The following is a 57,243-nucleotide window of genomic DNA, read 5'->3' as shown; positions in this document are numbered from 1 at the left end:
GGGCCCAGGGTCCGAGGATCGTGGGCAGGATGCGGATGCCGACGAGGGCTCCGGCGGTGAGCGCGAGCGCGGTGCGGCGCCAGGCGAGTGCGGTGCGCTCGGGCTGCAGCCCGGCGTCGAAGGGGCGCGCGGAGCGGTCGGTCTCGCTCACGCGAGGACGATCGCGAGGAGCACCAGGATCCCGGTGACGACGACGATCAGGCCCAGGGGCAGGGCGAGGGCGGCCGAGGGCAGGGGGGTGTTCAGTCGCAGGGCGCGCTCGGTGCGCGTCCAGCCGATCCAGGCCTGCAGAGGCGTGAGGATCCCGGCGGTGATCAGCAGGATCGATGCCGCGAGCCGGAAGCCGGGGTGCAGGCCCAGCCCGAGCGCCTCGAGGGCGACGCCGCCGGCGAGCAGGGCCAGCGCGGTGCGGATCCAGGCGAGGAAGGTGCGCTCGTTGGCGAGGCTGAAGCGGGCGTCGGGCTCGTCGCCGTGCCGGTAGACGTTCGCCGGGAACCGTCTCATGACAGCTCTCCGTCGCGCAGGCCGACGGTGCGGAAGCCGGCGTTGCCCATGGAGGAGTCGGGGGTGTTCGAGGAGCGGGCGGAGTTGCGGTAGCGGTTGCAGTAGGAGAGGTGGCAGAGGTACGAGCCGCCGCGCAGCACGCGCGCCTGCCCGGCCGCCGGTCCGCGGGGGTCGGTGACGGGCTCGGGCGTGTAGGCGCGGGGGTCGTACCAGTCCGCGCACCACTCCCACACGTTCCCGACGCTCTGGTGCAGCCCGTACCCGTTGGCCGCGAACGCGGCGGCCGGTGCGGTGGTCAGCCAGCCGTCCTCGACCGTGTTCTGGGTGGGGAAGCGGCCCTGCCAGATGTTCGCGCGCCAGCCGCCGGCGTCGACCTCGTCGTCGCCCCACGGGTACTTCGCGCCCTCGATCCCGCCGCGCGCCGCGTACTCCCACTCCGCCTCCGTGGGCAGTCGCCGGCCGGCCCAGCCGCAGTACGCCTGCGCGTCGTTCCAGCTCACGTGCACGACCGGGTGGTCGAGGACGTCCTCGATGCCCGAGTCCGGCCCGCCCGGGTGGGCCCAGTCCGCGCCGCGCACCCCGTACCACCAGGGCGTGCCGGACGCGGGGCCCATGACAGCGGACCGAGGTGCCCGCACGGCCAGATGGAACACGGCCGAGAACCCGAACGTCTCGGCCTCCGTCCGGTACCCGGTCGCCTCGATGAAGCGGGCGAAGTCGGCGTTGGTGACCGTCGTCGCGTCGATCGAGAACGCGGCGAGCGAGACCCGGTGCCGGGGAGTCTCGCCGTCGCCGCGGTTCTCGTCGCCGGACGAATCGCCCCGGAGGTAGTCGCCCCGGGGGATCCGGGCCTGAGGCACCCGGTGCTCACCGCGGACCGCGGGGCCCAGAGGCAGCGGGCGGGGTCCGATGCGGGTCGCCGTCCCGCGAGAGGGCGGGCCGCAGGTGCACGAAGGGCCGCACTCAGTCATGCGTCGAGCCTACGGCGACCGTCGCCGTGAGAGGCGTGGAGGAGGAGGCGGTCATCGTCGGCCCTTTCGCGCGCAGGTGGATCTCGGGTGCGGTCGGCGGCTCCTACTGCGCCGAGCGGATCGAAGTGACGTACTCCTGTAGGCGCCCGAAGAGCTCGTGGTCGTACGGTCCCCACTCGGGGCGCGGCGTCTCCGGGCCCGCGTAGGGCTCGTCGTCGTAGTGCCGCTGGTACTCCGCGAGCTTCACCTCGAGGCCGGCCTTGATCTCGGCGTAGGCCGGCTCGTCGGCGACGTTGCGCATCTCCTCGGGATCGGCGGTGAGGTCGTAGAGCTCCCACTCGGGTTCGAAGACCGCGTCGGAGGCGCCCGGGACGCCGAGGCCCGCACCGTAGTAGTAGATGAGCTTGTAGGAGTCCGTGCGGATGCCGTAGTGGGCGGGAGCGGCGTGGATCGGGTCGTCGTGCTCCCAGTAGCGGTAGTAGACGGCGTCGGGCCAGTCCGCGACCTGCTCGCCGCGCAGCAGCGGGAGGAAGCTCCGGCCCTGGGACGTGGGCAGCGCCTCGTCCGCGGCGATGCCGCAGACGTCGAGGAAGGTGGCGGCGAAGTCGACGTTCGTGATGATCGCCTCCGACCGGGTGCCCGGCTCGATCGCGGCCGGCCACTTCATCAGCATCGGCATCTGCAGGGACTGGTCGTACATCAGGCGCTTGTCGAACCAGCCGTGGTCGCCGAGGAAGAAGCCCTGATCGGAGGTGTAGACGATCAGGGTGTCCTCGGCGAGGCCCTTCTCCTCCAGGTGGTCCAGGAGCCGTCCCACGTTGTCGTCGATGGACTGGATGCACTGCAGGTAGTCGCGCATGAAGATCTGGTACTTCCAGCGCATCCGCGCCTCGCGGTTCTCCGGGCCGCGCAGCTCCTCCGGCATGTCGACCTTGAGGTCGTCGCCGCCCATGTCGTCGGCGATGGTCATGTGGACGCCGCGGACGGCCTTGCTGCGCGAGGCGCTGTCGTCGAGGAAGGTCTCGGGCTCGGGGATCGAGCCGTCGGCGTAGAGGTGGGCGTGCTTCTCATCGGGGACCCAGGGGCGGTGCGGGGCCTTGTGGTGCACCATCATGCAGAACGGCTCGCCCTCGTCGAGACTGTCGAGCCAGTCGATCGAGAGGTCGGTCACGATGTCCGTCGCGTAGCCCGGGACGACCGCGGTGCCGTTCTCGTCGATCATCTCCGGGTCGACGTAGTCGCCCTGTCCGGGGAACACCTTCCAGGTGTCGAAGCCCCGGGGCTGCGAGACGCCGTGCTCGCCGAGGTGCCACTTGCCGAACATCGCGGTGCGGTAGCCGGCGTCGTGCAGGACGTCGATGAAGGTGGGCACGCGGTAGTCCATCTCGGTCCAGATCGACGAGACGCCGTTGAGGTGGCTGTAGGTGCCGGTGAGGATCGAGGCCCGGGAGGGGCTGCAGATCGAGTTGGTGCAGTAGACGGCGTCCATCCGCATGCCCTCGTGGGCGATGCGGTCGAGGTTCGGCGTGCTGTTCACGCGGCTGCCGTACGCCGAGATGGCATGCGCGGCGTGGTCGTCGGACATGATGAAGACGACGTTGGTCATCGGGGGCCTTCCGTGTCGTGTGCTCGCGGCGATCGTCCGCCGGTATCGAGCGTGGGAGCGAGGGTGATGCGGGACGCCCGAGTTCCGGGATCGCGGGCGTCGATGATGAGTCCGGCCGCGATCTCGCCGGCTCGTCGCAGGGGCAGTCGGCTGTAGGTGAGCCGCGTCCAGAGGCGGGGGTCGAGCTGGCCGCCGGCGAGAGCGGCCACGCGCAGGCCGGCGTCAGTCATGGCCGCCCAGCGGTAGACCGCCTCGACGTCCGCCCCCCAGGAGCACACGAGCGCCGTGGTATCGGTGTCGTGGGCGAGGATGGCGGCGGCGGCCTCGTCGAGTCGTCGGGTGATGTCCACGGAGTAGTCGGAGCCGGCTGACGGATCGGACTCGAGCCGGGTGAGCAGATCGTCGGTCATTCCCGTCGAGACGGGGAGGCACGACAGGCCGTGGGAGGAGGTGGCGGCGGCCATGGCGGTGGTGCGCACGCGGTCGGCACGTGAAGTCACCTGCGGCAGCACGTGCACGATCCGCGTCACGCCCTCCTCTCGGAGGTGGCTGATCAACTCCTCCACACCAGCGGCGTAGTCGAAGTCGATGGTGGCCCAGGCCGTGTCGGCGGTGGAGCCGCAGTCGAGCGCCGTGAACGGGACGCGATGCTCGACGACCGCACGGGCGAGGTCGGCCGGAACCTCGTGGTCGTCGTGGCCGATGAACACCAGACCCTCGAGGCGTCCGCCGCGGGCGTCCTCCACGCAGTTGTCGGCCGAATCGCCGTCCAGGAGCGCGAGATGGAAACCCCTTGCCGCCAGACCTTCACTCAGCCCCTGAGCGATCTCCGCGTAGCGCGGAGTGGTCAGTGGCTTGTTCAGGAGCACACCGATCGTCCGGCTCGAGCGGGCCTGGAGTGAGCGCGCCAGCCCGTTCGGCACGTAGCCGAGCGTGCGTGCCAGCATCCGGATCCGCGTCTTCGTCTCCGATGCCAGCACCACCGTGCTCTGGTCGTTCAGCGCATAGGAGACTGTCGACACCGAGACTCCGGCTCGTGTGGCGATGTCCTTGAGGGTGATGCGACTCATGCGACTAGGACACCACGGCCACGCGGCGGCTCTCGAGCTCTTCGCTGTTGCCCTCGACCGCGCGTCGACCCAGGGGGTACCAGAACAGCAGGATCAGCGCGACGACGGCGTAGAGCACTCCGGGCACCAGGGTGGCGACCGTGTAGATGCCCTGGATCGTGCCGGGCGACTGCACAGCTGCACCCGCCTGGAAGCCGATGAAGGCGAGTGCGTATCCGCCGAGCCCGCCCGCGAGCCCGAGTCCGACCTTGCGCGCCCAGGTGTTCACGGCGTAGACCGTGCCGTCGTCGCGTTGCCCGGTGCGCACCTCCTGGAAGTCGATCACGTCGCTGATGATCGCCCAGACGAGGAGGTTGAAGGAGCCGATCCCGAATCCGGCGATCACGCTGATGGCGATGAACACCCACGGCGAGGTCACCCCCACGAAGAACAGCACGAAATAGAGGGTGGAGCTCCCGAACAGCAGGACGACGAGAAGTTCCTTCTTGCCGAAGCGACGGCCCAGTCGGGAGATGAAGGGCGCCGCGATCAACGCTGGCAGGGCGTTGGCGAGCCCAGCCACCCCTGAGAGAGCGCCGTTGTTGAAGTAGATGAGCCAGAGATAAGCGCCAACGGATCCGGTGAGAAGCGATGACAGGATGAGAACCAGGTTCGCTGACATGAGCGAGAGCAGCGCCCGGTTTCCGGCCAGCGAGGCCAGGAGTCTGCCGAAGCTCGGCTTGTCGACGTTCGGGATCGAGCGGACCCGCTCGCGGACGAGGGAGTAGCAGAGTACGTAGAAGACGAGGGCCAGCGCCGAGAAGACGATGCCGATCGTGAAGAACGCGGAGGGCAGGACCTGCGAGACCCCATCGACCGTCGCGTAGAGGAACAGCGGCGGTACGAGGGCGACGAAGATGCCGGCGAGGTTCGCGCCGACTCCGCGGAACACGGAGAGGGAGGCGCGCTGGCCGGGGTCCTGGCTCATCACCGAGGCCAGCGATCCGTACGAGATGTTGACCATCGTGTAGAAGACAGTGCCCCACAGGACATAGGTCACGGCCGCCCAGATCATCTTCGCTGGGTAGTCCCAGTCGGCGGCGAAGGGGGAGTAGAGCAACGCGCTCACGACCGCCAGCGGGATGGCCGCGCGCAGAATCCAGGGACGGAACCGGCCGGCCCGCGACGGTGTGTGGCGATCAAGAAAGCGGCCCCAGCCGACATCGGTGAACGCATCGACCAGACGCATCACGAGGAAGAGCGTGCCGACGTGGGCCGGATTCAGGCCGAGCACGTTCGTGTAGAAGATCAGCAGGTAGCTGGAGGCCAGGATGAAGATGAAGTCGTTCCCGAGGTCGCCGAAGAGGTAGCCGACCTTGTCCTTCCAGGTGAAGGAACGGACGGAGGCGATCGTCTCCGTCGAACTTGTGTGGGTCGTCATTGTTCTCCTCGTCGAGATGGGGTCGGAGGCAATGTATACGACTCAAACGTTTGAGGTAAGGCGACCTGGAAGTCCCGCCCGCTCAGGTGAGGGCGGGGGGCGCGGTGGCCTTCGCGAGCGCGTCCTGGCGTCGACTCCTGCCACGACACGAAGAAGGTGGCGGCGACCGGACGGTCAGCCGACCGGCCGGGGTGCGACGTCCTGGGCCGGCCCCGGCGCTTCGGCAGACGTCGAACCAGCGCGGCAGTGAACGCGAGCACCGCCGCCCGCAACTGCGACCCACACCTTGGACCCCGTCGAGCGGGAGTCCGTGCGGTTGAACTGACATGGTCTCGACTATCGGATAAGCGCCCAGCTGTGCCTCTCGCGCGGATGAGGCGCGAGGATCGGCCGACTGGGGTGCGGGGTCGGCCACTCGTGCCCAGACGCGTTCCGCGAGCCGGAAGTCGCCGAGAGCAGCCTCAGTCGCGCCACTCCACGTCCACGCGCACCGCCTCCGCGCCGATCGGCAGCCCGCCCGACACCTCGCGCCCGTCGACCCGCAGCACCGCGCCGCGGAGCGTCCGCAGCCGCGTCCCGCCCGCCGGCGCCAGCCACTCCGCGCCCGGCACCTGCCGCACCGTCAGCGACGCGCGTCCCGGCTCCCACTCCAGCCGGTCCACGACCAGCCCGCCGCGCGCCCGCAGCCCCGTCACCGCACCGCGCGCCCACACCGACGGCAGCGCCGGGAGCACCGTCAGCGACTCGTCGTCCGACCCGAGCAGCATCGCCGCGACCAGTCCCGGCAGCCCGCCGCTCGCGTCGAGGTTGAAGATGCGCCCCGCGTCGTGCCGGGTCGTCAGCGTCGGCGACCAGTGCTCGACCGCCAGCCACTCGGCACAGGTCAGCGCCGACTCCGCATCTCCCAGCGCCGCGGCCGCCGTGCCGACCTGCACCAGCCCGAACGCCATCTCCATCCGCCCCGGGGGAGCGGTCGGCGCCTCGGCCCGCCACGCGATCTTCGCGGCCACCGTCGCCGCCGCGGCCGCCCGCAGCCGCACGGCCGCCGCACCGTCCCCCACGAACGCCGCATCGCCCCCGTACCAGAGCGGGTACAGCTGCGAGGCGTGCCGGTGCGCGATCTCCTCCGGGAACCGCGGATCGATCCACTCCGCGAGCGTGCCGTCCTCCGCCACGCGGTACTCCGGCAGCTCGGCGACCACGCGCGCCCAGCGCTCGTCGAGCGAGTCGTCGCCGCGGGCCCGCCCGAGCAGCGCGGTCGCCCGGGCGGCGTCGCGCAGCACCGCAACGTCGATCGTCGCGTCGACGGCCAGCGGCGAGCGCGCCCCGCCGGGCGTGTTCTCGGGGGAGTAGGACGGCACGATCCGCCGGACCCCGTCGACCACGATCGTGCCGGTCTCGGCGAAGCGGAGCACGCCCTCGGCCAGCTCCCACAGCCGGTCGTCCACGATCCCGCGGTCGCCCGTCGCGGCCACGGCGTCGGCGGCGAGGCGCAGCACCCAGCCGCCGCAGCCGGTCCAGAACAGGTGCGGGTAGCTCGCCGCGAAGTGGTCCGCGCGGCCGTGCGTCGACATCCGCGACGGCAGCAGCATCCCCTCCGCTCCGTAGACGAGGCGCGCGTTCTCGCGGTAGTCGTCGAGGTGCGGCAGCACCAGCTCCAGGATCGACAGCGCGAGCTCGGGCGTGCCGGTCGGGATCATCCCGGCCATCGCCCCGTTCTGCACGTTGCCGTTGAGCGTGTAGTCCGCGGACCAGGCCGGCCGCCAGGTGCCCTGCCAGACGCCCTGCAGCGTCGGCGGCAGCTCACCGGTCGAGGCGACGATGTTCGCCCGGCCGCTGAGGTACGCGAGCTCGACGACGCGGCGGCGCGCGCCCTCGTCGCCGGCGCGGGCCTCGTCCCAGAGGTCCTCGGTGAGCACGGCGGAGGAGGCGCCGGCCAGGTCGAGAGCGGAGGCGCCGACGAGGCGGCCGTGGCCGTCGCGCTGCGCCGTGCGCAGGTCGGTCCACGACAGGTCGTCCGCCACCGGCTCCCCGTCCGAGAGCGAGAGGTCGAGGCGGAGGAGCCGGGGCGCACCGGCCGCGACCGGCGCGACGGAGCGCGTGACGTCTCCCTCCACCTGCCACGGCGTCCCGGTGGCGGCGGTCACGACCGCGCGGACGCGCTCGCCCCCGGTCTCCGCGCTGCCGGTCCCGGCCAGGGCGACGAGCCGCCCCGTCGCCCCGCCCTCGACGCTCGCCTCGACGACCGCCGACGCGTCCGGGACCCCGGTGTCGAACGAGGTCGCGTCGCCCGCGCCCAGCCCGAGCTCGACGACGCTCTCGCCGTCCCGGTCGGACTCCACGCACAGCCGGACGCTCTCGCCGCCGTGCGGGGCGATCAGCCGCACCGCGTGCCGCCCGCCGTCGAGGTCGGTCCACTCGACCGCGACCTCGCCCAGCCGCGGATCGATCAGCCGGCGGCTCGACGCGACGCCGCCGGCCGTGCGGATCGAGACGGTCGCGCAGATCCCGAGCGGATCGGTCCAGATCAGGCCGCCGTCGTAGCCGCTGGAGCGCGCCCCGCGGGTCAGGGCCTCGCTCGCCGCATCGGCGTCGCCGGCCAGCAGGGCGCTGCGCAGCTCGTCCCGCACTCCGGCGAGATCGGGCGCGGCGGGTCGCGCATTGACGGGCAGGAAGTACCGCTCGTGCGCCAGGGACACGGTGAGCGCGTCGGCCGGCCCGTGGACGACGGCGCCGACGCGGCCGCTGCCGACGATCAGCCCCTCCTCCCAGGTGGGAGCGGCGGTGGCGGTGACGAGGAGGTCGGTGCGCGACGATGCGCTGTCGATCGAGGAGATGATCGGTTCCTTTCGGGCTCGAGGGAGCGCCTGATATGTTGCCTGGAACTTCAAATTACCTCTCCCGGTGCGACGGCGCACGGGAGTCGAGAGTAAGGACTCCGCGATGACGCGACCGATCACCCTCTTCACCGGCCAGTGGGCAGACCTCCCGTTCGAGGAGGTGGCCCGTCTCGCCGGCGAGTGGGGCTACGACGGCCTCGAGATCGCCTGCTGGGGCGACCACATCGACGTCGCCCGCTGGGACGACGCGGAGTACGTGCAGAGCCGCAAGGACATCCTCGAGAAGAACGGCCTCCAGGTCTTCGCGATCTCGAACCACCTCACCGGCCAGGCCGTCTGCGACGACCCGATCGACGCGCGCCACCGCGACATCCTCAGCGACCGCGTCTGGGGCGACGGCGACCCCGAGGGCGTCCGCCGGCGGGCCGCGCAGGACCTCAAGGACACCGCCCGCTTCGCCGCCGCGCTCGGCGTGAAGCAGGTCAACGGCTTCTCCGGCTCGTCGATCTGGAAGGGCGTGGCGATGTTCCCGCCCGCGTCCGACGAGTGGATCGCCGCCGGCTACCAGGACTTCGCCGACCGCTTCAATCCGATCCTCGACGTCTTCGAGGAGGTCGGCGTCCGCTACGGCCTGGAGGTGCACCCGAGCGAGATCGCCTACGACTACTGGACCGCGAAGCGCACCCTCGAGGCGATCGGCCACCGGACGTCCTTCGGCTTCAACTTCGACCCGTCGCACTTCGTCTGGCAGCAGCTCGACAGCGTCGCGTTCATCCTCGACTTCGCCGAGCACATCTTCCACGTGCACGTGAAGGAGTCGATCGCCAACCTCGACGGCCGCAACGGCGTCCTCGGCTCGCACCTGCCCTGGGCCAACCCGCGCCGCGGCTGGACCTTCGTCTCGACCGGCCACGGCGCCGTCCCGTGGGAGCCCGTCTTCCGCGCCCTGAACGCGATCGGCTACACCGGCCCGACCAGCGTCGAGTGGGAGGACGCCGGCATGGACCGCCTCGACGGCGCCCCCGAGGCCCTCGCCTTCGTCCGCAAGCTCAACGCCATCACGCCCCCGGCCGACGCCTTCGACGCGGCCTTCTCCACCTCCCGCTGAGCGGCGCGGCGCCGGTGATCGAGCGGCCGGCGCGATCGAGCGGCTGGCGCCGCGCCCCTCCTCTCATGCTGATCGAGTAGCCCGCGCAGCGGGCGTATCGAGATCCACCGTCACCGAGACCTCGGCCTGCAGTCCCGCGTTCTGACGACGTCGGGTCTCGATACGCCGCTCCGCGGCTACTCGACCAGCATGCGGTCCGCACAACATCAGCTGAGGGCAGGGGGCATCGCCTGACAGCGGAGGCCACCCCTTCTCAGCTGATGTTGTGCAGCGCCGCAGGCTCGATGCTCATCGAGCGGCCCTTCATGCTGATCGAGTAGCCCGCGCAGCGGGCGTATCGAGATCCACCGTCGCCGAGACCTCGGCCTGCAGCCCCGTCGTTCTGACGACGTCGGGTCTCGATACGCCCCTGCGCGGCTACTCGACCAGCATGCGGTCCGCACAACATCAGCTGAGAGCAGGGTCCCTCGCCCGTCAGCGGAGGCCACCCCTTCTCAGCTGATGTTGTGCAGCGCCGCAGGCTCTTCATGCTGATCGAGTAGCCCGCGCAGCGGGCGTATCGAGATCCACCGTCACCGAGACATCGGTGTTGCAGTCCCACCGTGCAAGCGACGCCGAGTCTCGATACGCCCCTGCGGGGCTACTCGACCAGCATGCAGGGCGTCCTCCGCTGATCAGGCGACCCCGGGAATGCACGAACGGCCGGCCCCCGTGGGGAGCCGGCCGTCGGTCGTGCAGTGTCCCTACAGCCCCTGCGCGAGGCGGTAGTACGCCGCGTTCGAGCGGATGTCGGCCTCGAAGCCGCGGAGGGTGGTCGACTCGTCGATGACGAGGAGCTCGACGCCGGCGATGCGGGCGAAGTCCTCCCACGCCTCCAGGCCGATCTGCGTCGTCATGACGGTGTGGTGCGCGGCGCCGGCCGTGATCCAGGCCGCGGCGCTGGTGCCGAAGTCGGGGGCGGGCTGCCAGACGGCGCGGCCGACCGGGAGGTGCGGCAGCGTCTGCGGCGGCTCGACGGTGGTCACCTTGTTCGCGACCAGGCGGAAGCGCTCGCGCACGTCGCTCAGCGCGACGACGACCGCGTCGCCGGCGTCGGCGGTGAAGACCAGGCGCACCGGGTCCTCGCGGCCGCCGATGCCCAGCGGGTGGATCTCGAGCGACGCGCGCTTCGACGACAGCGACGGCGACACCTCGAGCATGTGCGCGCCGAGGATGAGCTCCTCGCCGGGCGTCATGTCGTAGGTGTAGTCCTCCATCAGGCTGGTGCCGCCGGGCAGGCCGGCGCCCATCACCGCGGCGATGCGGATGAGGACGGCGGTCTTCCAGTCGCCCTCGCCGCCGAAGCCGTAGCCGTCGGCCATCAGGCGCTGCACGGCGAGACCCGGGAGCTGACGCAGCCCGCCGAGGTCCTCGAAGCTGTCGGTGAACGCCTCGAAGCCGCCCTCCTCCAGGAACGAGCGCAGGCCGATCTCGACCGCCGCGCCGTAGCGGAGCGACTCGTGGCGCTCGCCGCCGGGGAGCAGCTCGGGCACCACGTCGTAGCTCTCGACGTACTCCGCGACCAGCGCGTCGATGTCGGCGTCCGTCGCCGCGTCCACGCGCTCGACGAGCTCGTTCACCCCCCAGGTGTTGACGCTGACGCCGAGGCGGATCTCGGCCTCGGTCTTGTCACCCTCGGTGACGGCGACGTTGCGCATGTTGTCGCCGAAGCGGGCGACCTTCATGCTCTGCGAGGCCGACCAGCCGGCCGCGGCGCGCGACCAGATGCCGATCGACTCGGTGACCCGGGAGTCGCTCGCGTGGCCGACGACCGTCTTCCGCGGCACGCTCATCCGGCTGAGGATGTAGCCGTGCTCGCGGTCGCCGTGCGCGGCCTGGTTGAGGTTCATGAAGTCGAAGTCGATGTCCTGCCACGGCAGGGCGACGTTCGCCTGGGTGTGGAAGTGCAGCAGCGGCTTGGCGAGCGCGTCGAAGCCGTGGATCCACATCTTCGAGGGGCTGAAGGTGTGCATCCAGGTGATGACGCCCACGACGGAGTCGTCGGAGTTCGCCTCGATCATCGTGCGGCGGATCGCGTCGGAGCTCTTCAGCACCGGCTTCCGCTCGACGGTGACGGGGATGTCGCTGGACTCGTTCAGCTGCGCGACGACGGCCTGCGACTGCTCGGCGACCTGGCGGAGGGTGTCCTCGCCGTAGAGGTCCTGGCTGCCGGTGAGGAACCAGACGGTGCGGGTCGCGAGGTCGGGGATGATGCTGCGGGTCATGCGAGTGCTCCGGTGGGGTTCTGTCCGTAGACGTTCTGGTAGCGGTCGAACAGGGCGTCGATCGACTCCTGCGGGATGGGGACGAGCTCGCCGCCCTGGCGCGCGATGTGCACGGTGCGGGCGACGTCCTCGGTCATCACCGCGGCCTTGACGGCGTCCTTCGCGTCCTTGCCGATGGTGAAGACGCCGTGGTTCTGCATCAGGACGGCGCGCGAGCGGTGCCCGGTGAGCGTCGAGACGACGCCGCGGCCGATCGAGTCGTCGCCGATGATCGCGAACGGGCCGAGCGGGATCTCGCCGCCGAACTCGTCCGCCATCGCCGTGATGACGCAGGGGATCGCCTCGGCGCGGGCCGCCCAGGCGGTGGCGTAGGTGGAGTGCGTGTGCACCTGGCCGCCGACCTCGGGCATCTCGCGGTAGACGTAGGCGTGCGCGGCGGTGTCGCTGGACGGGCTGCGCTCGGAGCCGAGGCTGCCCGGGACGACGGTGCCGTCGAGGTCGCAGAGGATCATGTTCTCGGGCGCGAGGTCGTCGTAGGAGACGCCGCTCGGCTTGATCACGAAGAGGTCGGCGCCGGGCACGCGGCCGGAGATGTTGCCGCCGGTCCAGATGACGAGGCCGTAGCGGACGAGCTCGGCGTGCAGGCGGGCGACGTCCTCTCGGACGCGGGCGATCGCCGCCTCGACCTCGGGGCCGAACCCGGCGGGCGCAGCGGTCGTGCTGTCGGTCATGCGGTGTCTCCTTGCGTGGTGAGGGTGTCGACGGCCGTCTGCTCGACGGCGAGGCCGGCGCGGTAGCGCTCGAGGTAGGCGGTGAAGCCGGCGACGTCGGCGCTGTCGGGCGCCACCGTCTCGAAGCCGGCGTCGCCGAAGACCTGCTCGGTCAGGTAGGAGTCGAGGGTCGTCCCCTCCTGCAGGCGGAAGGCGGCGAGCACCGCCATGCCCCAGGGGCCGCCCTCGGAGGCGGTCGCGGCGACCGAGACCGGGGCGTCGAGCGCTCCGGCGAGGAAGCGCTGGGCGACTCCGGCCGTGCGGAACATGCCGCCGTGGGCGAACATCTCGTCGATCACGACGCCCTCGCCGGCCAGCACGCGCATGCCGAGCGCGAGCGTGCCGAACACGCCGTAGAGCTGCGCGCGCATGAAGTTGGCCAGCGTGAGGCGCGAGTCGGGGGTGCGCACGACGAGCGGGCGGCCCTCGACGAGCCCGGCGATCGGCTCACCGGCGAGGTGGTTGTAGGCGAGGAGCCCGCCCGCGTCGGCCTCGCCGGCGAGCGCCTCTGCGAAGAGGGTGCCGTAGACGGCGTCGCTGTCGGAGGGGCCGCCCGAGGCCGCGGCGAACCGGGAGAACAGGCCGACCCAGGTGGCGAGCTCGCTCGCGCCGTTGTTGCAGTGCACCATCGCGACGAGGTCGCCGGCCGGAGTCGCGACCAGGTCGAGCTCGTGGTGCACGCTCTCGAGCGGGCGCTCCAGGACGACCATCGCGAAGATGCTCGTGCCGGCGCTGACGTTGCCGGTGCGCGGGGCGACGGAGTTGGTGGCGACCATGCCGGTGCCGGCGTCGCCCTCAGGCGGACAGAACGGCACGCCGGCCTGGAGCGCGCCGGTCGGGTCGAGCAGCAGCGCGCCCTCGGCGGTGAGCTCGCCGGCCGCGGCGCCCGCGGGGAGGACGGCGGGCAGCAGCTCGCGCAGCGGCGGCAGGGTGCCGGCGACGCGGGCGTCGTAGCGCTCGAGGACGGTCTCGTCGTAGTCGCGGGTCGCCGGGTCGGTCGGGACCATGCCGGAGGCGTCGCCGACTCCGAGGACCTTCTCGCCGGTGAGGCGCCAGTGCACGTAGCCGGCGAGGGTGGTGAGGAAGTCGATCCTCTCGACGTGCGGCTCGGAGTCGAGGACCGCCTGGTGCAGGTGCGCGAGCGACCAGCGCAGCGGGATGTTCGCGCCGAACAGCTCGGTCAGCTCGGCCGACGCGGGGCCGGTGCTGGTGTTGCGCCAGGTGCGGAACGGGACGAGGAGCTCACCCTCCGCGTCGAAGGCGAGGTAGCCGTGCATCATCGCGGAGACGCCGAGCGCCCCGACCGTGGTGAGGCGCGCGCCGTGGCGCTTCTCGGCGTCGGCGACGAGGTCGGCGTAGGCGGCCTGGAGCCCCTCGTGCACGGCGTCGAGCGAGTACGTCCAGCGGCGGTCGACGAGCCGGTTCTCCCACTCGTGGCTGCCGACGGCGAGGACCACGGACGGGTCGGCCGCGTCCACGAGGCAGGCCTTGATGCGGGTGGAGCCGAGCTCGATCCCGAGGGCGGTCGCGCCGCTCGTGATCGCCTCGGCGGGGGGCCGTCGCTGGTCCATTGCACTCCTCGCTGAGGGCCATGTGACCGTTCACAAAGCCACGGGCCAGCGTAGGCGAAGGCGCGCGCCGTCGGCAAGCGCGGGGCGCGGTCGGCGGGTCTCGCTGCGCCGCTGCGCGGCTGCTCGACCAGCATGTGGCGCGCGATCTCCATGCTGGTCGAGTAGCGCCCGCAGGGCGCGAGCTTCATGTTGGTCGAGTAGCGCCCGCAGGGCGCGTATCGAGACCCGCCATCCGCCGGACCCCCGCCTCAGACCGCCCGTGTCGAGTCCCGCTCCACCAGCACCGGCGGCACCGGCCGGTCGACGGCGGCCGGCTCGCCGCGCAGCTCCGCCAGCACCACGCCGATCGTGCGGCGGCCGACCTCGGCGAAGTCCTGCCGGATCGTCGTCAGCGGCGGCCGGTAGTGCGCGGCCTCGGGCACGTCGTCGAAGCCGACGACACTCAGGTCCTCGGGCGCGCGCACGCCGCGGTCCGCGCAGGCGTGCAGCAGCCCGAGCGCCATCTGGTCGTTCCCGGCGACCACCGCGGTGAGGTCGGCGACCTCGTCGAGCAGCCGCAGCCCCGCCCGGTATCCGGACTCCGCCGTCCAGTCGCCGCCGATCACCGCGGCCGGCTCCAGCCCCGCCTCCGCCATCCGCGCGGTGAACCCGTCGAGGCGGGCGTGCGCCTCCACCCAGTGCTGCGGGCCGGCGAGGTGGGCGATCCGGGTGTGGCCGAGCGCGAGGAGGTGCTCGGCGGCGAGCCGCGCACCCGCGGCCTGGTCGACGAGGAGCCGCGGGTCGGCCCCGCGCCCCGCCGCGCCGAGGGTGACGAACGGCACTCCGATCGCGAGGCTCTCGATCGCCTCGAGCGCGCGCTCCTGCGGCGCGAGCACGACGATCGCCTCGACCGCCTCGCGCTGGAGGTGCTCGAGCGCGGCGGCCAGCGACTCCGCGTCGGGCGCCGCGTTGACCACCGGCACCCGGTAGCCGGCGTCGCGCGCGGCCTGCTCGATCGCGGCCATCGCCGTGGCGGTGCCGTAGAAGCTGTGGCTCTCGGCGGCGAGGATGCCGATCAGCCCGGAGCGGCCGGCCGCGAGAGCCCGGGCTGCGGCGCTGCGCCGGAAGCCGAGGTCGTCGATGGCCGCGAGCACCTTGTCGCGGGTGCGCGGCCGGACCTGCGGGCTGTCGTTGAGCACGCGCGACACCGTCTGGTACGAGACGCCCGCGCTGACCGCGACGTCGCGGATCGTCGGCTGTCTCGGCATGGGGTCACCGTAGCGCCCGGCGCTCGCGGCCGTCGTGGCCCACCGTGCTGGTCGAGCAGCCCCGCAGCGGCCTCCGCATGCTGGTCGAGCAGCCCCGGAGCGGCCTCCGCATGCTGGCCGAGCAGCCCCGCAGGCGCCCCTGCATGCTGGTCGAGCAGCCCCGCAGGGGCGTATCGAGACCCGCCGTCCTCAGCAGGACAGGTCTGCAGACTCGTCTTCTGGCGCTGGTGGATCTCGATACGCCCGCTGCGCGGGCTACTCGATCAGCATGGGGTTCCCCCACTTCCCCGAGGCGATTTCTCCCGTCCGCTCGGCAGAACATCAGCCGAGAGCGTCCGTCATCGCCCATCGGCGACGAGAACCACTCCTGGCTGATGTTCTGCGCGGCCTCCGTCCCGTCGCCCTCGTCCAGCCCCGCTCGCTACGGTGACGCTGAGGATTCACTCACGCAGTCAGGAGCCGGACGTGGAGAACCAGCAGATCGCGGCACTCGTCGCCCTCGTCGTCGCCATCGCGGTGGTCGGATCGGTCATCGCGACCGTCCTGCGGATGCGCGCGGGTGCACCGGGAGCGCGCCCGGCCTCACGGGACGGCGGCTCGACCGCCGCGACGGGCGACGGCACCTCGAGCGGATCGGACACCCGCGACGGCCGTGCCGACGACGGCGGCTCCCCGGACGGCGGCTCGCCGGACAGCGGAGGCTCCGACGGCGGCGGCGGCGGGGGCGGCGACTGAGCCACGGCACCGCCCACCGATTCTGGAGGCCCGCCCCACTTCCGGCTCGCGCAATCACATCCGGCCCGCTGGATCCGCTGATCTCCGCGAGCCGAGGCTCGTTTCCCGTGCCGGAGGGCGACGGGTCCGATCTCCGGCTCGCTGAGTCAGCTCCGGCTCGCGGGATCTGCTGGTTTCCGCGAGCCGAGGCCCGTTCCACGTGCCGGACGTGATGGGTCCGATCTCCGGCTCGCGAAGTCACCTCCGGCTCGCCGAATCTTCTGGTTTCCGCGTGCCGACGGTCGTCCCGCGTGCCGGAGACGACGCCGGCCACGCCGGGCTCGCGGACGCGCCGCCGCGTCAGTGCTGGTGCAGGACCGCCCAGGCGAGCAGCGAGTCCAGCCGCCGGATGTCGGCTCCGCGCCCGAGCTTCACCTTGATGTGCCCGGCCCGCGTCCACAGCTCGACCTCGGAGTTGAGGTCGAACGTGCCCGCGTTCTCGCTCGACCACATGTTGATCGAGCTGTACGGCAGCGAGTAGATCTCGACCTTCTTGCCGGTCAGCCCCTGGGCGTCGCGCACGATGAGCCGCTTCGTGGTGAAGGTGGCGGAGTCGCGGAGCGTGCGGAACGACGCGACCGCCTTCTCCCCTTCCACCAGGAGGGAGTCGACGTCGGCGGGGACCGGGATCTCCTGCGCGAGGGTCCAGGTGAGCAGCGGTGCAGTGTCCATCGCACCACCCTGGCCGAGCGGAGCCGCGACCGCATCCGTCGCTCGCCGGAGTGCCCAGGCTCCGCTGATCCCCGCGGGAGATGCTGGGGCATGCCCCTCGCCGTCCCCGACGCCCTCGTCCCGCTCGCCCTGCGCCTGGCCCGCGCCAACCGCACGTTCGTCAGCGCGGACGGCGCTCGCCGCCGGATCCGCGAGAACGCCCTCCGCCCGGCCCGCTACGGCCCGCCCCCGCGACTGCGACCCGGAGTGCGCGTCGACGTCGAGCAGGTCGGCGGCTGGCCGGTCTACACGATCCGCCCGCGGCGGATCCGCGGCGGGGTCGTCTACGCCCACGGCGGCGGCTGGGTCAACGAGATCGCGCCGCAGCACTGGTGGCTGGCGGCGCGCATCGCCGACGAGGCCTCTGCGGCGGTCACCCTGCCGATCTACCCGCTGGTCCCGTTCGGCACCGCCCTCGAGGCGCGCGACGGCGTCCGTGCGCTGGTGCACCGGAGTCTCGACCGGTACGGCGCGACGGCGCTCGCCGGCGACTCCGCGGGCGGCCAGATCGCTCTGTCGACGGCCCTCGCCCTCCGCGACGAGGGCGTCGTCCTGCCGCTGACCACGCTGATCTCGCCCGCGCTCGATCTCTCCTGGAGCAACCCGCGCATCCCGGAGGTGCAGCCGAGCGATCCGTGGCTCGGCACGCAGGGCGGCCGCGTGCTCGCCGAGCAGTGGCGCGGCGAGCTCGATCTGCTCGACCCGATCGTCAGTCCGCTCTTCGGCGACCTCGCCGGCCTCGGACCGCTGAGCGTCTACACCGGCACCCGCGACGTCCTGAACCCCGACGCGCACGTCCTCGCCGAGAAGGCGGCGGCGGCCGGTGTGCCGTTCGAGCTGCACGAGGCGGTCGGCCAGCTGCACGTGTACCCGCTGGTGCCGACCCGCGCGGGCCGGGAGGCGCAGCACGACCTTGTCGACGGACTCCGGTCGGCGCTCTGACCCCTGACGCGACCTCGGGCTCGCGGAAGCGCCTCCGGCTCGCGAGAATCCCGTGATTCCGCGAGCCGGAGCTGCTTCTGCGTGCCGGAAGACGCCGCGGCGACCTCGGGCTCGCGGAAGCACCTTCGGCTCGTGGAAACGGGCCGATTCTGCGTGCCGAGGCTCGTTCCGCGTGCCGGAGGATGCGGAAGCGACGTCGGGCTCGCGGAAACACCTTCGGCTCGTCGAAACGCCGCGAATGAGCGTGCCGGAGCTCGTTCCGCGAGCCGGAGCTCATCTCTGTCAGCCGGACGGCCCGATCGGCCCTCGGATCCCGGACCCGACGGCGCTCAGGACCCCGCTCGCCGGCCGGTCACACCCCGCCGCCGTGCGCAACTAAGGCTGGAAGCCCCGAATCCGTCGAGAAACGGTCGGATCGGCCCTTCCTGCCTTAGTTGTGCACACGTTCCCGCCGAGACCTACGCGCCCCAGCTCGACTGCGTGCCGCCGACGCGCTCCTCCGCAATGGCCTGCGCGTGCCCGGACACCGCATAGGCCGCCATCGGGTCGGCCGGCAGCCCGCGCTCCGAGCGCCAGGCCGCGAGGGCGGGGCGGACGTCGGAGTAGAAGGCGTCCATGAAGATCCCGTTCGCGCCGAGCACGTCGCCGGCGAGCTGCGCCTCCTCGAGGGCCGCGCGGTCGACGAGCAGCGCGCGCGCCGTCATCTCCTGCACGTTGAGCACCGAGCGGATCTGGCCGGGGATCTTGTCCTCGACGTTGTGGCACTGGTCGAGCATGAAGGCGACGGGCGAGTCCGGGCCGTAGCCGCCGCCGCGCACCACCTCGTAGAGGATGCGGAAGAGCTGGAACGGGTCGGCCGCTCCGACGATCAGGTCGTCGTCGGCGTAGAAGCGCGAGTTGAAGTCGAACGAGCCGAGCTTCCCGAGGCGCAGCAGCTGGGCGACGATGAACTCGATGTTGGTGCCCGGCGCGTGGTGTCCGGTGTCGAGGCAGACCAGCGCGCGGTCGCCGAGCGCGGCGACGTGCGCGTAGGAGGTGCCCCAGTCCGGAACATCCGTGTGGTAGAACGCGGGCTCGAAGAACTTGTACTCCAGGACGAGGCGCTGCTCGGTGCCGAGGCGCTCGTAGATCGCGGCGAGCGAGTCGGCGAGGCGGTCCTGGCGGCCGCGGATGTCCTGCTGGCCCGGGTAGTTGGAGCCGTCGGCGAGCCAGATCTTGAGGTCGCGCGAGCCGGTCGCGTCCATGATGTCGATGCAGGCGAGGTGGTGGTCGATCGCCTTCTGGCGGATCACCGGGTCGGAGTGCGTGAGCGAGCCGAACTTGTAGTCGTCGTCCTGGAAGGTGTTCGAGTTGATCGTGCCCAGTGCGACGCCCTTCGACGCGGCGAACTCGCCCAGCGCCGCGTAGTCGTCCACCTTGTCCCACGGGATGTGCAGCGCGACGCTCGGCGCGAGGCCGGTCAGCTCGTTGACCTTCGCCGCGTCCGAGATCTTCTCCTCGATGGTCCGCGGGGTGCCCGGCGTGCTGAACACCTTGAAGCGGGTACCGGAGTTGCCGAACGCCCACGAGGGCAGTTCGATCGCCTGCTGCTCGAGCTGGCGGAGGATGTCGGGGCTGAGGTCGGTCACGGCGGGGTCCTTCTGTGCGGGGCGATCCGGCCGTGCGGCGGACGCCGACCGGGCGGCACCGTATGAATCGTTTCACAGCGCCGTGGGCCGAGCGTATCGCTCCGCTTCCCGGGCTGTCAAAGGCCTGCAGAGAGGGGGCACGCCTGCGGTGCCGCCGGATGAGATGATTCCCGGATCGCGCGCAGCCCTGCGACCCGCGACGACCCGAGGAGACGATGTGCCGTCCATCAGTGTCCGCGAGGTCGCCGCTCGCGCCGGAGTCTCGGTCGGCACCGTCTCGAACGTGCTGAACCGCCCGGAGAAGGTGGGCGCCGAGTCCGTCCGCCGCGTGCAGTCCGCGATCGCCGAGCTCGGCTTCGTCCGCAACGACGCGGCCCGCCAGCTCCGCGCCGGGCGCAGCCGCAGCATCGGCCTCGTCGTGCTCGACGCCGGCAACCCGTTCTTCGCCGAGCTCGCCCGCGGAGCCCAGGCCCGCGCCGCCGAGGCGGGGCTCTCCGTGCTCCTCGCGAGCACCGACGCCGAGGCCGACCGCGAGGACTCCTACCTCGACCTGTTCGAGGAGCAGCGGGTGAGCGGGGTGCTGATCTCGCCGCAGGGGGAGGGGTCCGCGCGGCTCGACCGCCTCCGGGCCCACGGCATCCCCTGCGTGCTCGTCGACCGGGAGTCGGGGGACAGCGCGTTCTCGTCGGTCGCGGTCGACGACGTCGCCGGCGGGCGGCTCGCGGTCGAGCACCTGCTCGGGCTCGGCAGGCGCCGCATCGCGGTGGTCGGCGGGCCGGAGTCGATCCGCCAGGTCAAGGACCGGTTCGCCGGGGCGCGGGAGGCCGTGGCGGCGGTGCCGGGCGCGACGCTCGAGGTGCTGCCGACGCCGGGGCTCACCGTGCTGGACGGCCGGGCCGCGGGGCGGACGCTCGCCGAGCGCGCTCCCGCCGACCGCCCCGACGCCGTCTTCTGCGCGAACGACCTGCTCGCGGTCGGCGTGCTGCAGGGGCTGATGCTGCTGGGCGAGGTGCGGGTGCCGGAGGACGTGGCGCTGATCGGCTACGACGACATCGCCTTCGCGACCGCGACGATCGTGCCGCTGTCGAGCATTCGCCAGCCGAGCGCCCTGATCGGCGCGACCGCCGTCGAGCTGCTCCTCGAGTCCGAGCCCCGCCAGGTCGTCTTCCAGCCCGAGCTCGTCGTCCGCGCCTCGACCTCCGGCTGACCCGCGCGTCTGCCCCCTCCCGCGAGATGCCACTTGTGCACGCTTTTCACGGCGTGTCGCGTACTCAAGTGGCATCTCGCGGAGACGGGCAGAACGGGGGACCTCCGCCCGGAGGCTGAGCGCGCTGGTAGCGTTTAGTGGGCCGGGTCCAAGAAACGCGGCTTCCCCCTCCTGACGAAAGCCGCCATGACTCTGCGCCGTTCCGCCCTCGCCGCCCTCGCGGCCTCCGCCCTCCTGCTGACCGGCTGCACCGCCGCGTCCGACGGCGACGCCGGGGGAGACTCCAGCACCCCGGTCGCCGACGGCGTCCTCACCTACGCGACCGGCGACGCCGAGCCCACCTGCCTCGACCCGCACGTCGGCGGCAACTACCCGCAGGCGCTGCTCGCGACCCAGGTGCTGGAGTCGCTCGTCTCGCGCAGCGACGACGGCACCATCACCCCGTGGCTCGCGGAGTCGTGGACCGTCTCGGACGACGCGCTCAGCTACGACTTCACCCTCCGCGAGGGCCTGACCTTCACCGACGGCACCCCGCTCGACGCCGACGCGGTCGCCGCGAACATCGAGCACCTGCAGGACCCGGCGACCAAGTCCTCCACCGGCTACCTCGCCGTCGCGAAGGTCGAGTCGGTCACCGCCGTCTCGCCGACCGTCGCCCGCTTCACCCTCAGTGCCCCCGACAGCGCCCTGCTCGAGTCGCTCTCGCAGCCGTGGACCGCGATCGAGTCGCCCACCGGCATCGCCCGCGGCGAGGAGGCCAACTGCGAGGCGCCCGTCGGCACCGGTCCGTTCACGGTGACGGAGTGGGTCAAGCAGGACCACGTGACCCTCACCCGCAACGACGACTACGACGCCGCCACGGGCCCGACCGGCGAGGGCCACGACGGCCCCGCCTACCTCTCGAGCATCACCTGGCGCTTCATCCCCGACTCCGCCACCCGCTACGCGGCACTGCAGGCGGGCGAGGTGGACGTGATCGACAACGCCCAGCCCGACACGCTCGCGGCTGCGACCGACGCCTCCGACCTGGTCGAGATCGACGCGCCCCGCCCCGGCTCGGTGAACCGCCTCGAGCTCAACTCGGGCCAGGCGCCGTTCGACGACCAGAGCGTCCGCGAGGCGTTCATCCGCGCCGTCGGCGTGAACGACGCGATCGACTCCCTCTTCTTCGGCACCGCCGAGCGCTCGTACTCGCCGCTGTCGAGCAGCGAGGCGACCGCCTACTCCGATCCGTCGCTCTTCGAGGACGCCGGCTCGGACGACGAGATCGCCGCCGCGGAGGACCTCCTCACGGCCGCGGGCTGGGTCGACTCCGACGGCGACGGGATCCGCGAGAAGGACGGCGCGCCGCTCGTCCTGCGCCTGCCGGTCAGCACCAACCAGTCGATCCCGGCTGAGCAGTCGCTGTTCGAGCAGATCCAGGCGTCGGCGAAGGTCGCCGGCTTCGACGTGCAGATCAGCCTGCTCGACCTCTCCAGCTGGTACACCGCGCTCGCGGCGAACGAGTACGAGCTGGTCAGCGCGCCGTACACGAAGGTCGGACCGGACGTCCTGCGCACGCTCTACGCGTCCTCCGGCATCACCCCGGCGCCGAGCGGCTACTTCGCCAACCACGCCCAGGTGAACGACCCCGCCCTCGACGCCCTGCTCGAGCAGGCGAGCGCGACCGTCGACGAGACCGAGCGCGCCGACCTCTACTCGCAGGCCCAGCGGATCGTGCTCGAGGGCTACTGGATCCTGCCGCTCTACGACCAGCAGAACCACTACCTGCACCGCTCGGCCGTCCAGGGCGTCGCCGCCCTGGCCACCGTCTCGACCCCCTGGTTCGCGGACGCCTGGCTCTGACGCTCCGCGCCCGCTGGCTTCCGAGGCTCGCGCCCGGAGCGCGCTGGTCGAGCAGCCGCGCAGCGGCCCTGCATGCTGGTCGAGTAGCCGCGGAGCGGCGTATCGAGACCCGCCGTCCTGATCACGGTGGATCTCGATACGCCCTCTGCGAGGGCTACTCGATCAGCATGATCCGCACGCCGGTCGAGCAGCGGCCTCCATGCTGGTCGAGTAGCCGCGAAGCGGCGTATCGAGACCCACCCGCCAGAACCCGCACCCAGGAAGGAGGCCCGATGATCCGCCTCCTCCTCCTCCGCCTCGGCGGCGCGCTCGTGGTGCTCTGGGCGGTCGCGACGGCCGTGTTCTTCCTCATCCGCCTCATCCCCGGCGACCCCGCGCAGGCGATCCTCGGCGGCCCCGGCTCGCAGGCGTCTCCGGAGGCGCTCGCCGCGGTCCGCGAGCAGTACGGCCTCGACCAGCCGCTGCTCGTGCAGTACCTCACCCAGCTCGGCCGCCTCGCCCGCGGCGACCTCGGCACGTCCTACTCCCTGCGCACCCCCGTCGCCGACCTGCTCGCCCAGCAGCTGCCCGGCACCCTCCTCCTCGCCGCGCTCGCGCTCACCCTCGCCTGGATCCTCGCGCTCGCCACCGCGCTCTGGTCCACCCGCGGCGGCCGGGTCGCCGCCGCGATCGGCTCCGGCCTCGAGCTGACCGCTGCCGCCCTTCCGCACTTCTGGCTCGCCACCGTGCTGATCGCCGTCTTCGCGACCGCGCTGCGCTGGTTCCCGCCGGTCAGCACCGGCTCCGCGAACGGCCTCGTCCTGCCCGCGCTGACCCTCGCGATCCCGCTGGCCGGCTTCCTCGGTCAGGTGATGCGCCGCTCCCTGCTCGACGCGCTGGAGTCGCCGTTCGTGCTCGCGGCCCGCGCCCGCGGCGAGGGCGAGCTCGGCATCCGGCTCCGGCACGCCCTGCGCCACGCGGTGCTGCCGGGCGTCTCGCTCTCGGGCTGGGCGTTCGGCTACCTGATCGGCGGCGCGGTGGTGGTCGAGACGATCTTCGCCCGGCCCGGCCTCGGCCGGACGCTGCTGGCCGCGGTGACCGTCCGCGACGTCCCCGTCGTCACCGGCGTGGTCCTCGTCACCGCCCTCGCCTACATCGTCGTCACCCTCGCCACGGACCTCGTCGCCCGCCTCGTCGACCCGCGCCTCGCCGCCGCCCGCCCGCAGGAGGCCCGCGCATGAGCGAGCTCGAGCTGCGCGCCGCCCGCCCCGCGCGCCGGGCCGCCGGCCACCTCCGCGTCGGCGAGCTCCTCGCCCTCGCCTTCGTCGTCCTCCTGCTGCTCGCGGCCGTCGCCCCCGACCTGCTCGCCCCCGTCGACCCGCTCGCCATCGCCCCGCGCGACGCCTTCGACCCGCCCTCAGCCGCGCACCTCCTCGGCACCGACGAATCCGGCCGCGATGTCCTGAGCCGCCTGATCTCCGGCGCCGGCGCCTCCCTCCTGATCGGCGTCAGCGCCACCGCCATCGGCCTCGTGCTGGGCGCGGTGCTGGGCGTCGCCGCGGCGTTCGGCGGCCGCTTCGTCGACGGAGTGATCGGCCGGGTCCTCGAGGTCCTCTTCGCCTTCCCCGCGCTGCTGCTCGCGCTGCTGGTCATCGTGGTCACCGGCCCCGGAGTCGTCCCCGCGACGGTCGCGGTCGGCCTCTCGACCGCGCCCGGCTACGCGCGCATCCTGCGGACCCAGCTGCTCGGCATCCGCGACTCCGGCTACGTCGAGGCGGCGCGGGTGCTCGGCCACTCCGCGCCGCGGATCCTGCTCGCGCACGTCCTGCCGAACACCTTCGGCCCGCTCGCGGTGCTGGCGACGCTCGGCGTCGGCCAGGCGATCGTCTGGGCCTCGGCGCTGAGCTACCTGGGCCTGGGGGCCGAGCCGCCGGCGCCGGAGTGGGGCGCGATGCTCTCCGCGGGCCGCACCTACCTCTCGAGCGCCTGGTGGCTGACGGTGTTCCCGGGGCTCGCGATCGTGCTGACCACGCTCGCGACGACGGTCCTCGGCGGCCGACTGCGAGGCGCTCGGTGAACGCCGCGCGCGCGGGCAGTGCCGCCGTGGTGGAGGACCTCCGCGTCGCCTTCGACGGCGTCGAGGTCGTGCACGGGGTGTCCTTCCGCATCGAGCCGGGGGAGTGCGTCGCGATCGTCGGCGAGTCCGGTTCGGGCAAGAGCGTCACCGCGCGGGCGCTCCTGGGTCTGAGCGGGGGAGCGGCGACCGGCAGCGTCCGGGTCGGCGACCAGGAGGTGATCGGCGCGGGCGCGCGGACGCTGCGCCGCCTCCGCGGTGCCGGCGTCGGCTTCGTGCCGCAGGACGCGCTGCTCTCCCTCGATCCGCTGCGGCCGATCGGCCGCGAGATCGGCGACGTGCTGCGCCTGCATTCCCGGCTGTCCGCGGCGGAGGCGTCGGCGCGGGTGGCCGAGGTGCTCGCGAGCGTCGGCATGCCCGACCCGGAGGAGCGGATGCGCGACCGCTCCGGCGAGCTCTCCGGCGGACTCCGCCAGCGCGCACTGCTGGCCGCCGCGATCGCGCTCGACCCGCCGCTGCTGGTGGCCGACGAGCCGACCACCGCCCTCGACGTCACCGTGCAGGCGCGGGTGCTCGAGCTGTTCGCCGAGCAGAAGGCGCGCGGCCGGGCGCTGCTGCTGGTCTCGCACGACCTCGCCGTCGTCGCCGGGCTCGCCGACCGGATCCTGGTGCTCGCCGACGGCCGGGTCGTCGAGGACGGTCCGGCGGCGCGGGTGCTGCGCTCGCCGGAGTCGGTCCAGGCACGGACGCTCGTCGCCGCGGTCCCGGCCGGGCGGCCGCGCGGCTCGCGGCTGACCGACCCCGAGGCACCCGTCGTCCCGCCCGCGCCGCCCGGCGAGCTGCTGCTGCGCGCGACCGACCTCGTCACCCGCTTCCCCCGTCCCGGCGGCGGCACCCGCACCGCCGTCGACGGCGTCGGCCTCGAGCTGCGCCGCGGCGAGACCCTCGGGCTCGTCGGCGAGTCCGGCTCGGGCAAGAGCACGGTCGCCCGGCTGCTGCTCGCGCTGCGCCGCCCGGATGTCGGGTCGGTCGAGTTCGACGGCGGCCCGTGGTCGGCGGCGACCGAGCGCGCACGGCGACCGCTCCGCCCGCGGATCGGCGCGATCTACCAGGACAGCCTGTCGTCGTTCGACCCGCGCTGGAGCGTCGGCCGGCTGCTCCGCGATGCCGGGGCGGAGTCGGTGCCGGCCCTGCTCGAGAGCGTCGGCCTCGCCGCGTCGCTGGAGCGTCGCTCGCCGCGCACCCTGTCCGGCGGGCAGCGCCAGCGCGTCTCGATCGCGCGCGCCCTGGCGACCCGCCCCGACGTCCTGATCTGCGACGAGCCGGTCTCGGCCCTCGACGTCTCCGTCCAGGCGCAGATCCTCGACCTCCTCGACGACCTCCAGCGCCGCCACGGCCTCGCCCTGCTCCTGATCTCGCACGACCTCGGCGTCATCGCGCACATGAGCGACCGCATCGCCGTGATGCGCGACGGCCGCCTCGTCGAGTCCGGCCCGGCCGCCGCCGTCCTCGGCACCCCGCGCGAGGACTACACCCGCCGCCTCCTGGCCGCCGCCCCCCGCCTCGACCGCCCCTGACGCCTTCGCCGTCGCACGACGTCGGCGGTGGCCGTACATACCCCCTTGCATGCTGGTCGAGGAGCCCCGCAGGGGCGTATCGAGACCCGCGCACCCCAAGGACGTCGGCCTCTTCCCCGCCCTGCGATGGCGCCGGAGGCGCCCCCTCCGCTCGATAGGGCCCGCTCCGCGGGCTGCTCGATCAGCAGAGAGGCGGTCGAACGGTGGGGAGCGCTCGGGCGCTGCAGAACATCAGCTGAGAAGGGGTGGCCTCCGCTGTCAGGGGAGGGACCCTGCTCTCAGCTGATGTTGTGCGCACCGACTGCCGGTCGAGGAGCCCGCAGGGGCGCAGCGCGACCCGCCGTCACCAGCGGAGTGGGTCTGCGTGCTGGAGTTCTGCCGACGGTGGATCTGCTTGGAAGAGACGCCCGCACACATGCTGGTCGAGTAGCCCCGCAGGGGCGTATCGAGACCCACGTCCTCCGGCAGTGGTGCTGCATGCGGGCGGATCTCGATACGCCCGCTGCGCGGGCTACTCGATCAGCATGGGTCACCCGCCCGCCGCTCCCCAGGTGGCCTCCGCCGCCCCCCGCCCGCCGCACCGGTGCCCCCGCAGGGCATCCCTCCGCGCGCCGCCGCGCCGTAGCGTGACTGGCATGACGAACGACCCCGAGGCGCGCGACTTCCTGACCTCCCGCCGGGCCCGGCTGACCCCCGAGCAGGTCGAGCTGCCCGCCGGCGGCAACCGCCGGGTGCCGGGCCTGCGCCGCAGCGAGGTGGCCCAGCTGGCCGGCGTGAGCATCGAGTACTACTCCCGGCTCGAGCGCGGCGACCTCCGCGGCGCGTCCGAGTCGGTGCTGACCGCGCTCGCCGACGCCCTGCGCCTCGACCGCGCCGAGCGCGAGCACCTCTTCGATCTCGCCCGCACCGCCGAGCGCTCGCCGCTGCGCTCCCGCCGGCGCGCGCCCGCCGCCGTCCGGCCGAGCATGCGGCTCGCGGTCGAGTCGATCACCTCGGCCCCCGCCTTCGTCCGCAACGGCCGGCTCGACGTCCTCGTCGAGAACGACCTCTTCCGCGCGCTCTACGCCGACCTCTACGCGCTCCCGGAGCGCCCGGTCAACCTCGCCCGCTTCGCCTTCCTGCAGCGCGAGCTGGCGGAGGCGTTCTACCCGGTCTGGAGCACCGCCGCCGACATCACCGTCGGCATCCTCCGCACCGAGGCCGGCCGCGCCCCGCACGACGCCGAGCTCCAGGCGCTCGTCGGCGAGCTGTCCACACGGAGCGACGAGTTCCGCACCCGCTGGGGCGCCCACGAGGTGCGGCACCACGCCAGCGGCAGCAAGTTCTTCCACCACCCGATCGTCGGCGACCTGCACCTCAGCTACGAGGCGTTCGAGCCGCTCGGCGACCCCGGCCTCGACTTCCTCATCTACAGCGCCGAGCCGGGCTCGCCGAGCGACGACGCCCTGAAGCTGCTCGCGAGCTGGTCGGCGACCCAGAGCGCGCAGACGACCCGGACCGCTCCGACCGCGCACCCCGCCCCCGCCGACAGGACCGCCGAGTGAACCGCCGCACCACCCTCCTCTTCGCGATCGCGGGCGGCGTCGCCGTCGGCAACCTCTACTGGGCCCAGCCGCTGCTCGACTTCCTCGCCACCGACCTCGGCACGAGCACCGGATCCGCGGGCTGGCTCGTCACCGCGACGCAGCTCGGCTACGCCCTCGGCGTGCTCCTCTTCGTCCCGCTCGGCGACGTGCTCGACCGCCGCGTCCTCGTCCCCGCCGCGATGCTCTGCGCCTCTCTCGCCCTGCTCGCCTGCGCGCTCGCCCCGACCTTCGCCGTGCTCGTCGCGACCCTCGCGCTCGTCGGCCTGACCACCGTCGCCGGCCAGATCCTCGCCCCGCTCGCGGGCGACCTCGCCGACGACGCCACCCGCGGCAGGGTCGTCGGCACCGTCGTCTCGGGCATCCTTACCGGCATCCTCGTCTCACGCACGATCAGCGGCCTCATCGCCCAGGCCGCCGGCTGGCGCACCGTCTACGTGGTCGCGGCGGTCGCGGGCGTCGTGCTCGCGGTCCTGCTCGCCCGGGCGATCCCGTCGCTCCCGCCGCGCACCCGCCTGCGCTACCCGGCCCTGATCGCCTCCGTCTTCGCGATCGTCCGCCGCGAGCGCTCGGTGCGCTGGAGCCTCGCCCTCGGCGGCACGTCCTTCGCCGTCTTCACGATGTTCTGGACGTCGCTGACCTTCCTGCTCAGCGCCCCGCCGTTCTCCTTCGACGTCGGCACGATCGGCCTCTTCGGCCTGATCGGCCTCGCCGGTGCGATCGCCGCGCAGCGCGCCGGGCACCTGCACGACCGCGGTCTGGCGCTCCCGGCGATCGGCGTCGCCTGGGCAGCGGTGCTGCTGTCCTTCGTGATCGCGGGCGTCGGAGGCGGCTCGATCGTGGCCGTGATCGTCGCGATCCTGGTGCTCGACGTCGCGATCCAGGGCCACAACATCCTGGTCCAGTCGCGGATGTTCCAGGTCGATCCGTCGGCGCGCAGCCGGCTGAACACCGCGTTCGTCACGACCAACTTCGTCTGCGGCGCGCTCGGCTCGGCCCTCGCGTCCTTCCTCTGGACCCACGGCGGCTGGGGCGCGGTCTGCATCGCCGGCGCCGCGCTGAGCGGCTTCGCGCTCACGGTCTGGCTGCTCGGCCGCCGCTCGGCCCTGGTGCTCCCCGCGGCGCAGCCGGCGGCCTGAGCGCGGCGGTCGGACCCTCGATCCCGTGGGCGTCTCAGCCCAGCCGGTACGCCTCGTCGTCTCCGCTCGTCGAGGTCGGACCGGCACCACCCGGCGAGCGGCCGCCGCGCGAGCGAGGCCCTGCCGGAACGTGTACCGCCAGTGCCTGTCCCGCGCGCCGACCCCGGCCTAGCGTGGCGACGGAGGCGGACGCCCGGCCCGCCGCCACCGCGGAAGAAGGACCCTCATGAACATCGAACCGACGACCCCCACCGCCAAGAACCCGCCCGAGCAGTTCGCCGGCGACATCTGGCTCGACACCATCGTCGTGCCGCACGACGCCGACCAGCGCACCACGATGGCCCGGGTGCGCTTCGCCCCCGGCGCCCGCACCGCCTGGCACTCGCACGCCCGCGGCCAGTACCTGCACGTGACCTCGGGCGTCGCCCGCTTCGGCGGCCGCGACGGCACGATCCTCGAGGTGCACGCCGGCCAGACCCTCTACACCCCGCCCGGCGAGGAGCACTGGCACGCCTCCGCGCCCGGCGTCTTCATGGAGCACCTCGCCGTGCTCGAGGCCGCCGACGACCCGGCGACGACGACGGCCTGGGCCGAGCACATCACCGACGCGGACTACGAGGGCAGCGCAGCCGGAGGCCGCTGACGGACGCAGAACATCGGCTGAGACGCCTGGTCATCGCCCATCGGCGATGAGCCGCATGCTCAGCCGATGTCCTGCAGCGGCAGGCCCCGGTGTGCTACTCGTAGCGCAGCGACTGCACCGGATCCGCCCGTGCCGCCCGCGCGGCCGGCAGTGTCCCCGCCACGAACGCGATCACCATCACCACGAGCACCACCGTCAGGATCGACACCGGGTCGAACGCGATCAGGGTCAGCCCGGGCAGGTCCGAGAGCAGCGAGCCCGAGAGCACCCCGCTCAGCCCGGTCCCCGCCGCCACCGCCAGCAGCGCGCCGATCGCGCTGCCGAGGAAGCCGATGAACGCCGCCTCGATGCTGAAGAGCGCGAACACGCGTCCGCTGCCCATGCCCATCGCCTTCATCAGGCCGATCTCGCGGGTCCGCTCCTGCACGCTCATCAGCAGCGTGTTGACGATGCCGAAGCTCGCCGCCAGCAGCGCGATCACCGCGAAGGCGTTGAGCACCAGCACGATCCCGTCGACGACGGCCTTGATCGTGCCCAGCTGGTCCGCGACCGTGGTGCCGGTGTAGCCGGCGTCCGCGAGGCGGTCCTTCAGCGCGGTGACCTGCTCGTCGTCCGCCGCCGCGTCGAAGCGCACGCTCGCCTGGGCGAAGCGGTCGACCTGATCCGCCGGCACGCCGACGCTCTGCGTCGTGAACAGCGCGTCGGTGAGCGCGTCGTTCGTGACGAGGCCCCCGCCCGCTCCCGCGATGCTCTCCTCCGCGACGCCGACGATCGTCGCCTCGACCACGTGCGGCGTCCGCTGCGCGTCGGTGATGCCGATCGACAGCGTCGTCCCGACGGCCGCCGCGTCGTCCGCGAAGCCGAGCGGCTCGACGTACGACACCGGCAGCACCGCCTGGAGCTGCGTCGACGCGTCGTCGAGGGCGGCCCCCGCGGCGAGCTGGACGGTCTGCCCCTCCACGAGGCTGCCGATCCCGATCACGTACTTCGCGCCGTCGTCGCCGGCCGCCACGTAGTCGGCCGAGATCGACTTCACCGCCTGCACGTCGAGCACGCCCTCGACTCCGGCGAGCGTGTCGAGGTCGGCCGGGGTCAGCGCGACGACGGTCTGCCCGGGAGGCCCCGCCGCCCCGCTCGCGACCGCGTCCGGGTCGTACTCGACCGGCCCGGAGCCGAGGCCCGTCGCCGACTCGGAGGTCTTCGACACGGTCATCACGTCCGAGGCGCCGACCCCGTCGACCGTGTCGTCGATGTAGGCGTTGATGCCGGTGCCGAGCCCGTTGGTGAGGGTCAGGGTGAACGCGCCGACGAAGATCGCGAGGATCGTCAGGAGCGTGCGCGTCCGGGAGCGGAAGGTGTTGGCGATCGCGGTCCCGATCAGGTCGACGGCCTTCATGCGGCCACCGCCGCGGAGTCCTCGACCAGCAGGCCGTCGCGGATCATCAGGCGCCGGTCGCAGCGCGCGGCCAGCTCCTCGTCGTGGGTGACCACGATCAGGGTGATGCCGTTCTCGCGGTTGAGCGCGAAGAGGATGTCCTCGACCACCCCGCCGGTCGTCGTGTCCAGATTGCCGGTCGGCTCGTCCGCGAACAGGATGCGCGGGTTGTTGACGAGCGCGCGGGCGATGACCGTCCGCTGCTTCTGCCCGCCGGAGAGGTCGACGGCCCTGCTGCCGGCCTTGTCGTCGAGCTCGAGCTGGGCCAGCGCGGCGAGGCCGCGGCGCTTGCGCTCCGCCCGGCCGATCCCGGCGATCTTCATCGGCAGCACCACGTTGTCGAGCACCGACGCGTTCGGCGTGAGGAAGAACTGCTGGAACACGAAGCCGAAGGTGCGGTTGCGGGTGACGTCGAGCCGGCGCCCCTTGAGCGTGCTGGTGTCCACTCCCTCGAGCTCGACCACGCCGGTGCTGGGGGCGTCGAGCAGCGCGAGCAGGTGCATCAGGGTCGACTTGCCCGAGCCGCTCTTGCCGACGATGGCGACGCTCTCGCCCTCCTGGATGTCGAAGCTCACGCCCTTCAGCGCCTCGAAGCGGTTCTGGCCTCGGCCGTACGACCTGCGGACGTCTCTCACCGAGATGATGGGCGTGCTCATGGGACTCCCTCCGCCGCCCGGCGGGTTCCGGAGCGGCCCCTCCAGCCTGGGCGGCGCCGCCCGATCGCGCGTCCCTCGCAGGGTGTCCCCGCCGTACCGCGGTCGCGGTAGGCGGAGCACCGCGGCGGGGTGACGCCGCAGCGCGCGCACTCCGCCAGGATGTGGGGATGACGCCGCGGATGCAGGCCCACCCGCGGCTGCGGTCCCGGCTCGGCGACGCCCTCGCGGCCGCGATCGTCGTCGGCGCGGCGTTCGCGCCGTTCCAGGGGTCCGCTCAGCGGCCCTCGGGTCTGCTCGAGTTCGCGATCGTGCTCGCGCCGGCGGTCCTGCTGCCGCTGCGGCGGCGCCGACCGATCCCGGTGCTCGCGGCGATCGTCGTGCTGTCCGCCGCCGCGGCGGTCCTCGGCCTGCTCGCGCCGGGCGTCGTCCTCGCGACGGCGATCGCGATGTTCGCGGTGACGAACCGCAGCTCCCGCCGGGTCGGTCTCGTCGTGACCGGGGTCACGGTGGTCGCGGTGGTGCTCCTGAGCGTCGTCGGCGCGGCGGTGAGCCCGCTCGACGCCCGGGCCGTGCAGTACGCCGTCACGGTGCTCTTCGCGGCGGCCGCCGGCGACGCGACGCGCTCGCGCCGGGAGTACATCGTCGCGGTGACGGAGCGGGCGGAGCGGGCGGAGCAGACCCGGGAGTCGGAGGCGCGGCGCCGCGTCAGCGAGGAGCGGCTGCGCATCGCCCGCGACCTGCACGACGCCGTCGCACATCAGATCTCGGTGATCAGCCTCAACGCCGGTGTCGCGAGCTCCGCCCTCGACTCCCGGCCCGAGAAGGCGCGCGAGGCGCTCAGCACGATCCGCAGCGCGGCCCGCTCGGTCCTCGGCGAGATCGGCGACCTCCTCGAGGTCCTCCGCACCGACGAGGCGGCCGGCACAGCGCCCCAGCCCGGCCTCGACCGCCTCGACGAGCTCGTCCGCCGCTTCGGCGAGGACGGCCTGCAGGTCACCGTGCGCACCGAGGGCGCGCTCGGCCGCGTCCAGGGGGCGGCCGATCTCGTCGCGTACCGCGTGGTTCAGGAGGGACTCACCAACGCCCACAAGCACGGCGCCGAGCACCGCGCGCACGTCCTCGTCGCGGTGTCGGACGAGCGCGTCGAGATCGTCGTGGCGAATCCGGTCGCGGCCGTCGCGGGTCCGGACCCCGAGCGCGGCAGCGGGCACGGACTGCTCGGACTCCGGGAGCGCGTGGCCTCCGTCCGCGGCACGGTGGTGACGGGAGCGACACCGGGCGGCTACCGGGTGGCTGCGTCGCTGCCGCTGCCGCAGTCCGCGGTCGTTCCGTCGGCGTCGCTCCCGCCGGCATCCCCGACCGCGCCGATGCCGTCCCCGTCGATGCCGTCTCCGGAGGAGGACCCGCGATGACCACCGTCCTCGTCGTCGACGACCAGCCCCTGATCCGCCAGGCCGTCACCGACATCCTGAGCAGCGAGAGCGGCATCGAGGTCGTCGGCGAGGCGCGCACCGGCCGCGAGGCGGTCGACCTCGCGACCCGCCTGCGCCCGGACGTCGTCCTGATGGACATCCGCATGCCCGAGCTCGACGGCATCGGCGCCACCGCCCTGATCTGCGCCGACCCGGAGCTCGCGGCGACGAAGGTCCTCATCCTCACGACCTTCGAGGAGGACGAGTACCTGATCGCCGCCCTGCGCGCGGGCGCCGGCGGCTTCCTCGGCAAGGGCGCCGAGCCGGAGGAGATCGCCGCCGCCGTCCGCGCCGTGCACGCCGGCGACAGCCTCCTCTCGCCCGCTGCGACCCGCAGCCTGATCACCCGCTACGTCCTCGCCCCGCAGGCGTCGCCGCCGCTCGTCGAGCCGCCGGAGTTCGCTCAGCTGACCGACCGCGAGCGCGAGGTCCTGCTGCTCGTCGCGCGCGGCCGCTCCAACCAGGAGATCGCGGACGACCTCGTCATCTCCCCGCACACCGCCAAGACCCACGTCAACCGCATCATGACCAAGCTCTCGGCCCACGACCGCGCCCAGCTCGTGATCGCCGCCTACGAGAGCGGCCTGCTGACCCCCGGCGCCTGATGCGCGCGCCGAGGCGTCCTCGAACCGTCGAGGCGTCCCGCAGCACCGGGACGCCTCGACGGGAGCGGGACGTCTCGCGCGCGCGTCACGCCGGAGGCGGCACGCTCACGATGCGGTCGTCCGCCTCGCCCGGCGACCCGCGGCCGTCCGTGTTGCTCGTCACGAACCACAGGTCGCCGTCCGGAGCCGCCACAGCGTCGCGCAGCCGGCCGTACTCGCCGACGGCGTAGTCGGTCGAGACCGACGGATCCGCGACCGGCACCGCGCGCAGCACCTCGCCGCGCAGATTCGCCAGATAGAGCACGCCGTCCAGCTCGGTCATCCCGCTCGGGCTGGCCTCGCCCGGCTCCCACTGCTGCACCGGATCGACGAAGCCGTCCTCGCCGGCGATCCCCTCGACCTCGGGCCAGCCGTAGTTCGCGCCCGGCTCGATCACGTTCAGCTCGTCCCAGGTGTCCTGCCCGAACTCGCTCGCGAAGAGCGTGCCGTCCTCCGCCCAGGCCAGGCCCTGCGGATTGCGGTGCCCGCTGCTCCAGACGAGCGACCCCGGGTGCGGGTTGTCGTCGGGCACGGCGCCGTCGAGCGTCATCCGGAGGATCTTGCCCGAGAGCTCGCCCAGGTCCTGCGCCGCCTCGCGCCGCCCGGCGTCGCCGACGGTCGCGTAGAGCATGCCGTCGGGGCCGATCGCGATCCGCCCGCCGTCATGGGTGCGAGCGGCCGGGATGCCGTCGAGGATCGTCTCCGGCTCGCCGAGCGCGTACGACCCGGCCTCGCCCTCGAGCGCGAACCGCTGGATCCGGTTGCCGTCGGCCGCGGTCGAGTAGGCGAACAGCGTCCGTCCGTCGACGGCCAGCCCGAGCAGCCCGCTCTCGCCCTCGGCGACCACGCCCTCGACGACGCCCACCTCGCGGGCCCCGCCGTCGTCCGCCAGCTCGAGGATCCGTCCGCTGTCCCGCTCGCTGACGAGCGCCGTACCGTCGTCGACGAACGCGACCGACCACGGCGCCTCGAGCCCCTCCGCGACACTGCTCGCGCCGACGAGCTCGCGCGCCTCGGGGCCGGGAGCGGCGGGAGTCGTGCTGCAGGAGGCGAGCCCCACGCCGAGCGCGAGCGTCGCGCCGACGAGGGCCGAGCGGAGGACGGGACCGGTCATCCCCCCAGGCTGCCCGCCGAACCTTCGAGCCTTCTCACTTTCCTGCTGGTCGATCAGCCCCGAAGGGGCGTATCGAGACCCGCGCTCCGCCGGACGGTGGCCGCATGATCGCCCCGATCCACCGCCACCGCTAGCACCCCGACGGATCCCGCACACCCCCACCGCATGTCGGACCCGCGGCGTAGCGTTGCAGAGGTGATGCGCCCCCAGATCAGCACCCTCGGCCAGCTGCGCGCCTCCGGGCACGCGCAGAAGACCCTCCGCACCGAGATCCGCGACAACCTCCTCGACGCCCTCCGCGAGGGCCGCGACCCCTGGCCCGGCCTGCACGGCTTCCAGGACACCGTCATCCCCCAGGTCGAGCGGGCGGTGATCGCCGGGCACGACATCGTGCTCCTCGGCGAGCGCGGCCAGGGCAAGACCCGCCTCCTCCGCACGCTCAACGGCCTGCTCGACGAGTGGACCCCCGTCATCGACGGCTCCGAGCTCGGCGAGCACCCGTACGAGCCGATCACCTCGATCAGCAGGCGCCGGGCGGAGGAGCTCGGCGACGAGCTGCCCGTCGCCTGGCGCAGTCGCGAGGAGCGCTACGTCGAGAAGCTGGCCACGCCGGACACGAGCGTCGCCGACCTCATCGGCGACGTCGACCCGATGAAGGTGGCCGAGGGTCGCAGCCTCGGCGACCCGGAGACCATCCACTTCGGCCTCATCCCGCGCAGCCACCGCGGCATCGTCGCGATCAACGAGCTGCCCGACCTCGCCGAGCGCATCCAGGTCGCGATGCTCAACGTGATGGAGGAGCGCGACATCCAGATCCGCGGCTACGTCCTGCGGCTCCCGCTCGACGTCCTCGTCGTCGCCAGCGCCAACCCCGAGGACTACACGAACCGCGGCCGGATCATCACCCCGCTGAAGGACCGCTTCGGCGCCGAGATCCGCACCCACTACCCGACCGCGCTCGTCGACGAGGTCGCCGTGATCCGCCAGGAGGCCGACCTCGTCGCCATCGTCCCGGACGCGCTGATCGAGATCCTCGCGCGCTTCACGCGGGCCCTGCGCGAGTCGCCCTCGGTCGACCAGCGCAGCGGCGTGAGCGCCCGCTTCGCCATCGCCGGCGCTGAGACCATCGCCGCCGCCGCCCTGCACCGGGCCACCCGCCGCGGTGAGGAGGAGGCGGTCGCCCGCCCGATCGACCTCGAGACCGCGGTCGACGTGCTCGGCGGCAAGATCGAGTTCGAGTCCGGCGAGGAGGGCCGCGAGGACGAGATCCTCGATCACCTCCTCCGGCAGGCCACCGCCGAGACGGTCCGCGCGCACCTCCGCGGGCTGGACCTGACCCCGCTCGTCACCGCCATCGAGAACGGCGCGATGATCACCACCGGCGAGCAGGTGACGGCCGAGGAGTTCCTCGCGGCCCTGCCCGTCCTCGGCGAGTCGACCCTCTACGACGACATCGCCGACCGCCTCGAGGCCGTCGGCGCCGGCCGTCGCGCGGGCGCCGTCGAGCTCGCGCTCGAGGGCCTCTACCTCTCCCGCAAGCTCAGCAAGGAGACGGGCGGGGGCGAGGCCGTCTATGGCTGAGCCACTGGTCATCGGCCTCCCGCTGTCCGCCGGACTCCCGCTGTCCGCCGGACTCCCGCTGCCCGGAGGGCGCTCCCGTGCCTAGGGGCAACCGCCGGCTGGGGCGCGACGCCCGCTACTCCCGCTACGACGGCGGTCCCGACCCGCTCGCCCCGCCCGTCGACCTGGCCGAGGCGCTCGACGCCATCGGCGAGGACGTCATGGCGGGCACCTCGCCCGAGCGCGCGATGCGCGAGTTCCTCCGCCGCGGCGGTCGCGACGGCCAGGGTCTCGACGACCTCGCCGCCCGTGTCGCCGATCGCCGGCGCGAGCTGACGCAGAAGCACGGACTCGACGGCACCCTCCGCGAGGTCCGCGAGCTGCTCGACCGCGCCGTCCTCGCCGAGCGCAAGCAGCTCGCCCGCGACACGCAGATGGACGACGGCGACCGCGCCCTCGCCGAGATCCAGCTCGACAGCCTGCCGCCCTCGCCCGCCGCCGCGGTGTCCGAGCTCTCCGACTACCGCTGGCAGAGCCCGGAGGCGCGCGCCGACTTCGAGAAGATCAAGGAGCTGCTCGGCGCCGAGATGCTCGAGCAGCGCTTCGAGGGCATGAAGCAGGCCCTCGAGAACGCGAGCGACGAGGACCGCGCGGCGATCGACGCGATGCTCCGCGACCTCAACACGCTCCTCGAGGCGCACGCCCGCGGCGAGGACACCCCCGAGCAGTTCGACGCCTTCATGGCGCAGCACGGCGAGTACTTCCCCGAGCGGCCCGAGACCGTCGACGAGCTGATCGACGCCCTGGCCGCCCGCGCCGCCGCGGCCCAGCGGATGCGCAACTCGATGACCCAGCAGCAGCGCGACGAGCTCGACGCCCTCGCCCAGCAGGCCTTCGGCACCCCCGAGCTGATGCAGTCGCTCGGGCAGCTGGACGAGACCCTGCGGGGCCTGCGCCCCGGCGAGGACTGGGGCGGCTCCGAGCGGATGGACGGCGAGCAGGGCCTCGGCCTCGGCGACGGCACCGGCGTCTTCCAGGAGCTCGCCGACCTCGACGCGCTCGCCGACCAGCTCGCGCAGCCGCACGAGCGCTCGAACCTCGACGACCTCGACCTCGACCTGCTCGCCCGCCGCCTCGGCGACGACGCGGCGGTCGACGCGCAGACCCTCAAGCGCCTCGAGAAGGCGCTGCGCGACTCCGGCACCCTGCGCCGCGGCTCGGACGGCGCGCTCACTCTCACTCCGAAGGCCATGCGCCAGCTCGGCAAGGCGCTGCTGCGCGACATCGCCGACACGATCTCCGGCCGGCAGGGCGCGCGCGACGTGCGCCGGGCGGGCGCCGCGGGCGAGCGCTCCGGCGCGACCCGGCAGTGGGAGTTCGGCGACACCGAGGCCTGGGACGTCACCCGCACCCTCACCAACGCGCTCACCCGCGCCGCGGGCGAGGGCCGCGAGACCGGCGCCGGCGTCCGGATCGAGATCGGCGACGTCGAGGTGCAGGAGACGGAGGCGCGGACCCAGGCGTGCGTCGCCCTCCTCGTCGACACCTCGTTCTCGATGGCGATGGACGGCCGCTGGGTGCCGATGAAGCGCACCGCGCTCGCCCTGCACACCCTGATCTCGAGCCGGTTCCGCGGCGACGAGCTGCAGCTGATCGCGTTCGGCCGCCAGGCCGAGGTGATGGAGGTCGAGCAGCTCGTCGGCCTCGACGCGGAGTGGGAGAAGGGCACCAACCTGCACCACGCCCTGCTGCTGGCCAACCGGCACTTCCGCAAGCACCCCAGCGCGCAGCCGGTGCTGCTGATCGTCACCGACGGCGAGCCGACCGCGCACCTCGAGCCCGACGGGCAGATCTTCTTCGACTACCCGCCGGACCCGGTGACGGTCGCCGTCTCCGTCCGCGAGCTCGACGCCTCCACCCGCCTCGGCGCGCACACCACGTTCTTCCGGCTGGGCGACGACCCGGGGCTCGCCCGCTTCATCGACTCGCTGGCGCGGCGCGTCGGCGGCTCGGTCGTGAACCCGGAGGCGGACGACCTCGGTACGGCCGTCGTGTCGTCCTACCTCGGTGCGCGCGGGGCGGCTCCCGGCGGGCGACCGCCCGGCGACGAGCTGTTCGGCCGCGGCTGGGGCTTCTAGAGGGTCGGGTGTCCGGACGCCCGGTGCTCCCGGGCGCCCGGATCGCCGTCCGCGGCTAGAACAGCGGCCACGGCACGGCGGGCATGCTGCCGCGCGGTGCCGGGAAGCGGCCGGAGGAGCGGAGCCGGTCGCAGCGCTTCGCGAACGTCGCGATCTCCTCGTCCAGCAGCAGCTCGGACAGCGCCGCGCCGAGCGGCCCGTCGATCGCCGAGCGCAGCCGCTTCAGCGCCGAGAGCTCGTCGCCGGTCAGCGGCTCGCCGACCCAGCCCCAGAGCACCGTCCGCAGCTTGTGCTCCACGTGGAAGGTCAGCCCGTGGTCGACGCCGTAGCGGTGCCCGCCCGGCATCTCGAGCACGTGCCCGCCCTTGCGGTCCGCGTTGTTGACCACGACGTCGAAGACGGCCATCCGCCGCAGCGCCGCCGAGTCCTCGTGCACGAGCGAGATGTCGCGGTCCTCGGCGTCGCTGCCGTCGAGGACGTGCCGCCAGCCCTCGGGCACCGCGTCCGCCGGCACCAGGTCGACGGCGTCCTGCTCCGGATCGATGTCCTGCCAGAGCTGCACCATGCCGACGCCCAGCGGACCCTCGCGGAGCCAGGTGCGCGGCACGACGTTCCAGCCCAGCGCCTGGGAGGCGAGGTAGGCCGAGACCTCGCGGCCCGCGAGCTGCCCGTCCGGGAAGTCCCAGAGCGGCTTCTCCCCGGCCACCGGCTTGTAGACGACGGAGGTGCCGCCGATGCTGCCGAGGAACGTCGCGTTCGAGGCGACCGTGATCCGGCCGGTCAGCTCCAGCTCGCCGCTCTGCAGCTCGGTGTCGGCGGGCAGCTCGATGCCGGGCTGCTCGGCGCCGGGCAGCTCGTGCTCGGCGGCCGGCTCGGACGCGTCGGTCATGTGAGCGGGCAGTCGTGCCCGTCGGGGTCCATCGGCTCGCCGCAGCGCGGGCAGAGCGGACGGCCGGCGCCGACGATCTCGAGCGTGCGCTTGGCGAAGGCGCGGGCGGTGCCGACCGGGATGCGCACCTGCAGCATCTCGTCGGGCAGCGTGGGGGAGTCGTCGATGCTGAGGTCGTCCTCGTCGTCGCCCTCGACCACCGGGTACGCCTCGATGACGACCTGCGCCGTCGACGGATCCCAGCCGAGGCTGAGGCTGCCGACGCGGAACTCGGCCGCGACCGGCTGGTCGAGCGGCTCGTTGTCGACGAGCTCGGGCGGAGTGCCGGGCGGCACGCTCGCCGGGTTGCCCTCCGCGGACATCAGCTGGTCGAGGATCTCGTCGATCTTCTCCGCGAGCAGCGCCGACTGCTGCTTCTCCAGCCCGACGCTGACGACGCGCGGCCCGGTCCGGGCCTGCAGGTAGAAGGAGCGGGAGCCGGGGGAGCCGATCGTCCCCACGACGACGCGGTCCGGCCAGTCGAATCCGTGCACGATGGGCATGCCCCCAGTCTACGAGCGCCCGCCTGACCCACCCCTGCACGCCGCCGCAGCCGCCCTTGCGGGCGCCGCCCCTTCTCACTGATCGCGCAGCGAAGCCGTTTCGCGTCTCGGTGGTGAGGGAGAGGACGCGAGGCGCCCCTTCCATGTTGGTCGAGTAGCCCCGCAGGGGCGTATCGAGACCCACCACCGTCAGCAGGGCGGTTCTGCAGACTCGCGTTCCGACAGTGCTGGATCTCGATACGCCGCGCCGCGCCTACGCGGGCACCTGCATGCTGATCGAGTAGCCCGCGCAGCGGGCGTATCGAGATCCACCCCGCACAACATCAGCTGAGAGCGGTGTCCCTCCCCCCACAGCCGAGGCCCGCCCCTCTCAGCTGATGTTCTGCGCCGCTACTCGTGCCCCGCCCCGCCCCCGACCGGCGCCTCGGCCTCGGCCGGCGCCGGCGCCCGCAGCCAGCCCAGGTCGCCGGCCTCCGTGTTCATCGCGATCACGTCCGGCCGCCCCGCGCCGTAGCGGATGATCGACACCGACGCCGGCCCGACCGACAACCGCTGGAAGAGATCGAGGTGCATGCCGAGCGCGTCGGCCAGCACCGCCTTGATGATGTCGCCGTGGCTGACCGCCGCCCACACCGCGTTCGCCCCGTGCTCCGCCGTGACCGCCGCGTCGTGCCGTCGGATCGCCGCGACCGCCCGAGCCTGCATCCCCGCGAGCCCCTCACCCCCCGGGAACACCGCCGCCGACGGCTGGTTCTGCACGACCGCCCACATCGGCTCCTTGGCGAGGTCCCGGAGCGAGCGCCCCTGCCAGTCGCCGTAGTCGCACTCGGTGATCCCCTTCTCGATCGGCGTCGCCGGCGAGCCGTCCTGGCGCTCGAGCAGGTACCGCGCCGTCTGCCGGCAGCGCTCGAGCGGACTCGACACGACCGCGGCGAGCGGGACCGCGGCCAGCCGCTCCCCGGTGCGCGCGGCCTGCGTGCGCCCGACGTCGTCGAGCCGGACACCGGCAGTGCGTCCGGCGAGGATCCCGGCGGTGTTGGCCGTGGTGCGCCCGTGACGGACGAGAAGGAGCGTGGGCATGCGGCTCAGCCTAGACACGCCCCCTCTGCGCCTCCTCAGGAGCCCGACCCACCTCCGGCTCGCTGTCCCACCTCCGGCTCGCCGACTCCGCCGATTCCCGCGAGCCGAGCGCGTTCCGACGAGCCGAAGGCCCCCGCGAACCACCTCCGGCTCGTGATCCGTCTCCGGCTCGCAGATTCGGCTCATCCCCGCGAGCCGGAGTCGTATCGACGAGCCGGAGGTGCCGAGCCCTGACCTACGGCTCGCGGTTCCACCCCCGGCTCGCGGAACCCGCCGGTTCGAGCGAGCCGAGCGCGGTTCGACGAGCCCGACACACCCGGAGTCACCTCCGGCTCGCGATCACCGCTTCGGCTCGCCGTATCCGCCGATTCCAGCGAGCCCGGCGGGTACCTACGAGCCGAAGGTCCTCCGCCCGGCTGCCGGCCACTCCTCCCCGCGATTGATGCCGCGCAATCGGACCCTCGCTACCGTTGAGGAGCGGCCGCCCACCGCGGCCCCGTGAACACAGGCACCGAAGGGACTCCCATGGACGGGACGAACGGCACGACGCCCATTGGCACCCCGCAGCACGCGACCGGCACCCCGCAGCACGCGACCGACTCCCCGCAGGACGGCGTCGATCGGCACGACGCGACCGCGGCCGTCGCGAGCCCGAGCACCGCGACCCCGAGCACCGCGACCCCCGCCCCCGCCTGGGCGGCCCCCGATGCCACCGGCCGCCAGGACGAGATCGCCCTCCGCATCCGCGGCCTCCGCAAGCGCTTCGGCGACAAGGAGGCCGTCGCCGGCATCGACCTCGACGTGCCGGCCGGCTCCTTCTTCGGCCTCGTCGGCCCCAACGGCGCCGGCAAGACGACCACCCTCTCGATGGCGACCGCCCTGCTCCGCCCCGACGCGGGCACCGTCACCATCCACGACGTCGACGTCTGGCGCGACACCCTCGAGGCCAAGCGGCTGATCGGCGTGCTCGCCGACGGCGTCAAGCTCTTCGACCGCCTCACCGGCCTGCAGCTGATCACCTACTACGGCCTGCTCTGCGGCATCGACCGCCCGACCGTCCTCGAGCGCGCCGGCGACCTGCTCGCCCTGCTCGGCCTCGATCCCGCCGACCGCACCCTCGTCGTCGACTACTCCGCCGGCATGACCAAGAAGATCGCGCTCGCCTGCGCCCTCGTCCGCGCCCCGCGGCTGCTGGTGCTCGACGAGCCCTTCGAGTCCGTCGACCCGGTCTCCGCCGCGAACATCCGCGACATCCTCACCGGCTACGTCGCCTCCGGCGGCACCGTCATCGTCTCCAGCCACTCCATGGACCTCGTCGAGCGGATGTGCGACCGCGTCGCCGTCATCGCCGACGGCCGGGTCCTCGCCGCCGGAACGCTGGAGGAGGTCCGCGCCGGCTCCAGCCTCGAGGAGCGCTTCGTCGACCTCGTCGGCGGCCGCACCCACCAGGAGGGCCCGGCATGGTTGCGCATCTCCTGAGGCTGCGCCTGCTGCTGCTGCGCAACACGCTCACCCGCAACGTCTGGCAGCTGATCGGTGTGATCTTCGGCGGGCTCTACGCGGTCGGCGTGCTCGGCCTCGTGGTCGTCGGGCTGATCGCGCTCGGCGCCTCCGACCCGGCGTTCGCGAACGTCGCCCTGATCCTCGGCGGCTCCGCGCTGCTGCTGGGCTGGGTCCTCGGTCCGATCTTCGTCTCCGGCTCGGACCAGAGCCTGGACCTGCCGACCCTGGCGACCTTCCCGATCCCGCTGCGCACCCTGATGCTCGGCCTCGCCGCCGCGGGCCTCGCGGGCTTCCCCGGGATCGTCACCTCGCTGGGCGCGCTCGCCTCCGCGGCGGCCTGGTGGAGCAACCCCGTCGGCATCCTCCCCGGCCTCGTCTCGGCGGTCGTCGGCGTCGCCACCTGCGTGGTCGCCTCGCGCCTCATCGGCGCGCTGACCACCGGCCTCGGCTCGAGCCGCCGCTACCGCGAGGTGATCGGCGGCGTCGTCCTGGTCGTCGTGATCCTGCTCGGACCGCTGTTCATCGGACTGACGAACGTGATCAGCGACGGCCTCGACACGCTCCCCGTCGTCGCCTCGGCCCTCGGCTGGTCGCCGCTCGGCGCGATCTGGGGCGTCCCCGGCGCGATCGTCGCGGGGGAGTGGGCGGTCGCCCTCGGCCGCTTCGCGATCGGCGTCGCCACCCTCGCCGTCGTGATCTGGCTCTGGGCCCGCGCGCTGCGGCACGCGCTGGCCGAGCCGGCCGCGTCCTCCTCGCAGGCTGCCTCGGGCGCGCAGGGCATCGGTCTCCTCGGCCGCTTCCCCGGCACCCCGACCGGCGCGATCGCCGCGCGGGCCCTCGGCTACTGGTGGCGCGACCCGCGCTACAGCCGCGGCCTGCTGGTGATCCCCGCGGTCGTCGTGCTGGCCGTCTTCTACAGCGCGCTGCAGGGCGGCGGCTCGATGCTGGTCGTCCTCTCCTCCCTCTTCATCGCCCTGATCTTCGGCGTGACCCTCTGCGCCGACGTCTCCTACGACGGCACCGCCTGGGCCGCGCACGTCAGCTCCGGAGTCGCCGGCTCGGCCGACCGCGCCGGCCGCGTCATCGCCGCCGGCCTGATCGGCGTGCCGGCCGTCCTGATCGTCACCGTCGGCACCTGCCTCTACGCGGGTCGGCCGGAGTCGATCCCCGCCGTCCTCGGCATGTCGCTCGCGCTGGTGCTCAGCGGCTTCGGCGTCTCGAGCGTCGCGTCCGCGCTGGTCGTCTACCCCGTGCCGGCCCCCGGCGACAGCCCGCTGAAGACCCCGCCCGGCTCCGGGATGATCTCGAGCGTCGTGATGCTCGGCAGCATGGGTGCGACCGCCCTGCTCTCGCTGCCCTCGCTGATCCTCGGCACGATCTCGCTGGTCGGCGGCAGCCTCGGCTTCGGTCTCGGCGCGCTCGCCGCCGCCGTGGTCCTCGGCGCCGTGCTCGCCCTCGTCGGCATCCGCCTCGGCGGCCGCATCCTCGACCGCCGCGCCCCGGAGCTGCTGTCAGCCCTGGTGACCATCGGCTGACCCGCGCCCGTCGCCGCCCGCCCCGTCCCCGCCCCGTCCCCACCCCGTCCCCACCCCGTCCCCACCCCCTCTCCACAAGTTGCGGTAGTCGCGCCCCACTACCGCAACTTCTGGAGAGTCGCGCGGCCTCCGCGCTCCGGACCGGGCGGGGACGCGTCGACTACGCGAAAGTTGCGGTAGCCGCCGTCGACTACCGCAACTTCTGGAGGTTCGCGCGGCCCCGCGGGCACGGACCACCCCTCTCACCTCTCCCGCCCTCCCGAAGTTGTCGTACTCGCGCGCCCTGTACGACGACTTCCGAGCACCCGCCGACCTTCCGTGGCCCGCGCGCCGTGTATTCGGTCGAGTACGCGAAAGTTGCGGTACTCGGCGTCGACTACCGCAACTTCCGGAGGGTCGCGCGTCCGCGGGCACGGACGGACGGCCGCGGCCCTCCCGCCCTCCAGAAGTTGTCGTACTCGCGCGCCCAGTACGACGACTTCTGCGCACTCGCCGACCTTCCGTGTCCCGCGCGCCGTGATTCGGTCGAGTACGCAAAAGTTGCGGTACTCGCCGTCGACTACCGCAACTTGTGGAGGGGCGCGAAGCCGGGCAGGCGCCCGGGACCATGGAGACGCGTCGAGTACGCAGTAGTTGCGGTAGTCGCCGTCGACCACCGCAACTTCTGGAGGGTCGCGCGGTCGCGCGGGCGCGGACCGGGCGAGCGGCCGAGAGCGGCCCGGCCGGCGCGGCAGGATGGGGGCATGCGCAGCCTCGAAGTCCTCCTCGACCCGGAGTCGGAGGCCCGGATCCGCGGCCAGTGGGAGGCGCTCGAGGCGGCCGGCATCCCGAGCCTCGCGCTGCACACGTCCGCCAGCAACCGCCCGCACCTCACCCTCCTCGCCGGCCCCGAGCTGGCACCGCCGCCGCCCGGCGCGCTCGGCGAGCTCCCGGCGACCGTCGAGCTCGGCGCCGTGCTGCTGTTCCCGCACGCCGACCGCTTCGTGCTGGCCTGGGGAGCCGTCCGCTCGCCCGCCTTCGACGCCCTGCACGCCCGCGCGACCGAGCTGATGCCCGGCGCCGTGCCCACCTCGCTGCCCGAGTCCTGGACCCCGCACATCAGCGTGTCCCGCCGCCTCCGCGCCGAGCAGCTCGGCCGGGCCGTCCCCCTCCTCGGCGAGCCCTTCCCCGTCGGCCTCGCGAGCATCCGCTTCTGGGACGGCGACACCAAGACCATCACCGACCTCTGACCCCGCCGGTCTCCCGCCGACCCCGCCGACCCCTAGCCCCGCCCGCCCGCTTCCCGTCGACCTCCGGCTCGTGATTCCACTCCCGGCTCGTGGAATCGATCGGTTCCTGCGTGCCGAAGGTGCTTCCGCGTGCCGAAGCCGCGTACCGCCCACCTCCGGCTCGTGATTCGACCTCCGGCTCGTGGAATAGACCGGTTCCTGCGTGCCGAAGGTGCTTCCGCGTGCCGAAGCCGAGTACCGCCGACCTCCGGCTCCTGATTCGACCTCCGGCTCGTGGAATCGACCGGTTCCTGCGTGCCGAAGATGCTTCCGCGTGCCGAAGCCGCGTACCGCCCATCTCCGGCTCGCGATTCCACCTCCGGCTCGCCGAATCGACCGATTTCCGCGTGCCCGAGGCCGTTCCGCGAGCCGAAGGCACCCCGGCGCCCGCCATTCCGCCCGCCCGCCCCTCCTCCCCAACCCCGCACCTGCCGCGACCCTCCCCAGAACGCCGCTCGCCCGGGGCCGCGTCGGAGGCGCCGGGTAGAGTTCCACGGGTGACTGAGCCGACCACGACCGCCCTCTCGACCGCCGAGCGCCCCACCGCGGACGCCCCGGCCGGCTCCTCCGCCGAGGCCCAGGAGATCCTCGAGCGGGTCTTCGGCTACGGCTCGTTCCGCGGTGAGCAGCAGGCCATCGTCGAGCAGGTCATCGGCGGCGGCGACGCGGTCGTGCTGATGCCCACGGGCGGCGGCAAGTCGCTCTGCTACCAGATCCCGTCGATCGTCCGGCCCGGCACCGGCGTCGTCGTCTCGCCGCTGATCGCCCTGATGCAGGACCAGGTCGACGCCCTGCGCGCGAACGGCGTCCGCGCCGAGTTCCTCAACTCCACCCAGGACATGGGCGAGCGCCAGCGCGTCGAGCGCGCCTACCTCGACGGCGAGCTCGACCTCCTCTACGTCGCCCCCGAGCGCCTCGGCAACGAGGGCACCAAGCAGTTCCTCGCCCGCGGCCGCATCGCCCTGTTCGCCATCGACGAGGCGCACTGCGTGAGCCAGTGGGGCCACGACTTCCGCCCCGACTACCTCGCCCTCGGCGAGCTGGCCGAGCGCTGGCCCGACGTCCCGCGCATCGCCCTCACCGCGACCGCCACCGAGGCGACCCACCGCGAGATCACCACCCGCCTGCACCTCGGCGCGGCCCGCCACTTCATCTCCAGCTTCGACCGTCCCAACATCCAGTACCGGATCGTCAACAAGGTCGAGCCGCGCAAGCAGCTGATCGACTTCCTCAAGCGCGAGCACGCCGACGACGCGGGCATCGTCTACGCGCTCTCCCGCAAGAGCGTGGAGGCGACGGCCGAGGCCCTGCGCGCGGCCGGCTTCGACGCGGTCGCGTACCACGCGGGTCTCGACGCCCGGGTCCGAGCCGCCGCGCAGTCGCGCTTCCTCCGCGAGGAGGGCGTCATCGTCTGCGCCACCATCGCCTTCGGCATGGGCATCGACAAGCCGGACGTCCGCTTCGTGGCGCACATCGACCTGCCGAAGTCGGTCGAGGGCTACTACCAGGAGACGGGTCGCGCCGGCCGCGACGGCCTGCCCTCCACCGCCTGGCTCGCCTACGGCCTGCAGGACGTCGTCCAGCAGCGCCGGATGATCGACGAGTCCCCGGGCGACCTCGCGCACCGGCGGCGGATGTCCGCGCACCTCGACGCGATGCTCGCCCTCTCCGAGACGGTGCAGTGCCGCCGGATGAACCTCCTCGCCTACTTCGGCCAGGAGAGCACCCCCTGCGGCAACTGCGACACCTGCCTCGAGCCGCCGGCCTCGTGGGACGGCACGGTCGCCGCGCAGAAGTTCCTCTCGACGGTGGTGCGGCTCAAGCGCGAGCGCAACCAGCAGTTCGGCGCCGGCCACATCATCGACATCCTGCGCGGCAAGACCACCCCGCGGACGACCCAGCACAAGCACGACTCGATCGCGACCTGGGGGATCGGCGCCGACCTCAGCGACACCCAGTGGCGCGGAGTCGCCCGGCAGCTCCTCGCGCAGAGCCTGCTCGGCGTGAACGACGACGGCTTCGGCACGCTCGTGCTCACCCCCGAGTCGTCGTCCGTGCTGAGCGGCGAGCGCAAGGTCGAGCTGCGGCAGGAGCCCGAGCGCCCCGCGCGCTCGAGCGGCTCGTCGCGCTCCGGCCGCTCCACCGTCTCCGACCTCTCGGCCGAGGCGCAGCCCCTGTTCGAGCGGCTCCGGGAGTGGCGCGTCGCCCAGGCCCGCGCGCAGTCGGTCCCGGCCTACGTCGTCTTCAACGATGCGACCCTCCGCGAGATCGCCACGGTCGAGCCGACCACCATCGACGCCCTCAGCGTCATCGGCGGCGTCGGCCAGAAGAAGCTGATCACCTACGGCGCGGCGGTGCTCGCCGTCGTCGCGGGCGAGACTCCCGCGATCGCCGAGCCCGACGAGAACCAGGAGGCGGCCCCCGCGAGGCGTCAGCCCGCGGCGCGGTCGACGGCCGGCCGGTCGTCCGGCGCCCGCCCGTCCTTCGGCGGCGAGCGGTCCGGCCCGCCCGTGTCCTCGGCCCCGCCGGAGGACGACTGGGTCCCGCCGGAGGAGCCCGACGAGGACCCCGGCTGGGACACCTATTGAGCCCGCCGCGGCCCTGAGCCCGAGGCGACGCTGATCTCATGAACGGGCTGACCTCGCGGCGCCGACCCCGCGTCGACGCCGACTCCGCGATGCCTCCCCGCGTCGACGCTTGGTCGGCTGTCGAGCCGAGCTGCGCCGCTCAGGTCCCCGAGCCGACCGTCGCCATCCAGCCGCCGATCACGGTGCAGCCGAACGACAGCGCGAGCCCCGCGATGGGCACCCAGAACGCGATCCGCCGCCGCACCAGCAGCACGATGGAGACTGCGACAGCCGCGAGGAACGGCACCCACACCCCGCCGGCCGCGACGAGCACGCCCCAGCCGATCAGGTCGGTGTCGCAGTCGTTCGAGCCCCCGCAGGCGTCGCTCGCCATCGCGAAGAACAGTCCGAAGTAGGACAGCAGAAGCGTCGCCCCGAGCGCGCACAGGATCAGCACCATCGTCAGCACGAGGTCCCAGACCCGCACCGGGCGCCGCTGCCGGGCCGCAGTCCACGGTGTGCCGGGCCCCGAGGGCCGCGCCGACTCCAGTGCCTGCACCGCCTCCATCGAGGTGGGCGGCCGCCAGTCCGGCCGGCTCTCGCGACGGGGCGGCGGGGGCGGAGGCAGCTGCGGCTCGCTCATGCCCCGAGCCTAGCCACGCCCCACCCGCCACCCCAGGGCTCCGACATGCTGGTCGAGTAGCCGCCGCAGGCGGCGTATCGAGACCCACCCTCCTCAGCAGGCCGGGTCTGCAAGCCAGCCGTTCGACGATGGTGGATCTCGATACGCCCGCTCCGCGGGCTACTCGATCAGCACGTCTCGGCGCATGTGTCCGCTTCCATGCTGGTCGAGCAGCCCCGCAGGGCGTATCGAGACCCGCCCTCCCAGGCACGACGCGTCCGCAGACCCGAGCCTCACCACCGGCGGATCCGCCTCCCGCTCCGCTGGCCGGTTCCGACAACCCGCCCCCGCCCGCTCCCGCCGCCCTTTGTGGCCGCGCGACGGAACGTTTCCGCGATCCGCCGACCCGACCTAGCGTGCAGGAGCACCGCCTCCCGACGCACTGCAGCGACGGGATCGACCGCTCGATCCTCCGCTCCGGCCGATCGCGAGCGGTCCGAGCCGAAGACGGTCGAAGGGATCCTCCTCATGAGCACCACAGCGCCCCGCCCCCACTCCGCCGCCGACGCCGCCGACCGCGCCGGATCGCGCCCCCGGGTCCGCCGCTCCCGCTCCGGCCCGATCACCCCGCCGCCGCCCGTCGACGTGCTCGGCAGCGAGGTCGACGCCCGGCTCGACGAGGACGGCGCCCCCGGCGTCGACGTCGCGGCCCTCGGCGAGCTGCTGCTCGGCGAGTGGCGCGAGCAGCGCCTCGCCACCCGCGCCCTCACCTCCCGCCCCGAGCTGCACCGGACCGACGGCCTCCCGATGGCCGAGCACCGCGCCCGGGTCACGCAGCAGATGAGCATCCTCGCGGCGGAGGGCGGCGTGCACCGCGCCTTCCCGGTCGCGCTCGGCGGCGACGCCGATCACGGCGGCAACATCGCCGGCTTCGAGGAGCTGGTCACCGCCGACCCGTCGCTGCAGATCAAGTCGGGCGTGCAGTGGGGGCTCTTCGGCGCCGCCGTCCTGCACCTCGGCACGCAGCCGCACCACGAGAAGTGGCTGCCGGGCATCATGAGCCTCGAGATCCCCGGCGCCTTCGCGATGACCGAGACCGGGCACGGCTCCGACGTCGCCTCGATCGCGACCTCGGCGACCTTCGACGAGGAGGCCGGCGACTTCGTCCTGACCACCCCGTTCCGCGCCGCATGGAAGGACTACCTCGGAAACGCCGCCGTCGACGGCCGGGCCGCCGTCGTCTTCGCGCAGCTCGTCACCCGCGGCGTGAACCACGGTGTGCACGCGTTCTACGTGCCGATCCGCGACGAGGAGGGCGCGTTCCTCCCCGGCGTCGGCGGCGAGGACGACGGCCTCAAGGGCGGGCTGAACGGCATCGACAACGGCCGCCTGCACTTCGACCACGTCCGCGTGCCGCGCGAGAACCTGCTCAACCGCTACGGCGACGTCGCGGCGGACGGCAGCTACTCCTCGCCGATCGCGAGCCCGGGCCGCCGCTTCTTCACCATGCTCGGCACGCTCGTGCAGGGCCGCGTCTCGCTCGACGGCGCCTCGGTCGCCGCGTCGAAGATCGCGCTGACGATCGCGATCACCTACGGCGACCAGCGCCGGCAGTTCACCGGCGGCGGCGACCGCGAGGAGGTGCTGCTCGACTACCAGCGGCACCAGCGCCGACTGCTGCCGCGCCTGGCGACGACCTACGCGGCGGGCTTCGCGCACGACAGGCTGCTGCGCGCCTTCGACGACGTCTTCTCCGGCAGGAACGACACCGACGAGTCGCGCCAGGATCTCGAGACGCTCGCCGCGGGGCTCAAGGCGCTGTCGACCTGGCACGCCCTCGACACCCTGCAGGAGGCGCGCGAGGCCTGCGGCGGCGCCGGCTTCCTCGCCGAGAACCGGCTCACTCAGCTGCGCGCCGACCTCGACGTCTACGCGACGTTCGAGGGCGACAACACCGTGCTGCTGCAGCTCGTCGCCAAGCGACTGCTGACCGACGTCGGCCGCCGCTTCAAGAACGCGCAGCCGGGGGAGCTGGCCCGCTACGCCGTCGGCCAGGTCGCCGGAGCGACGGTCAACAACTCCGGACTGCGGCGGCTCGCGCAGGTCGTCGCCGACCGCGGCTCGACCGCCCGCTCCGTCGGCCAGCTCCGCGACGAGCAGCGCGAGCTGCTCACGGACCGCGTCGAGAGCATGGTCTCGGGAGTCGCGTCCCACCTGCGCTCGGCGTCGAAGCTGCCCGCCGACGAGGCCGCCCGCCTCTTCAACGCGCACCAGAGCGAGCTGATCGAGGCCGCCCGCGCGCACGCCGAGCTTCTGCAGTGGGAGGCGTTCACCGAGGCGCTCGCCACGATCGAGGACGACGGGACGCGCACGGTGCTGACCTGGCTCCGCGACCTCTTCGGCCTCGAGCTGATCGAGAAGCACCTCGCCTGGTACCTGCTGCACGGCCGGCTCTCGTCGCAGCGGGCGCTCGCGGTGACCTCCTACATCGACCGCCTGCTCGCGCGCCTCCGCCCGCACGCCGGCGACCTGGTCGCCGCGTTCGGCTACCGCCCCGAGCACATCCGCGCGTCGATCGCGAGCGGCGCCGAGTCGACCCGCCAGGAGGAGGCGCACGCCTGGTACGAGGCCGCCCGCGCGGACGGCACCCTCCCCACCCCCGAGAAGTCGCCCAAGCGCTGACCCCCTCCGCGAGATACCACATGTGCACGCGACACGCCGTGAGAAGCGTGCCCAAGTGGCATCTCGCGGCCTGCGTCAGCGCTCCAGGAAGGCCAGGGCGGCGTCGCGCTCGGCGCGGAGCTCGAGGACGGACTCGTCGATCTTGGCGCGCGAGTGGGCGTCGATCTCCAGGCCCGGGATGATGCGCCACTCGCCATCGACCGAGCGGACGGGGAACGAGGAGATCAGGCCCTCCTCCACACCGTAGGAGCCGTCCGACTCGACCGCCGCGGAGGTCCACTCGGTGCCGGTGACCCAGTCGTGCACGTGGTCGATCGCGGCAGACGCGGCCGAGGCGGCGGAAGAGGCTCCGCGCACCTCGATGATCTCGGCGCCGCGCTTGGCGACCCGCGGCTCGAACTCCTCGTGCAGCCAGGCGGTGTCGACGAGGTCGGTCACGGGCCGGCCGTCGACGACTGCGTGGCTGACGTCCGGGTACTGCGAGGCGGAGTGGTTGCCCCAGATCGTGACGCCGGAGACGGCGTCGACCGGAGCGTCGAGCTTCGCGGCGAGCTGCGCGACCGCGCGGTTGTGGTCGAGGCGGGTCATCGCGGTGAAGCGCCCGGCCGGGATGTCCGGGGCGCTCGCGCGGGCGATCCAGGCGTTGGTGTTGGCCGGGTTGCCGACCACGAGCACACGGATGTCGTCGGCGGCGTGCTCGTTCAGCGCGGCGCCCTGCGGACCGAAGATGCCGGCGTTCGCCGCGAGGAGGTCGGCGCGCTCCATGCCTGCCGAGCGCGGGCGGGCGCCGACGAGCAGGGCGACGCTCGCGCCGTCGAACGCGGCGGCCGGGTCGTCGGTGACCTCGATGCCGCGCAGCAGCCCGAACGCGCCGTCCTGGAGCTCGAGCGCGGTGCCGGCCGCGGAGCGCAGGCCGGCGGGGATCTCGAGGAGGCTCAGCCGGACCGGGACGTCGGGCCCGAGGAGCTGCCCGGAGGCGATGCGGAACAGGAGCGCGTAGCCGATCGCGCCCCCCGCTCCCGTGACGGCGACGGTGACGGGGGTGCGCTGCATGCTCATGCGGCCGACGCTAGTCCGGCCGCCTGCGCGCCGCATCGGAAGCGGGGTCCCGAGACGCGCTGCGCGTTGCTCGACCCGCGCAAGGAGCGGCTGTCGCCGCGCTCTCCTCTCGTGCCCGCGCATGCTGTCGCTCTCCCTCGCCGGCGCGCTCCCGTGCATGCTGGTCGAGTAGCCGCGGCATGCGGCGTATCGAGACCCCACCCCTTCGATCCTTGACCGTTAGACCGCTAACCATTAGAGTTCTGAGCATGCAGGAACCCCGCGACCGCCCCACCTCCGGACTCGAGCTCGTCCGCTGGCTCGCGTGGGCGCAGCGCAAGGCCGGCGAGGACTGGATCCGCGCCCGCGAGCTCAGCCACGAGCAGGCCTTCGTCCTCGGCTACCTCGCGCAGACGCCCGGCGTCATCCAGCGCGAGATCGCCGAGGTCAGCCGAACGAGTCCCGCGAGCGTCACGAGCCTCCTGCAGGGGCTCGAGCGCCGCGGTCTCGTCGAGCGGCGCACCGAGGGAGGCGACGACCGCCGCAAGCGGGTCTACGCGACTCCCGCGGGCGCCGAGCTCATCGCCGGGTTCGAGGAGGCCATGCTCGCCGCCGACGAGACCCTCCTCGCACCCCTCGACCCCGAGGAGCGCGCCACCCTGCAGGCGCTCCTGACCAAGATCACCGCGGTCCTCCCGCCCCCCACCCGCTAGGCGTCCGGGCGCTCCGCCCCCGCCTCCCGTTCCGCCCTCCTCGCGCGCCGCTCCCTCGCGCGCCTCCTCACCGCGCCCTCCGCGGTGCCCCGACCGCGCCCTCCTCGGCGCGCCCTCCCTCCTCGCGCCGTGCCGGCGACCCTCGGCGCGCGCTCGACCCTGCCCGGAAGAAGCCCAGCCATGTCCAGCAGCGACACCCCCACCGACACCACCCCCGCCGACACCACGCCCACCACCACCACCCCGCCCCCCGCCGCCCCCGGCACCGACCGCTGGTACCTCTCCTCCGCCCCGATCGTCCGCGCCCTCGTGCACCTCTGCGTGCCGATGGCCGCCGCGATGATCGTCTCCGCCGTCTACAGCGTCATCAACGCCGGCGTCGTCGGCTCGCTGCACGACGCGACCCTGCTCGCCGCGATCACCCTCGGCTCCCCGCTGCTCGGGCTGGTGATGGCCGTCGGCGGAGTCTTCGGCGTCGGCGGCAGCGCGCTCATCTCGCGCCTGCTCGGCGCCTCCGAGCGCGACCCCGAGAAGGCGGGCGAGATCAAGCACGTCGCCTCCTTCGCGCTCTGGGGCTCGATCCTCACCGGCGCCGTCCTCGGCGGCCTCGGCCTGCTCCTGCTCGGTCCGCTGGTCGCCCTCCTCGGCGCGGACTCCACCACGGCCGCCGCGACCGGCGCCTTCACCGCGGTCACCCTCGCCTTCGTGCCCGTGCTCGCCGCCTCGTTCTGCCTCGAGCAGCTGGTGCGGGCGGAGGGCGCGGCCCGCCAGGTCATGATCGGCCTGCTCCTCTCGACCGTCGCGAACCTCGTCCTCGACGTCCTCTTCATCCTGGTGCTGCACCTCGGAGTCGCCGGGGCGGCGCTCGCCGTGGGCCTCGCCAACCTGCTCGTCGTCGGCTACTTCGCCCTCTGGCTCCAGCGCCGGAGCGAGCACATCGACCTCTCGCCGCGCTGGTTCACCCTGCGCGCGAGCGTGCTGAAGCCCGTCTTCGGCGTCGGCGCCGGCGAGCTGCTGCAGTCGGGCTTCCTGATCGTGACCGCGCTCGTGCTCAACAACCTCGCCGCGGCCTACGGCGACGGACCGCTCGCGGCCATGGGCGTCGCGGTCCGCATCGCCCAGGTCCCCGAGTTCCTGGTGATGGGCATCACCCTCGGCGTGCTGCCGCTGCTCGCCTACTCCTACGGCAAGGGCGACCGCGAGCGCCTGCGCGCGGCGGTCCGCGGGGCCGCCGTCGCGGTCGGGACGATCACCGTGCTCGCGGCCGCCGCCCTCTGGCTGCTGCACGAGCCGGTGCTCGCGGTCTTCGCCGACGACCCCGCCGTGCTGACCCTCGGCGCCGTGGTGCTCGCGGCGCAGCTCGTGGCGATGATCGCGAACGGCTTCGCGGGGCTGCTCACCTCGCTGTTCCAAGCCACCGGCCGCGCGCTCGCCGCGACGACCATGTCGCTCACCCAGGGCGTGCTCTTCGTCCCGGTCGTGCTGCTCGGGAACCTCTGGTTCGGACTCGGCGGCATCATCTGGGCGCTGACCGCCACCGAGGTGCTCGTCCTCGTCGCCGGAGCCGTGCTCTGGCTCGCCTCCCGCCGCGCCATCGACCGCGGCCTGGCCGAGGGTGACGCCGAGCGCGCCGAGGCGGTCCTCGAGCAGGCCTGACGCCGCCCCGGATGCGCAACCCCCGGGCGCATCCGGGGCCGGGCCGCGTGAAATCGCCTTCCCCGACCCTGATCGTCAGTAGTGTGCGGCCCATGCGCACTCTGTACCCCGAGATCGAGCCCTTCCACACCGGGATGCTCGACGTCGGCGACGGCCACGAGATCTACTGGGAGGCCTCGGGCAATCCCGAGGGCAAGCCCGTCGTCTTCCTGCACGGCGGACCGGGCGCCGGCGCCTCGGCCACCCACCGCCGCCTGTTCGACCCGGAGAAGTACCGGATCGTGCTCCTCGACCAGCGGATGTGCGGCCGCTCCACCCCGCACGCGAGCGAGCCGGACGCCGACCTCTCCACCAACACCACCTGGTACCTCGTCTCCGATCTCGAGAAGCTCCGCGAGCACCTCGACATCGAGCGCTGGCAGGTCTTCGGCGGCTCCTGGGGCTCCACGCTGGCCCTCGCCTACGCCGAGTCGCACCCCGAGCGCGTCACCGAGATCGTCCTCCGCGGGATCTTCACCCTCCGCCGGGCCGAACTCGAGTGGTTCTACGAGGGCGGCGCCGCCGCGGTCTACCCGGACCTCTGGGAGGGCTACACCTCGGTGATCCCGGCGGGCACGAGCGGCAGTCTGATCGGGGCCTACTACCGGCTGCTGCACGACGCCGACCCGGCCGTGCACGGCCCCGCCGGCGTCGCCTGGACCACCTGGGAGTCCTCGACCATCACGCTCCTGCAGAAGCCGGAGATGATCGAGGCCTGGTCCGACCCCGCCTTCGCCCTGGCCTTCGCGCGGATCGAGAACCACTACTTCGTGCACAAGGGCTGGCTGGAGGAGGGGCAGCTGATCCGCGACGTCGGCGTGCTCCGCGGCATCCCGGCCGTCATCGTCCAGGGCCGCTACGACATGTGCACGCCCGCGTTCACCGCGTGGGACCTGCACAGGGCCTGGCCCGAGGCGGACTTCCACCTGATCCCGGACGCCGGCCACGCGTTCGACGAGCCGGGCATCCTCGACGCCCTGATCGAGGCGACCGACCGCTTCGCCTCCTGAGGCGATCGGCGGCCCCGTCCCGCCCGGCCGGCGGGGCGGACTAGCCTGGGCGGATGCGCGCGGACGACGGCAACGGGATGGACGGCTGGCCCACGGGCCGCCTCCTCGCCACCGCGTCCCGGATGGTCGAGCACGCCTGGCACGGCGCGCTCGCCGAGATCGGCCTCACCCACGCGGGCCTGGTCGTGCTGCACCTGCTGCAAGCAGGGCCGGCCGCGCAGAAGGAGCTGGCCGCCTCCGCGCACGTCGAGGTGCAGACCATGTCGCGCACGATCGAGCGCCTCGAGCGCGAGGGGCACGTCTCCCGCGTGAGCGACTCCGCCGACCGCCGTCGGCAGCTGGTGTCGCTGACGGACAAGGGCCGCGAGGCCTGGCAGCGCGCGCACCGGCTCGAGGTCGACATGCTGCCCGGGACCCTCGATCACGGTCCGCTGCGCGAGGCGCTGCTCGACATCATCCGCGACGCGAGCGAGTCGCGCTGGGGCTGATCCGCCCGAGCCGTCCGGGCCGTCCGCAACCCCGGGCAGCGTGTCCTCGGTCGGCGCTAGTTTGACCGCATGACCTTCAACGACGACTCCCAGCTCAGCGGCGGCAAGGTCCGCCGGCGCGGCCGCACCACCGGCATCGCGGTCGGCGGAGGCGCCGTGGGCGTCGTCGTCCTCGCCCTGCTCTCGCAGCTGCTCGGGGTCGACCTGTCCGGGCTCGGCGGTCTCGTCGGCGGTGGCGGCGGATCCTCGCCGGAGCAGATCACCAGCACGGCCGTCGCCTGCGACAGCGGCGCCGATGCCAACGCCGAGGTCGACTGCCGGCTCGAAGGCGCGGCGGAGTCGCTCGACCGCTACTGGGCCGGCGCGGCGGGCTCCGTCGGGGCGACCTACACGACGACCGGCGGAGTGATCGTCTTCGAGGACCAGACCAGCACGGGCTGCGGCAACGCCACCGCCGCGGTGGGCCCGTTCTACTGCCCGCCGGACCAGACGATCTACCTCGACACCGACTTCTTCGACGAGCTGCGCACCCGCTTCGACACCTCGGGCGGCTCGCTCGCGCAGATGTACATCCTGGCTCACGAGTGGGGCCACCACATCCAGAGCCTGACCGGCGCGATGGAGTCGGCCGACCGCAGCGGCACCGGCCCCGACTCCGACTCCGTGCGCCTCGAGCTGCAGGCCGACTGCTACGCCGGCGCCTGGGTCGGAGACGCCTCGACCGTGCCCGACGAGACCGGGACTCCCTATCTGAAGCCCGTGACGCAGGAGCAGTACCGCGACGCCCTGAGTGCCGCCGCGGCCGTCGGCGACGACCGCATCCAGGAGCAGGCGACCGGCACCGTCGACCCCGAGGGCTGGACCCACGGCTCCGCCGAGCAGCGCCAGCGCTGGTTCCAGGCCGGCTTCGACGCCGACGCCACCGCCTGCGACACCTTCGCCGTCGCGGGCTCCGCCCTCTGACCCCACCCCGCAGCGGCCCCGCGTTCATGCTGGTCGAGCAGCCCCGAAGGGGCGTATCGAGACCCACCGTCTCAGACACGGTGGATCTACTTGGAAAGGGATGGTGACCTTTCACGCGGTTCTGGGGGTGAGGGTGACGTCGTAGCCGAGGGTCGC

The 57,243-nt window shown here is 73.2% G+C and carries 46 protein-coding genes (1 of these 46 only partly in view); 25 read left to right on the top strand and 21 right to left on the bottom strand.

The annotated features are described in order from the left end of the window. The 7 genes from MT351_RS09835 to MT351_RS09805 all read right to left on the bottom strand — a co-directional run. On the bottom strand, window positions 1–151 hold the beginning of the coding sequence (locus tag MT351_RS09835; protein WP_132436896.1) for a DUF202 domain-containing protein. The gene continues 218 nt to the left of window position 1, outside the view; only the first 151 of its 369 coding nucleotides appear in the window; its start codon is at window positions 149–151; the stop codon falls past the left edge of the window. Then, complete coding sequence (locus MT351_RS09830) at window positions 148–504, bottom strand: YidH family protein (RefSeq protein ID WP_123736328.1); 357 nt, start codon at window positions 502–504, stop codon at window positions 148–150. The genes MT351_RS09835 and MT351_RS09830 overlap by 4 nt, the downstream gene beginning before the upstream one ends. Then, a complete protein-coding gene (locus MT351_RS09825; protein WP_243582071.1) occupies window positions 501–1,475 on the bottom strand; it encodes a formylglycine-generating enzyme family protein in 975 nt (324 codons plus the stop codon). Before MT351_RS09825 ends, MT351_RS09830 begins: the two co-directional genes overlap by 4 nt. Before the next feature lie 103 nt (window positions 1,476–1,578). Continuing rightward, a complete protein-coding gene (locus tag MT351_RS09820; protein ID WP_123736327.1) occupies window positions 1,579–3,081 on the bottom strand; it encodes a sulfatase in 1,503 nt (500 codons plus the stop codon). Next, a complete protein-coding gene (locus MT351_RS09815) occupies window positions 3,078–4,151 on the bottom strand; it encodes a LacI family DNA-binding transcriptional regulator (RefSeq protein WP_132436900.1) in 1,074 nt (357 codons plus the stop codon). The genes MT351_RS09820 and MT351_RS09815 overlap by 4 nt, the downstream gene beginning before the upstream one ends. Window positions 4,152–4,155: 4 nt before the next feature. Continuing rightward, a complete protein-coding gene (locus MT351_RS09810; protein WP_123736325.1) occupies window positions 4,156–5,571 on the bottom strand; it encodes an MFS transporter in 1,416 nt (471 codons plus the stop codon). Between the two features lie 461 nt (window positions 5,572–6,032). After that, complete coding sequence (locus MT351_RS09805) at window positions 6,033–8,489, bottom strand: glycoside hydrolase family 95 protein (RefSeq protein WP_243582070.1); 2,457 nt, start codon at window positions 8,487–8,489, stop codon at window positions 6,033–6,035. 25 nt (window positions 8,490–8,514) lie between these two features. On the opposite strand from MT351_RS09805, the gene MT351_RS09800 reads away from it, so the two are divergent. Then, the gene (locus tag MT351_RS09800) at window positions 8,515–9,519 is read left to right on the top strand and encodes a sugar phosphate isomerase/epimerase (protein WP_123736555.1); all 1,005 of its coding nucleotides are present in this window, start codon (window positions 8,515–8,517) and stop codon (window positions 9,517–9,519) included. Between the two features lie 743 nt (window positions 9,520–10,262). On the opposite strand, the gene araA is transcribed toward MT351_RS09800, so the two are convergent. From araA to MT351_RS09780, 4 genes are all read right to left on the bottom strand, one after another. Continuing rightward, the gene (araA, locus tag MT351_RS09795; protein WP_243582069.1) at window positions 10,263–11,783 is read right to left on the bottom strand and encodes an L-arabinose isomerase; all 1,521 of its coding nucleotides are present in this window, start codon (window positions 11,781–11,783) and stop codon (window positions 10,263–10,265) included. Further along, on the bottom strand, window positions 11,780–12,514 hold the full coding sequence (locus tag MT351_RS09790) for an L-ribulose-5-phosphate 4-epimerase (protein ID WP_123446858.1): 735 nt from the start codon (window positions 12,512–12,514) through the stop codon (window positions 11,780–11,782). The genes araA and MT351_RS09790 overlap by 4 nt, the downstream gene beginning before the upstream one ends. After that, window positions 12,511–14,124 (bottom strand): xylulokinase, encoded by a 1,614-nt coding sequence (locus MT351_RS09785; protein WP_243582068.1) that lies wholly within the window; start codon window positions 14,122–14,124, stop codon window positions 12,511–12,513. The genes MT351_RS09790 and MT351_RS09785 overlap by 4 nt, the downstream gene beginning before the upstream one ends. A 248-nt stretch (window positions 14,125–14,372) precedes the next feature. Continuing rightward, window positions 14,373–15,371, bottom strand: a complete 999-nt coding sequence (locus MT351_RS09780) for a substrate-binding domain-containing protein (protein ID WP_132436908.1) — start codon at window positions 15,369–15,371, stop codon at window positions 14,373–14,375. 465 nt (window positions 15,372–15,836) lie between these two features. Between MT351_RS09780 and MT351_RS09775 the strand changes: the two genes are divergently transcribed. After that, the gene (locus tag MT351_RS09775; RefSeq protein WP_123736320.1) at window positions 15,837–16,106 is read left to right on the top strand and encodes a hypothetical protein; all 270 of its coding nucleotides are present in this window, start codon (window positions 15,837–15,839) and stop codon (window positions 16,104–16,106) included. Between the two features lie 339 nt (window positions 16,107–16,445). On the opposite strand, the gene MT351_RS09770 is transcribed toward MT351_RS09775, so the two are convergent. Further along, window positions 16,446–16,817 carry a PH domain-containing protein gene (locus tag MT351_RS09770; protein WP_123446854.1) on the bottom strand — a complete coding sequence of 124 codons (372 nt, stop codon included), beginning with the start codon at window positions 16,815–16,817 and terminating at the stop codon, window positions 16,446–16,448. Between the two features lie 90 nt (window positions 16,818–16,907). Here MT351_RS09770 and MT351_RS09765 point away from each other — a divergent pair, with 90 nt between their 5' ends. After that, complete coding sequence (locus MT351_RS09765) at window positions 16,908–17,798, top strand: alpha/beta hydrolase fold domain-containing protein (RefSeq protein ID WP_132436910.1); 891 nt, start codon at window positions 16,908–16,910, stop codon at window positions 17,796–17,798. A gap of 458 nt (window positions 17,799–18,256) precedes the next feature. Here the strand turns inward: MT351_RS09765 and rhaI are convergent, their stop codons facing one another. Continuing rightward, the gene (gene rhaI / locus MT351_RS09760) at window positions 18,257–19,426 is read right to left on the bottom strand and encodes an L-rhamnose isomerase (protein ID WP_243582067.1); all 1,170 of its coding nucleotides are present in this window, start codon (window positions 19,424–19,426) and stop codon (window positions 18,257–18,259) included. Between the two features lie 217 nt (window positions 19,427–19,643). On the opposite strand from rhaI, the gene MT351_RS09755 reads away from it, so the two are divergent. From MT351_RS09755 to MT351_RS09720, 8 genes are all read left to right on the top strand, one after another. After that, the gene (locus MT351_RS09755) at window positions 19,644–20,633 is read left to right on the top strand and encodes a LacI family DNA-binding transcriptional regulator (RefSeq protein WP_243582066.1); all 990 of its coding nucleotides are present in this window, start codon (window positions 19,644–19,646) and stop codon (window positions 20,631–20,633) included. A 186-nt stretch (window positions 20,634–20,819) separates the two neighbouring features. Continuing rightward, window positions 20,820–22,478: an ABC transporter substrate-binding protein gene (locus tag MT351_RS09750; RefSeq protein WP_243582065.1), complete on the top strand. Its 1,659-nt coding sequence runs from the start codon at window positions 20,820–20,822 to the stop codon at window positions 22,476–22,478. 272 nt (window positions 22,479–22,750) lie between these two features. Further along, the gene (locus tag MT351_RS09745; protein WP_123736581.1) at window positions 22,751–23,698 is read left to right on the top strand and encodes an ABC transporter permease; all 948 of its coding nucleotides are present in this window, start codon (window positions 22,751–22,753) and stop codon (window positions 23,696–23,698) included. Next, window positions 23,695–24,534, top strand: a complete 840-nt coding sequence (locus MT351_RS09740; protein WP_243582064.1) for an ABC transporter permease — start codon at window positions 23,695–23,697, stop codon at window positions 24,532–24,534. Before MT351_RS09745 ends, MT351_RS09740 begins: the two co-directional genes overlap by 4 nt. Further along, a complete protein-coding gene (locus tag MT351_RS09735; RefSeq protein ID WP_243582063.1) occupies window positions 24,531–26,108 on the top strand; it encodes an ABC transporter ATP-binding protein in 1,578 nt (525 codons plus the stop codon). Before MT351_RS09740 ends, MT351_RS09735 begins: the two co-directional genes overlap by 4 nt. 635 nt (window positions 26,109–26,743) lie before the next feature. After that, window positions 26,744–27,652 carry a helix-turn-helix transcriptional regulator gene (locus MT351_RS09730; RefSeq protein ID WP_159421965.1) on the top strand — a complete coding sequence of 303 codons (909 nt, stop codon included), beginning with the start codon at window positions 26,744–26,746 and terminating at the stop codon, window positions 27,650–27,652. Further along, window positions 27,649–28,830 carry an MFS transporter gene (locus MT351_RS09725; RefSeq protein ID WP_243582062.1) on the top strand — a complete coding sequence of 394 codons (1,182 nt, stop codon included), beginning with the start codon at window positions 27,649–27,651 and terminating at the stop codon, window positions 28,828–28,830. Before MT351_RS09730 ends, MT351_RS09725 begins: the two co-directional genes overlap by 4 nt. Window positions 28,831–29,056: 226 nt before the next feature. Next, window positions 29,057–29,473, top strand: a complete 417-nt coding sequence (locus tag MT351_RS09720; RefSeq protein ID WP_243582061.1) for a cupin domain-containing protein — start codon at window positions 29,057–29,059, stop codon at window positions 29,471–29,473. Window positions 29,474–29,567: 94 nt separating this feature from the next. Here MT351_RS09720 and MT351_RS09715 read toward each other — a convergent pair whose 3' ends face one another. Next, a complete protein-coding gene (locus tag MT351_RS09715; protein WP_243582060.1) occupies window positions 29,568–30,869 on the bottom strand; it encodes an ABC transporter permease in 1,302 nt (433 codons plus the stop codon). Continuing rightward, on the bottom strand, window positions 30,866–31,564 hold the full coding sequence (locus MT351_RS09710; protein WP_123446839.1) for an ABC transporter ATP-binding protein: 699 nt from the start codon (window positions 31,562–31,564) through the stop codon (window positions 30,866–30,868). Before MT351_RS09710 ends, MT351_RS09715 begins: the two co-directional genes overlap by 4 nt. A gap of 167 nt (window positions 31,565–31,731) precedes the next feature. On the opposite strand from MT351_RS09710, the gene MT351_RS09705 reads away from it, so the two are divergent. Together MT351_RS09705 and MT351_RS09700 are read left to right on the top strand one after the other, a co-directional pair. Then, window positions 31,732–32,976: a sensor histidine kinase gene (locus MT351_RS09705; RefSeq protein ID WP_243582059.1), complete on the top strand. Its 1,245-nt coding sequence runs from the start codon at window positions 31,732–31,734 to the stop codon at window positions 32,974–32,976. Beyond that, window positions 32,973–33,641, top strand: a complete 669-nt coding sequence (locus MT351_RS09700) for a response regulator transcription factor (protein ID WP_132436930.1) — start codon at window positions 32,973–32,975, stop codon at window positions 33,639–33,641. Before MT351_RS09705 ends, MT351_RS09700 begins: the two co-directional genes overlap by 4 nt. Before the next feature lie 85 nt (window positions 33,642–33,726). Here MT351_RS09700 and MT351_RS09695 read toward each other — a convergent pair whose 3' ends face one another. Then, complete coding sequence (locus MT351_RS09695) at window positions 33,727–34,794, bottom strand: sorbosone dehydrogenase family protein (RefSeq protein ID WP_132436932.1); 1,068 nt, start codon at window positions 34,792–34,794, stop codon at window positions 33,727–33,729. Window positions 34,795–34,992: 198 nt separating this feature from the next. Between MT351_RS09695 and MT351_RS09690 the strand changes: the two genes are divergently transcribed. Then, entirely contained in the window at window positions 34,993–36,375 is a 1,383-nt protein-coding gene (locus tag MT351_RS09690) for a magnesium chelatase (protein WP_132437004.1), read from the top strand. A 77-nt stretch (window positions 36,376–36,452) separates the two neighbouring features. Beyond that, entirely contained in the window at window positions 36,453–38,492 is a 2,040-nt protein-coding gene (locus tag MT351_RS09685) for a VWA domain-containing protein (protein ID WP_132436934.1), read from the top strand. Window positions 38,493–38,547: 55 nt separating this feature from the next. On the opposite strand, the gene MT351_RS09680 is transcribed toward MT351_RS09685, so the two are convergent. The 3 genes from MT351_RS09680 to MT351_RS09670 all read right to left on the bottom strand — a co-directional run bounded on the left by MT351_RS09680 (window position 38,548) and on the right by MT351_RS09670 (window position 41,003). Beyond that, window positions 38,548–39,315, bottom strand: coding sequence for an SCO1664 family protein (locus MT351_RS09680; RefSeq protein ID WP_207901713.1), 768 nt, complete (start codon window positions 39,313–39,315; stop codon window positions 38,548–38,550). A 62-nt stretch (window positions 39,316–39,377) separates the two neighbouring features. Next, a complete protein-coding gene (locus tag MT351_RS09675) occupies window positions 39,378–39,923 on the bottom strand; it encodes a DUF3090 domain-containing protein (RefSeq protein WP_123732666.1) in 546 nt (181 codons plus the stop codon). A gap of 390 nt (window positions 39,924–40,313) precedes the next feature. Then, window positions 40,314–41,003: a histidine phosphatase family protein gene (locus MT351_RS09670; RefSeq protein WP_132436938.1), complete on the bottom strand. Its 690-nt coding sequence runs from the start codon at window positions 41,001–41,003 to the stop codon at window positions 40,314–40,316. A 525-nt stretch (window positions 41,004–41,528) separates the two neighbouring features. On the opposite strand from MT351_RS09670, the gene MT351_RS09665 reads away from it, so the two are divergent. From MT351_RS09665 to recQ, 4 genes are all read left to right on the top strand, one after another. After that, window positions 41,529–42,482, top strand: a complete 954-nt coding sequence (locus MT351_RS09665) for an ABC transporter ATP-binding protein (RefSeq protein ID WP_243582058.1) — start codon at window positions 41,529–41,531, stop codon at window positions 42,480–42,482. Next, a complete protein-coding gene (locus tag MT351_RS09660; protein WP_243582057.1) occupies window positions 42,464–44,041 on the top strand; it encodes a transporter in 1,578 nt (525 codons plus the stop codon). Before MT351_RS09665 ends, MT351_RS09660 begins: the two co-directional genes overlap by 19 nt. A 743-nt stretch (window positions 44,042–44,784) precedes the next feature. Further along, a complete protein-coding gene (locus MT351_RS09655) occupies window positions 44,785–45,270 on the top strand; it encodes a 2'-5' RNA ligase family protein (RefSeq protein ID WP_123736597.1) in 486 nt (161 codons plus the stop codon). A 431-nt stretch (window positions 45,271–45,701) separates the two neighbouring features. Next, window positions 45,702–47,897, top strand: a complete 2,196-nt coding sequence (gene recQ / locus MT351_RS09650; protein ID WP_374204766.1) for a DNA helicase RecQ — start codon at window positions 45,702–45,704, stop codon at window positions 47,895–47,897. A 139-nt stretch (window positions 47,898–48,036) separates the two neighbouring features. On the opposite strand, the gene MT351_RS09645 is transcribed toward recQ, so the two are convergent. Further along, the gene (locus MT351_RS09645; RefSeq protein WP_132436946.1) at window positions 48,037–48,519 is read right to left on the bottom strand and encodes a DUF6264 family protein; all 483 of its coding nucleotides are present in this window, start codon (window positions 48,517–48,519) and stop codon (window positions 48,037–48,039) included. A gap of 507 nt (window positions 48,520–49,026) precedes the next feature. Between MT351_RS09645 and MT351_RS09640 the strand changes: the two genes are divergently transcribed. Continuing rightward, window positions 49,027–51,180 (top strand): acyl-CoA dehydrogenase, encoded by a 2,154-nt coding sequence (locus MT351_RS09640; protein ID WP_243582055.1) that lies wholly within the window; start codon window positions 49,027–49,029, stop codon window positions 51,178–51,180. A gap of 75 nt (window positions 51,181–51,255) precedes the next feature. Here the strand turns inward: MT351_RS09640 and MT351_RS09635 are convergent, their stop codons facing one another. Further along, window positions 51,256–52,233, bottom strand: a complete 978-nt coding sequence (locus tag MT351_RS09635) for a malate dehydrogenase (protein WP_308197737.1) — start codon at window positions 52,231–52,233, stop codon at window positions 51,256–51,258. 254 nt (window positions 52,234–52,487) lie between these two features. Between MT351_RS09635 and MT351_RS09630 the strand changes: the two genes are divergently transcribed. The 5 genes from MT351_RS09630 to MT351_RS09610 all read left to right on the top strand — a co-directional run bounded on the left by MT351_RS09630 (window position 52,488) and on the right by MT351_RS09610 (window position 57,087). Further along, complete coding sequence (locus tag MT351_RS09630; RefSeq protein WP_123446820.1) at window positions 52,488–52,931, top strand: MarR family winged helix-turn-helix transcriptional regulator; 444 nt, start codon at window positions 52,488–52,490, stop codon at window positions 52,929–52,931. 180 nt (window positions 52,932–53,111) lie between these two features. Further along, window positions 53,112–54,587, top strand: a complete 1,476-nt coding sequence (locus MT351_RS09625; RefSeq protein ID WP_243582053.1) for an MATE family efflux transporter — start codon at window positions 53,112–53,114, stop codon at window positions 54,585–54,587. Window positions 54,588–54,679: 92 nt separating this feature from the next. Further along, window positions 54,680–55,636, top strand: a complete 957-nt coding sequence (pip, locus tag MT351_RS09620) for a prolyl aminopeptidase (RefSeq protein WP_243582052.1) — start codon at window positions 54,680–54,682, stop codon at window positions 55,634–55,636. 53 nt (window positions 55,637–55,689) lie between these two features. Then, entirely contained in the window at window positions 55,690–56,124 is a 435-nt protein-coding gene (locus MT351_RS09615; protein WP_243582051.1) for a MarR family winged helix-turn-helix transcriptional regulator, read from the top strand. A 69-nt stretch (window positions 56,125–56,193) separates the two neighbouring features. Then, the gene (locus MT351_RS09610; RefSeq protein WP_123736601.1) at window positions 56,194–57,087 is read left to right on the top strand and encodes a neutral zinc metallopeptidase; all 894 of its coding nucleotides are present in this window, start codon (window positions 56,194–56,196) and stop codon (window positions 57,085–57,087) included. Window positions 57,088–57,243: the final 156 nt, after the last annotated feature.

This window comes from Rathayibacter sp. VKM Ac-2926 (genome assembly GCF_022815565.1).
Classification (GTDB): Bacteria; Actinomycetota; Actinomycetes; order Actinomycetales; family Microbacteriaceae; genus Rathayibacter; species Rathayibacter festucae.
The sequence above is the reverse complement of the archived record's forward strand: the minus strand, read 5'-3'. Positions and strand labels throughout refer to the sequence as shown.

What these genes read in the sequence shown, in the direction of transcription:
- MT351_RS09625 (WP_243582053.1), top strand. Translation starts at nt 53,112, where the DNA reads ATGTCCAGCAGCGACACCCCCACCGACACCACCCCCGCCGACACCACG.
- MT351_RS09640 (WP_243582055.1), top strand. Translation starts at nt 49,027, where the DNA reads ATGAGCACCACAGCGCCCCGCCCCCACTCCGCCGCCGACGCCGCCGAC.
- MT351_RS09670 (WP_132436938.1), bottom strand. Translation starts at nt 41,003, where the DNA reads ATGCCCACGCTCCTTCTCGTCCGTCACGGGCGCACCACGGCCAACACC.
- MT351_RS09700 (WP_132436930.1), top strand. Translation starts at nt 32,973, where the DNA reads ATGACCACCGTCCTCGTCGTCGACGACCAGCCCCTGATCCGCCAGGCC.
- MT351_RS09690 (WP_132437004.1), top strand. Translation starts at nt 34,993, where the DNA reads ATGCGCCCCCAGATCAGCACCCTCGGCCAGCTGCGCGCCTCCGGGCAC.
- MT351_RS09780 (WP_132436908.1), bottom strand. Translation starts at nt 15,371, where the DNA reads ATGCCGAGACAGCCGACGATCCGCGACGTCGCGGTCAGCGCGGGCGTC.
- MT351_RS09645 (WP_132436946.1), bottom strand. Translation starts at nt 48,519, where the DNA reads ATGAGCGAGCCGCAGCTGCCTCCGCCCCCGCCGCCCCGTCGCGAGAGC.
- MT351_RS09610 (WP_123736601.1), top strand. Translation starts at nt 56,194, where the DNA reads ATGACCTTCAACGACGACTCCCAGCTCAGCGGCGGCAAGGTCCGCCGG.
- MT351_RS09785 (WP_243582068.1), bottom strand. Translation starts at nt 14,124, where the DNA reads ATGGACCAGCGACGGCCCCCCGCCGAGGCGATCACGAGCGGCGCGACC.
- MT351_RS09730 (WP_159421965.1), top strand. Translation starts at nt 26,744, where the DNA reads ATGACGAACGACCCCGAGGCGCGCGACTTCCTGACCTCCCGCCGGGCC.
- MT351_RS09800 (WP_123736555.1), top strand. Translation starts at nt 8,515, where the DNA reads ATGACGCGACCGATCACCCTCTTCACCGGCCAGTGGGCAGACCTCCCG.
- MT351_RS09765 (WP_132436910.1), top strand. Translation starts at nt 16,908, where the DNA reads ATGCCCCTCGCCGTCCCCGACGCCCTCGTCCCGCTCGCCCTGCGCCTG.
- MT351_RS09705 (WP_243582059.1), top strand. Translation starts at nt 31,732, where the DNA reads ATGACGCCGCGGATGCAGGCCCACCCGCGGCTGCGGTCCCGGCTCGGC.
- MT351_RS09715 (WP_243582060.1), bottom strand. Translation starts at nt 30,869, where the DNA reads ATGAAGGCCGTCGACCTGATCGGGACCGCGATCGCCAACACCTTCCGC.
- MT351_RS09820 (WP_123736327.1), bottom strand. Translation starts at nt 3,081, where the DNA reads ATGACCAACGTCGTCTTCATCATGTCCGACGACCACGCCGCGCATGCC.
- MT351_RS09770 (WP_123446854.1), bottom strand. Translation starts at nt 16,817, where the DNA reads ATGGACACTGCACCGCTGCTCACCTGGACCCTCGCGCAGGAGATCCCG.
- MT351_RS09740 (WP_243582064.1), top strand. Translation starts at nt 23,695, where the DNA reads ATGAGCGAGCTCGAGCTGCGCGCCGCCCGCCCCGCGCGCCGGGCCGCC.
- MT351_RS09745 (WP_123736581.1), top strand. Translation starts at nt 22,751, where the DNA reads ATGATCCGCCTCCTCCTCCTCCGCCTCGGCGGCGCGCTCGTGGTGCTC.
- MT351_RS09695 (WP_132436932.1), bottom strand. Translation starts at nt 34,794, where the DNA reads ATGACCGGTCCCGTCCTCCGCTCGGCCCTCGTCGGCGCGACGCTCGCG.
- araA (WP_243582069.1), bottom strand. Translation starts at nt 11,783, where the DNA reads ATGACCCGCAGCATCATCCCCGACCTCGCGACCCGCACCGTCTGGTTC.
- MT351_RS09630 (WP_123446820.1), top strand. Translation starts at nt 52,488, where the DNA reads ATGCAGGAACCCCGCGACCGCCCCACCTCCGGACTCGAGCTCGTCCGC.
- MT351_RS09655 (WP_123736597.1), top strand. Translation starts at nt 44,785, where the DNA reads ATGCGCAGCCTCGAAGTCCTCCTCGACCCGGAGTCGGAGGCCCGGATC.
- MT351_RS09750 (WP_243582065.1), top strand. Translation starts at nt 20,820, where the DNA reads ATGACTCTGCGCCGTTCCGCCCTCGCCGCCCTCGCGGCCTCCGCCCTC.
- MT351_RS09635 (WP_308197737.1), bottom strand. Translation starts at nt 52,233, where the DNA reads ATGCAGCGCACCCCCGTCACCGTCGCCGTCACGGGAGCGGGGGGCGCG.
- MT351_RS09615 (WP_243582051.1), top strand. Translation starts at nt 55,690, where the DNA reads ATGCGCGCGGACGACGGCAACGGGATGGACGGCTGGCCCACGGGCCGC.
- pip (WP_243582052.1), top strand. Translation starts at nt 54,680, where the DNA reads ATGCGCACTCTGTACCCCGAGATCGAGCCCTTCCACACCGGGATGCTC.
- MT351_RS09815 (WP_132436900.1), bottom strand. Translation starts at nt 4,151, where the DNA reads ATGAGTCGCATCACCCTCAAGGACATCGCCACACGAGCCGGAGTCTCG.
- MT351_RS09675 (WP_123732666.1), bottom strand. Translation starts at nt 39,923, where the DNA reads ATGCCCATCGTGCACGGATTCGACTGGCCGGACCGCGTCGTCGTGGGG.
- MT351_RS09810 (WP_123736325.1), bottom strand. Translation starts at nt 5,571, where the DNA reads ATGACGACCCACACAAGTTCGACGGAGACGATCGCCTCCGTCCGTTCC.
- MT351_RS09830 (WP_123736328.1), bottom strand. Translation starts at nt 504, where the DNA reads ATGAGACGGTTCCCGGCGAACGTCTACCGGCACGGCGACGAGCCCGAC.
- MT351_RS09660 (WP_243582057.1), top strand. Translation starts at nt 42,464, where the DNA reads ATGGTTGCGCATCTCCTGAGGCTGCGCCTGCTGCTGCTGCGCAACACG.
- MT351_RS09720 (WP_243582061.1), top strand. Translation starts at nt 29,057, where the DNA reads ATGAACATCGAACCGACGACCCCCACCGCCAAGAACCCGCCCGAGCAG.
- MT351_RS09790 (WP_123446858.1), bottom strand. Translation starts at nt 12,514, where the DNA reads ATGACCGACAGCACGACCGCTGCGCCCGCCGGGTTCGGCCCCGAGGTC.
- MT351_RS09665 (WP_243582058.1), top strand. Translation starts at nt 41,529, where the DNA reads ATGGACGGGACGAACGGCACGACGCCCATTGGCACCCCGCAGCACGCG.
- MT351_RS09710 (WP_123446839.1), bottom strand. Translation starts at nt 31,564, where the DNA reads ATGAGCACGCCCATCATCTCGGTGAGAGACGTCCGCAGGTCGTACGGC.
- MT351_RS09825 (WP_243582071.1), bottom strand. Translation starts at nt 1,475, where the DNA reads ATGACTGAGTGCGGCCCTTCGTGCACCTGCGGCCCGCCCTCTCGCGGG.